Origin of the sequence: uncultured Agrobacterium sp., assembly GCA_913777615.1 — a bacterium.
Lineage (GTDB): Bacteria > Pseudomonadota > Alphaproteobacteria > Rhizobiales > Rhizobiaceae > Agrobacterium.
The window spans coordinates 55,435-96,696 of the sequence record CAJYTK010000015.1 but is presented as its reverse complement, the minus strand read 5'-3'; the positions used below and the strand labels follow the sequence as shown (position 1 = coordinate 96,696).

The following is a 41,262-nucleotide window of genomic DNA, read 5'->3' as shown; positions in this document are numbered from 1 at the left end:
TTTGACAGAAGCCCCGGGAATGCGGCGTTCCGCGCCCGAGACTGTGGATAAGTGCGGCCGACCGCGCCTTTTTCACCGCGCCGGACCGGCGGATTCGGCGACTCTCTTATGGCAACGCATCGATTCCGGCTTTGGATGGGGCCGGTAAGCCATTGAAACTATGGTCGGGAACCGATGACCCCACTTTGGAGGCGATCGGCGCACGAAAAAAGTTCGAGGCGGTTTCCTTGCTTCTCAGGGCTTTGCGCGGCTGTCTCGAAAAATGTCACGATTTTGTCTTTCATCGCGCTTGACACTCCAGAGGGAACCCCGTAGTTAGCCGCTCATCGAAACGGCGCTGCCGCTTCGGAACGGCGGACCGCCTAGCGGTTCACCAAGAAATGCGCGGGTGTAGCTCAGTCGGTTAGAGTGCCGGCCTGTCACGCCGGAGGTCGCGGGTTCGAGCCCCGTCACTCGCGCCATTTTTATATACCTCCAATAGCCTGAGTTGTATCTTGGAGACGGCGGTTTGCGCTGCGAGATCGATCGGATCTCGCTCCCATGGAGCCGTCGCATTGTTGCTTCTGAAAGTCCAGTTCCAATGCCTCTTCGATGTCATAAAACGTTACCGGAGGGCGCAAAATTACGTGACTTTTTAAAAGCGTCTTTCAAACGATTTTTGTCGATGTTTCTTAAGTATTTAGCTATACTTCGGATGATCGATGCACCAGCTGTTTGACGCGACGGTGTCTAATCCGTGGCGGGATTGGCGCGAAAAGGTGCTTAAACCCTTGCAGAGATGGCGCGGCTGCGCTAACCACTGCGGCGTTGCAACACAATTCGGCCCTGCGGAACGTCGGTTCCAAATGGGTGTCCGACACTCGGTCGGGCAAGGAAGAGACAATGACTGAACTCCTCAGTTCCTATATTCCAATCGCAATCTTTATCGGTATCGCACTCGTCATCGGCCTGGCGCTGTTGATCGCGCCTTTCGCGGTTGCTTACAAGAATCCCGATCCTGAGAAGCTTTCCGCATTCGAGTGCGGTTTCAACGCGTTCGACGATGCGCGCATGAAGTTCGACATTCGATTCTATCTCGTTTCGATCCTTTTCATCATCTTCGACCTTGAAGTCGCATTCCTCTTCCCTTGGGCTGTGTCCTTCGGTGAACTCGGCTGGTTCGGCTTTTGGTCCATGATGGTGTTTCTGGCCGTTCTGACCATCGGCTTCATCTATGAATGGAAGAAGGGAGCGCTGGAATGGGCGTAGTTCAAAACGACTCGACGCTTATCGCGCAAAAGCCCAAGGGCATTATCGATCCAGCCACCGGCAAACCGGTTGGTAGCGACGACGCCTATTTCAGCGAAATCAATGACGAGCTGGCCGACAAGGGCTTTCTCGTCACCTCGACCGACGAGCTCATCACCTGGGCGCGCACCGGCTCGCTGATGTGGATGCAGTTCGGTCTTGCCTGCTGCGCCGTCGAAGGTCTCATGCAGGCGTCCGGTCCGCGTTACGACATGGAGCGCTTCGGCGTTGCCCCGCGCGCTTCACCGCGGCAGTCGGACGTGATGATCGTTGCCGGCACGCTCACCAACAAGATGGCGCCAGCACTTCGCAAGGTCTATGACCAGATGCCGGAGCCGCGTTACGTCATCTCCATGGGCTCCTGTGCCAATGGCGGCGGGTATTATCACTATTCCTACGCCGTCGTTCGCGGTTGCGACCGTGTCGTGCCAGTCGACATTTATGTGCCAGGCTGTCCCCCCACGGCCGAAGCGTTGCTTTACGGCGTGCTTCTGCTGCAGAAGAAAATCCGCCGCACAGGCACGATCGAGCGTTAAGGGCAGAGGACTGAAGAATGAGCGAAGCTCTTAATGATTTCGCGGCCTATGTGCAGGAAGCGCGCGGCTCTCTTATTGAGTCGCATGCCATCGCTTACGGCGAGTTGACGCTGAACACGACACCGGAAAGCATCATCGCGCTTCTGACCTTCCTGCGCGACGACGTGCAGTGCAGTTTTGTCAACATCATCGACATTTGCGGCGTTGACTGGCCGCAGCGCGAAAAGCGCTTCGATGTTGTCTATCACCTGCTGTCTCCTCGCCAGAACCTGCGTGTTCGCATCAAGCTTCAAGCGGCGGAAGACGAGGCCGTTCCGTCTGCGACGTCTGTATTCTATGGCGCCGAGTGGTTCGAGCGCGAAGCCTGGGACATGTATGGCATTCCATTCGAAGGCCATTCCGATCTTCGTCGTATCCTCACAGATTACGGCTTCGAAGGTCATCCGTTGCGCAAGGATTTTCCGCTCACCGGTTTTGTGGAAGTGCGCTACGATGACGTCCAGAAACGGGTTCTTTACGAGCCCGTGGAGTTGAAGCAGGAATTCCGCAGCTTCGACTTCCTCTCGCCTTGGGAAGGGACGGATTACGTTCTTCCGGGCGATGAAAAGGCCAAGCAATGAGCGAAGCGATTTCCACAGAGCAGGGACAATGTCTTTGCGGCGCCGTTCGCGTTGAAGCGACGATCGGCGCCCGGGAAATGGGGGCGTGCCATTGCTCCATGTGCCGTCGCTGGTCCGGCGGTGTTTTCCTCGCTGTTGAATGCCAGTCCGTATCGGTTGAGAACGCAGCCGCGCTCGGCGTGTATTCGTCCTCCGAATGGGGTGAGCGCTGCTTCTGCAAGACGTGCGGCAGCACGGTGATGTGGCGCTCCAAGGATGGCGCGCATTTTGCCGTTTCTGCTCAGCTCTTCAACGACCCGTCCAGCTTCACGCTGGCATCGCAGATTTTCATTGACGAAAAGCCGACAAGCTATTCGTTCGCCGAGGCCACCAAAACCATGACCGGCCCCGAATTCATCGCCATGATCACGTCGGCGGAGCAACACTGATGACTGAACATAACGTTCGCAATTTTACGATCAACTTCGGTCCGGAACATCCATCCGCGCACGGTGTGCTGCGTCTGGTTCTGGAACTCGATGGCGAAATCGTCGAGCGCGTCGATCCGCATATTGGCTTGCTTCATCGCGGCACGGAAAAGCTGATCGAAGCCAAGACCTATCTTCAGGCTGTCCCATACTTCGACCGTCTCGACTATGTCGCGCCGATGAACCAGGAACACGCCTTTGCGCTTGCTGTCGAACGGCTGCTCGGGCTTGAAATCCCGATGCGCGGCCAGTTGATCCGCGTTCTCTACTCGGAAATCGGCCGCATCCTGTCGCACATCATGAACGTCACGACGCAGGCCATGGACGTAGGCGCCATGACGCCGCCGGTCTGGGGCTTCGAAGAGCGCGAAAAGCTGATGGTGTTTTATGAGCGCGCCTGCGGCGCACGCATGCACGCCGCCTATTTCCGTCCCGGCGGTGTCCACCAGGACATTCCACCGGAACTGGTCGATGATATCGGCAAGTGGTGCGATCCGTTCATCACCGTTCTCGACAATATCGAAGGCCTTCTGACCGACAACCGCATCTACAAGCAGCGTAACGTCGATATCGGCGTTGTGTCGCTGGAAGATGCGTTTGCCTGGGGCTTTACAGGCGTGATGGTTCGCGGTTCGGGCGCTGCCTGGGATCTGCGCCGCGCGCAGCCGTACGAATGCTATTCCGATCTCGAATTTGATATTCCGGTCGGCAAGCATGGCGACTGCTACGACCGATATCTGATCCGCATGCAGGAAATGCGCGAATCGGTGAAGATCATGAAGCAGTGCGTCGAGCTTCTGTCGGGCAAGCATCGCATCGGTGCGGTCTCGGCGCTGGATGGCAAGGTTGTTCCACCGAAGCGCGGTGAGATGAAGCGCTCGATGGAAGCGCTGATCCACCACTTCAAGCTCTACACCGAGGGCTACCACGTACCGGCTGGCGAAGTGTATGCGGCCGTCGAAGCGCCCAAGGGCGAGTTCGGCGTCTATGTTGTGGCAGATGGCACCAACAAGCCCTACCGCTGCAAGATCCGCGCTCCGGGCTATGCCCACCTGCAGGCGATGGACTTCCTCTGCAAGGGTCATCAGCTCGCTGACGTGACCGCTGTTCTTGGCTCTCTCGACATCGTGTTCGGGGAGGTCGACCGCTGATGCGTCTGCCGCTGGCCATATCGGCTTTGCTTGCCGCCACGACACCGCTCTTCGCCCAGACGGCGACGAGCGACGTGTCGTCGGGTGGAAGCGGCGGCAGTTCGACGATCAAGCAGCTGCTGGATTTGGGGTACGAGATTAAGTCTTCGCTCCCAAACGGCAGCAAATTCATTGTGTTTATGCAAAAAGACAAAGCGGCTTACGCTTGCGAGTTCGTCACGGTGGCGAGATCGCGGTGTGAATCGTTAAATTGATGAGGCGTGAGGAAGTATGTCCGTTCGTCGACTAGCCGAAGATCAGTTCCAGCCCGCAAGCTTCGCATTCAATGCGGACAATACGGTGTGGGCGGAAAAGACGATCAAGAAATATCCGGAAGGACGACAGCAGTCCGCGGTCATCCCGCTGCTGATGCGCGCCCAGGAGCAAGACGGCTGGGTCACCCGCGCCGCCATCGAGAAGATCGCCGAGATGCTGGATATGGCCTATATCCGCGTTCTCGAAGTTGCGACTTTCTATACGCAGTTCCAGATCAAGCCAGTGGGCACCAAGGCTCACATCCAGGTCTGCGGCACGACGCCATGCATGCTGCGTGGCTCTGAAGCGCTGATGGATGTCTGCCGCCACAAGATCCATCACGATCCGCTGCATACCAACGAAAGCGGCACGCTCTCTTGGGAAGAGGTTGAATGTCAGGGCGCCTGTGTGAATGCGCCTATGGTCATCATTTTCAAGGATGCTTACGAGGATCTGACGCCTGAGCGCCTGGAAGAGATCATCGATGCTTTCGAAGCAGACAAGGGTGATACGATCACGCCCGGTCCTCAGATCGATCGTCATCTGTCTGCACCTGTCGGTCCGCTGACGACGTTGACGGAAGAAACAAAGCCGGATCGCTCCAATCTCGACAAGAAAGAAGAGCCTGCAGCAGATGCTGCGCAGACGCCGCCTTCCAACGCTGCAAAGCCGAAGACGGATACACCGGAAACCGATCCGAAGCTGAAGACGCCGGCGACGGAGCCGAAGGCTGCAGCAGAAAATGCCAAGGCTGCCGATACCAACAGCGATGCCAAGAAGTCGCAGTGAGAGGTTGAACCATGCTGAAAGATCAAGATCGTATCTTTACCAATCTCTACGGCCTCAAGGACAAGTCGCTCAAGGGCAACATGGCACGTGGCCACTGGGACGGCACCAAGCAGATCATCGAAAAGGGCCGTGACTGGATCATCAACGAGATGAAGGCGTCCGGTCTTCGTGGTCGTGGTGGTGCAGGCTTCCCAACCGGCCTGAAGTGGTCCTTCATGCCGAAGGAAAGCGATGGCCGCCCGCATTACCTCGTCGTCAATGCCGATGAGTCCGAGCCCGGTACCTGCAAGGACCGCGAAATTCTGCGCCACGATCCGCATACGCTGATCGAAGGCTGCGTGATTGCTGGTTTCGCCATGGGTGCTCATACCGCTTACATTTATGTGCGCGGCGAATATATGCGTGAGCGCGAAGCGCTTCAGGCTGCAATCGATGAGTGCTATGACGCTGGTCTGCTCGGCGCTAACAACAAGAATGGCTGGGACTTCGACATCTACGTTCACCATGGCGCGGGTGCCTATATCTGCGGCGAGGAAACGGCTCTGCTCGAAAGCCTGGAAGGCAAGAAGGGCCAGCCGCGCCTGAAGCCGCCATTCCCGGCCAATATGGGTCTCTATGGCTGCCCGACCACGGTCAACAACGTGGAATCGATTGCGGTTGCACCGACGATCCTGCGTCGTGGCGCGTCCTGGTTCTCTTCGATCGGCCGCCCGAACAACGTCGGCACCAAGCTGTTCATGGTCTCTGGTCATGTTGAGCGTCCGTGCACCTTCGAAGATGCGCTGGGTCTGTCCTTCAAGGAACTGATCGAGCGTCACTGTGGTGGCATTCGCGGCGGTTGGGACAATCTTCTCGGCGTCATTCCTGGCGGCGCATCCTGCCCCATCGTTCGCGGTGAGGACATGAAGGACGCCATCATGGACTTCGACGGCATGCGCGAAGTGAAGTCGTCCTTCGGTACCGGCGGCATGATCGTCATGGACAAGTCCACCGACGTCATCAAGGCGATTGCCCGTATCGCGGCTTTCTTCAAGCATGAGAGCTGTGGCCAATGCACGCCTTGCCGCGAGGGCACCGGCTGGATGTGGCGCGTTCTCGAGCGTATGGTTAAGGGCAACGCGCAGAAGCGCGAAATCGACATGCTGTTCGAAGTGACCAAGCAGATCGAAGGCCACACCATCTGCGCGCTTGGCGATGCTGCCGCGTGGCCGGTTCAGGCGCTGATCCGCAATTTCCGTCCGGAAATCGAAAAGCGCATCGACCAATACACTTACAGGGCCATGGATGACGGCGCTGTAATGGAAGCTGCCGAATAACGCTTAACGCGCGTGACAAGGCATGGGACCGGGTTTCACCGATCCCGCAAATCATTTAAGCATCCGGTCGAATCTCACCGATACGGCAGGATGCGATCGGGATTTGTCGTGGACCGCTTGTTTGGCGGGACGGACAGGCAACAGGACGTAAGTAGAACCATGGCAAAGCTCAAGGTTGACGGTAAAGAGATCGAGGTTCCGGATCATTTCACGCTGCTTCAGGCGTGCGAGGAGGCTGGCGCCGAAGTTCCGCGCTTTTGTTTTCATGAGCGTTTGTCGGTAGCCGGTAACTGCCGCATGTGTCTGATCGAGGTGAAGGGCGGACCGCCCAAGCCTGCGGCTTCCTGCGCCATGGGTGTGCGCGATATTCGCGGTGGCCCGAACGGCGAGTTGCCGGAAGTGTTTACCAACACGCCGATGGTCAAGAAGGCCCGCGAAGGTGTGATGGAGTTCCTGCTCATCAACCACCCGCTGGATTGCCCGATCTGCGACCAGGGCGGCGAATGCGACCTGCAGGACCAGGCCATGGCCTTCGGCATTGCCGGTTCGCGCTATTCTGAGAACAAGCGTGCGGTTGAAGACAAATATATCGGCCCGCTCGTCAAGACGGTGATGAACCGCTGCATCCACTGCACGCGCTGCGTCCGTTTCACCACGGAAGTTGCCGGCATTTCCGAACTCGGCCTGATCGGTCGTGGCGAGGATGCAGAAATCACAACCTATCTCGAGCAGGCAATGACCTCCGAGCTGCAGGGCAACGTGGTTGATCTCTGCCCAGTTGGGGCTCTGACCTCCAAGCCTTTCGCCTTCACCGCCCGTCCGTGGGAGCTCGGCAAGACCGAAACCATCGACGTGATGGATGCTCTGGGCTCCGCAATTCGCGTTGACACGCGTGGCCGTGAAGTCATGCGCATTATGCCGCGCGTCAACGAAGCCATCAATGAAGAGTGGATTTCTGACAAGAGCCGCTTCATCTGGGACGGCCTGAAGACACAGCGTCTCGATCGTCCTTACGTCCGTAAAGATGGCCGTTTGCAGGCTGCCACCTGGGGTGAAGCCTTCGGTGCGATCAAGGCTGCCGTTTCGGCCACCACCGGTGAAAAGATCGGCGCCATTGCTGGCGATCTTGCATCCGTCGAAGAAATGTTCGCGCTAAAGTCGCTTCTCGCATCGCTCGGCTCGACGAATATCGATTGCCGCCAGGATGGTACAGCGCTTCATCCGTCGCACGGACGTGCCAGCTACATCTTCAATACGACGATCCAGGGCATCGAAAAGGCAGATGCGCTGCTGATCATCGGCTCAAACCCCCGCTTCGAAGCGGCTGTTCTCAACGCTCGCATCCGCAAGCGCTGGCGCCGTGGCGGCTTCCCGATCGGCGTGATCGGTGAAGCAGGCGAGCTGCGTTACGAGTACGAGTACCTGGGTGCCGGCACCGATACGCTGACCGATCTGGTTAATGGCTCAGGAAGCTTCGTTGAGAAGTTGAAGGCTGCCAAGAACCCGATGATCATCGTTGGTCAAGGCGCTCTGACACGCGAAGACGGTGCAGCAATTCTGGCTGATGCTGCAAAGCTCGCCGGAAATATCGGTGCAGTTTCCGAAGGCTGGAACGGCTTCTCGGTTCTGCATACTGCAGCCTCGCGCGTCGGCGGTCTCGATCTCGGCTTCGTGCCTGCGGATACCTCCGCAAACGCCGCTTCCATCGTTGCGTCTTCCGACGTGCTCTTCCTGCTCGGTGCGGATGAACTCGATCTTTCGGCCAAGGCCGCAAAGCTCACCGTCTACATCGGTTCGCATGGTGACAGTGGCGCGATGAATGCCGACGTCATCCTGCCGGGTGCTGCCTATACCGAAAAATCAGGTATTTGGGTCAACACAGAAGGCCGCGTTCAGCTCGGTAACCGCGCAGGCTTTGCTCCTGGCGAAGCGCGTGAAGACTGGGCGATCCTGCGTGCCCTTTCCGATGTTCTCGGCAAGAAGCTGCCATTCGACAGCCTGTCCGGCCTGCGTGCGCAGCTTTACATCGCGCACCCGCACTTTGCGGATACCGATGAGATTGCTGCGGGCAATGTTCACGACCTGACGGCGTTGTCCGGCAAGACCGGCACTCTTAACAAGGCGGCCTTCGTGACGCCGGTTAAGGATTTCTATTTGACGAACCCGATTGCGAGAGCGTCCGCCGTAATGGCCGAATGTTCCGCATTGGCCCGCAACAACTTCAAGGCTGCGGCAGAGTAAGGGTAGGGGATTATGGACTCGTTTTTCTGGAGCTATGTCTGGCCAGCGCTGATTATTGTGGGCCAGTCTCTGCTGCTTCTCGTTATACTTCTGGTCGCGATCGCGTTCCTGCTTCTGGCTGACCGCAAGATCTGGGCTGCCGTGCAGCTGCGCCGCGGCCCGAACGTCGTGGGCCCTTTCGGTCTCTTCCAGTCCTTCGCCGACCTTTTGAAGTTCATCCTCAAGGAGCCGGTTATTCCATCCGGCGCCAACAAGGCCGTCTTCCTGCTGGCCCCCCTTGTCGCTGTGACGCTGGCACTTGCCACCTACGCTGTCATCCCCTTCAACCAGGGCTGGGTTGTCGCCAACATCAATGTCGGCATTCTTTATATCTTCGCGATTTCGTCGCTTGAAGTGTATGGCATCATCATGGGTGGCTGGGCGTCCAACTCCAAATATCCGTTCCTCGGCGCGCTTCGTTCCGCGGCGCAGATGGTATCCTACGAAGTCTCGATTGGTCTCGTGATCGTCACTGTTCTGCTCTGCGTCGGTTCGCTGAACCTGACGGATATCGTCAATGCTCAGCATTCCGGTATCGGCACGTCGCTCGGTTTGCCGGCGTCTTTCCTGGACTGGCACTGGCTGCCACTCTTCCCGATGTTCATCGTCTTCTTCATTTCGTCGTTGGCCGAAACCAATCGTCCACCGTTCGATCTGCCGGAAGCGGAATCGGAACTTGTAGCCGGTCACATGGTGGAGTATGGCTCCACCCCGTACATGATGTTCATGCTGGGCGAATACGCCGCCATCGTTCTGATGTGCTGCCTGACCACCATTCTCTTCCTTGGCGGCTGGCTGCCGATCGTTGATGTTTGGTTCGTGAACTGGGTTCCGGGCATTGTCTGGTTCGCACTGAAGGGCGTCATGGTGTTCTTCATGTTCGGTCTGGTGAAGGCATTCGTCCCGCGTTACCGCTATGACCAGTTGATGCGTCTTGGCTGGAAGGTCTTCCTTCCGCTGTCGCTCGCCATGGTCGTGATTGTTGCATTCGTACTCAAGCTGACGGCAGGGGCATAATGATGTCCGAACTCCTCGCTTGCAGATTTGGAGGTTGAGATGGCCAGTCTTTCCCAAGCCGTCAATTCGCTGTTCCTTAAGGAATTCGTTGGCGCGATCTTTTTGACCATGCGCCACTTCTTCAAACAGAAGGCAACGGTGAACTATCCTTTTGAAAAGGGTCCCGTCAGCCCGCGTTTCCGTGGCGAGCACGCGCTGCGTCGCTACCCGAACGGTGAAGAACGCTGCATCGCCTGCAAGCTGTGCGAAGCGATCTGTCCCGCTCAAGCGATCACCATCGAGGCTGGTCCGCGCCGCAATGATGGTACGCGCCGCACGGTTCGTTACGACATCGACATGGTGAAGTGCATCTATTGCGGCTTCTGCCAGGAAGCCTGCCCGGTGGACGCGATCGTTGAAGGCCCTAATTTCGAGTTTGCGACGGAAACCCGCGAAGAGCTCTATTTCGACAAGCAGAAGCTTCTCGACAATGGTGATCGCTGGGAGCGTGAAATCGCGCGCAACCTCGCTCTGGATGCGCCTTATCGCTAAGGCTTACTCCATGTCTTCGGAGTTTTACTCCGGGGATCAAAAAAGATGAAATGCCTGTCGGCGATCGCTGGCGGGAACGAAACGGGCAGGGCGGTCTAGAGGCCGCTTTTGCCCGGTGAGGACAAAAAGGCACCAACATGGGTCTGCACGCTGTATTCTTCTACATATTCGCTTTCGTCGCCGTGGCGTCTGCATTTCTGGTCATCGCTTCCAAGAACCCGGTTCACTCGGTTCTTTTCTTGATCCTGACCTTCTTCAACGCGGCCGCGCTCTTCCTGCTGACGGGTGCCGAGTTCCTTGGCATGATTCTGCTGGTCGTTTATGTCGGCGCTGTGGCGGTGCTGTTCCTCTTCGTCGTCATGATGCTGGATGTCGATTTCGCCGAGCTGCGTTCCGGCGTGCTGCAATACGCTCCGATCGGCGCTCTTATCGGTGTGATTCTTGCGGCAGAACTGATCATTGTCATCGGGGGCAGCGTGCTCAACCCGCAGGCGGCCAAGTCCATCACCATGCCGATCCCCAATCCTCTTGAGCGCGCCAATACCGCAGCCCTGGGTGACGTGCTTTATACGAACTACGTCTACTTCTTCCAGCTGGCAGGTCTCGTACTGCTGGTGGCCATGATCGGCGCCATCGTGCTGACGCTGCGTCACCGCACCGACATCAAGCGTCAGGACATTTCAACCCAGGTCGCCCGCGATCCTAAGACCGCCGTTACGACGGTCAAGGTCAAGCCGGGTCAGGGCCTCTGAGGCGCGAACGGATCCAAGGAATATAGAATATGGAAATCGGTCTTTCCCATTACCTGACGGTCAGCGCGATCCTCTTTACGATCGGCATCTTCGGTATCTTCCTCAACCGCAAGAACGTTATCGTCATCCTCATGTCGATCGAACTCATCCTTCTGGCTGTCAATCTTAACATGGTTGCCTTTTCCTGGGTGCTGAACGATATCGTCGGCCAGGTCTTCGCCCTGTTCATTCTGACTGTTGCGGCTGCTGAAGCGGCCATCGGTCTTGCAATACTCGTAGTCTTCTACCGCAACCGCGGATCGATCGCCGTGGAAGACGTCAATATGATGAAGGGCTGATAAGGCTATGATCTACAAGGCTATCGTCTTTCTTCCGCTGATCGGCTTCCTGATCGCTGGTCTTTTCGGCCGGTCCATCGGCGCCAAGGCCTCGGAATATGTCACCACCGGTCTGATGATCGTGGTCGCGGTTCTCTCCTGGATCGTCTTCTTCGACGTCGCGCTTCTGACCCATGAGGCCGGCGAGGTCATCAAGGTGCCGGTACTGCGATGGATCCAGTCCGGCGGCATCGACGTCGAATGGGCATTCCGCATCGACACGCTGACGGCTGTCATGTTCGTCGTGGTCAACACGGTGTCCTGTCTCGTGCATCTGTACTCCATCGGGTACATGCATCATGATCCGCATCGTCCGCGTTTCTTCGCCTATCTGTCGCTCTTTACCTTCGCCATGCTGATGCTGGTGACCTCCGACAACCTGCTGCAGATGTTCTTCGGCTGGGAAGGAGTTGGTCTGGCGTCCTATCTGCTGATCGGTTTCTGGTTCAAGAAGCCGTCTGCATCGGCTGCTGCCATGAAGGCTTTCATCGTCAACCGCGTCGGTGACTTTGGCTTCATCCTTGGCATCTCCGGTCTCTTCGTTCTGTTCGGTTCGATCAATTTCGAAACGATCTTCGCAACGGCCGGTTCTTATCTGCCTGCCGATGGCGCGGCCGCCACGGAAACGGTGATCAACCTCTTCGGCATGCAGCTGGACAAGGCCCACGCAGTTACCGCCGTCTGCCTTCTGCTGTTCATGGGCTCTATGGGTAAGTCTGCGCAGTTCCTGCTGCACACCTGGCTCCCTGACGCTATGGAAGGCCCGACCCCCGTTTCGGCTCTTATCCATGCTGCAACCATGGTGACCGCAGGCGTCTTTTTGGTGGCGCGCATGTCGCCGATCTTCGAACTGTCTCCGACCGCGCTCACCTTCGTTACGCTGATTGGCGCAATTACCGCCTTCTTTGCCGCGACCGTCGGTCTGGTACAGAACGATATCAAGCGCGTTATCGCCTACTCGACCTGCTCGCAGCTCGGCTACATGTTCGTGGCGCTTGGCGTTGGCGCCTATGGCGCCGCCGTCTTCCACCTCTTCACCCACGCCTTCTTCAAGGCGCTGCTGTTCCTTTGCGCCGGTTCGGTCATCCACGCTGTGGATGGAGAGCAGGACATGCGTTACATGGGTGGTCTTCGTAAGCACATCCCGATCACCTTCTGGACGATGACTGTTGGCACGCTTGCTCTGACGGGCGTTGGTATTCCTGGAACGATGATCGGCTTTGCCGGCTTCTTCTCCAAGGACGTGATTATCGAATCCTCCTTTGCGTCGCATAGCCCGCTTGCTGGTTTCGCCTTCACGCTTCTGGTCGTCGCAGCGCTCTTCACCAGCTTCTACTCCTGGCGTCTGGCCTTCATGACTTTCTTCGGCAAGCCGCGCGCTTCTGCGGATGTCATGCATCACGTCCATGAATCGCCGATGGTAATGCTGATCCCGCTCTTTGTCCTGACAGTGGGTGCGATCTTTGCCGGTGTCGTGTTTGAAGGCTACTTCTTCGGCCCCGAATATGCGGAATTCTGGAAGGGCGCGCTCTTTACGCTTCCGTCCAACGAAATTCTCGAAGAGTTCCACCACGTGCCGCTCTGGGTCAAGTGGAGCCCCTTCATCGCCATGCTTCTCGGTTTCGTCACCGCCTGGTACTTCTACATCAAGTCGCCACAGACGCCGAAGCGTCTGGCAGAGACCCATCGTGGCCTCTACCAGTTCCTTCTGAACAAGTGGTACTTCGACGAACTCTATGACTTCCTCTTTGTTCGCTCCGCGAAGGCGCTTGGCCGCTTCCTGTGGAAGAAGGGCGATGTGGCTGTCATTGATGCCTATGGCCCCAACGGTATTGCAGCGCGCGTGGTTGACGTGACCAACCGTGTCGTCCGTCTGCAGTCCGGTTACCTTTATCACTATGCTTTCGCGATGCTGATCGGCATCGCAGCACTAGTCACCTGGATGATGCTCGGGAGTGCCCTCTGATGACCGATTGGCCCATTCTTTCAACGGTCACCTTCCTGCCGCTCGTCGGCGTGGTGCTCCTGCTTCTGACGAATGAAAACGGCCCGTTCGGGCGCCGCAACATTCTCAACGTCTCGCTTCTGACGACGGTGTTCACCTTCATCGTCTCGCTCTTGATCTGGGTCGGTTTCGACAATTCGAACGCTGGCTTCCAGATGGTCGAGAAGCACAACTGGTTCGGCAGCATCGCTGCCTACCATCTGGGCGTTGACGGCATCTCCATGCTCTTCGTCATCCTGACGACGTTCCTCATGCCCTTCTGCGTTCTTGCAAGCTGGGATTCGATCGAGAAGCGCCTTAAGGAATACATGATCGCCTTCCTTCTTTTGGAAGTCGTCATGATCGGCGTGTTCGTGGCGCTTGATACCGTTCTCTTCTACGTGTTCTTCGAAGCAACGCTGATCCCGATGTTCATCATCATCGGCGTATGGGGCGGCAAGGATCGCGTCTATGCTTCCTACAAGTTCTTCCTCTACACGCTTTTGGGTTCCGTTCTGACCATGCTCGCCATCATGGCGATGTACTGGCAGGCTGGCACGACAGATATGACCGAGCTTCTGAAGCACGGCTTCCCGGCTGGCATGCAGACCTGGCTCTGGCTGGCCTGCTTCGCAGCCTTCGCGGTGAAGATGCCGATGTGGCCTGTTCACACCTGGCTTCCCGATGCGCACGTTCAGGCGCCGACCGCAGGCTCTGTCATCCTGGCTGGCGTCATGCTGAAGCTCGGTGGCTACGGTTTCATCCGCTTCTCGCTGTCGATGTTCCCGCTGGCATCCGAACACTTCGCACCCTTCGTCTTCACGCTGTCGGTCCTTGCCATCATCTACACCTCTCTGGTGGCAATGATGCAGGAAGACATCAAGAAGCTGATCGCCTACTCCTCGGTCGCCCATATGGGTTACGTGACGATGGGTATCTTCGCCGCCAATGTGCAGGGTCTGCAGGGTGCGATCTTCCAGATGTTGTCGCACGGTATCGTATCGGGTGCGCTCTTCCTCTGCGTCGGCGTCGTCTATGACCGTCTCCACACCCGCGAGATCGCGGCTTATGGCGGCCTCGTCAACAACATGCCTAAATATGCTGTGGCCTTCATGGTCTTTACGATGGCCAATGTCGGTCTGCCTGGCACCTCTGGCTTCGTCGGCGAATTCCTGACGATCGTCGGTGTCTTCCGCGCCAACACCTGGGTGGCACTCTTTGCCGCAACCGGCGTCATTCTCTCTGCATCCTATGCTCTGTGGCTTTACCGCCGCGTCATCTTCGGTGCGCTTGAGAAGGAAAGCCTGAAGGCGATGCTCGATCTCAACACCCGTGAGAAGGTAATCCTTTATCCGCTCGTGGTGCTGACGTTCTTCTTCGGCGTCTACCCGGCACCGGTCTTCGATGCGACGGCGGCATCGGTAGATCTCGTGATCAATAATTATACAGCCGCATTGCAGGCAGCGCAGAATGTTGCGCTTTCTCTGAACTGACGACAGGACCCGTGGGATATGACCGCTGAACTTCTTTTTGCCAGTCTGCGCATCGCGACGCCCGAACTGATCCTTGCGATCGGTGCGCTGGCGCTGCTCATGATCGGCGTCTTCTCCGGCGACAAGTCGACCAACACTGTGACGGGTCTTGCCGTCGCGCTTTTGGTTGTCGTTGGCCTGTGGATCATCTTCGCCCCTGCAAGCGGCCTGGCCTTCGGCGGCGTTTACGTCGCCGATGCCTTCGGCAACTTCATGAAGATCCTGGCGCTGATCGGCTCGATCGTCGCCATGATCCTTTCGGTCGGCCACAGCCGCGTTGAGCCGATCGGACGCTTCGAATATCCGGTGCTTCTGGTTCTGGCGACGCTCGGCATCCTGCTGATGATTTCCGCCAACAACCTGATCTCGCTTTATATGGCACTCGAGCTTCAGTCGCTGGCGCTCTACGTCATCTGCGCGATCAACCGCGAAAGCCTGCGCTCTACAGAGGCCGGTCTGAAGTACTTCGTTCTCGGCGCACTGTCTTCCGGCATGCTGCTTTACGGCATGTCGCTGGTTTATGGCTTTACCGGCAACACCGGCTTCCAGGAAATCGCAACCGTACTCTCCTCCGAAACCCGTTCGCTCGGCCTCGTCTTCGGTCTGGTCTTCGTGCTGGCCGGTCTGGCGTTCAAGATTTCCGCCGTGCCGTTCCACATGTGGACGCCGGACGTCTATGAAGGCGCGCCGACCCCCGTGACTGCGTTCCTTGCCGCCGCTCCAAAAATCGGCGCCATGGCGATCTTCGTTCGCATCGTCGTTGACGCGTTCCAGCCTGTCTTCACCGACTGGCAGCAGATCGTCGTCTTCGTGTCGATCGCCTCGATGCTGCTCGGCTCGTTCGCTGCCATCGGTCAGAAGAACATCAAGCGCCTGATGGCCTACTCGTCGATCGGTCACATGGGCTATGCTCTTGTCGGTCTTGCCGCAGGTACGCAGGATGGTGTTGCAGGCGTGTTGATCTACATGGCTGTCTACATGGGCATGACGCTCGGTACCTTCGCCTGCATTCTGGCCATGCGTCGCAAGGAAGTCGGCAATGTCGAGAATGTCGATGATCTGGCTGGTCTGTCATCGACAAACCCGTTCATGGCTCTGGTGCTGACGGCTCTGATGTTCTCACTGGCAGGTATCCCACCGCTCGCAGGCTTCTTCGGCAAATACTACGTCTTCCTGGCTGCCATCGAAGCGAAGCTCTATGCCCTGGCCGTGATCGGCGTGATCGCATCCGTCGTCGGTGCCTATTACTATCTGCGCATCGTCAAGGTCATGTGGTTCGACGAGGCCAAGGGTGGGTTTGAAAAGGCTGCGGGCGAGCTGCGGATCGTTTACGCACTATCGGGTCTCTTCGTCGTTGCCTTCATCTTCTTCGGTGGCATGCTCGGTAACGCCGTGACAGCTGCGGCGAAGACGTTCTTTTGAGCGAAAACCTTATGAAACAGCGCCGGTTGTCGCTCGATGACTTCCGGCACGAGGGATTGGTGGAAACATCGTCCACCAATGTCGAATGCCTCGCCCGGGCGCGCTCGGGCGACAGCGGCAATCTCTGGATAACCGCTATTCGCCAGACTGGCGGCAAGGGCCGCCGCGGTAGGCCATGGGTCTCTGAAGCTGGCAATCTCTACGCGTCTCTTCTTTTGATCGATCCCGCACCGATGGAACAGCTCGGTTCATTGCCGCTTGCCTTTGCGCTCGCCGTCCATCGTGCGATCCGCGTCGTTTTGCCGTTTGGTGGCGCTTCACTGGAAATCAAATGGCCGAATGATATTCTCATTGGCAGAATGAAGATCTGCGGAATTCTCATGGAGGCCGAGCAGTTGTCAGATGGTCGCCGCGCGATCGTTATCGGCATCGGCATTAACATTGCCCATAAACCGGATAACCCTCTTTATCCCGTCACCATGCTTTCCGAGCATGGCGCGTCCTGCGGACCGGACGAACTGTTTGCCCACCTCTATCGTGAGACGGCTGAGGTTCTCGCCGTCTGGAACGAAGGCCGTGGCGTGACCGAGGTCATGCGGGATTGGCGTGCAGCCGCTTGCGGAATTGGCGAACACATCACCGTCAACTTTCCCGACCACTCCATCGGCGGGCGCTTTGCAGGAATAGATGATCAAGGTTTTCTGTTGCTGGATGAGGATGATGGCCCCAGACGGGCGATCGCCGCTGGCGATGTATTTTTCGGCTGAAGTAGCGCGCGCTCGATGCGTGCCACTTTGGTCTTCGAGTTTGGAGCATCCCTGTTGCTCGTGAAATCAGGGCGTTCATCCGGTCCGCGTCGGCCCGGTATTTCGACGTTTCGATAAGTCCGGCGCGGTCAGTGCAATCGGGAGCGCGGTCTTGAACCCGCGCCCATTGCACATTGCAGATTGGATAAAGACATGTCTCAACAAGATGAACTGGTTTTCCTGCCGCTTGGCGGCGTGGGCGAAATCGGCATGAACCTCGCCCTTTATGGTTATGGTCCTGCTGCCAAACGGCAATGGATCATGGTCGACTGCGGCGTGACCTTTGCAGGCCTCGATCTGCCTGGCGTCGATCTCGTGCTGCCCGATATCCGCTTCATCGAAGCGCAACGGGAAAACCTCAAAGGTATCATAATCACCCACGCCCATGAGGACCATTACGGCGCGCTGAACGATCTGTGGCCGGGTCTCAATGTGCCTGTTTACGCCTCCGGCTTCACCGCGGGTATGCTGGAAGCCAAGCGCAACTATGAGGGCACGCGCGCGGAAATCCCGATTTCGCCATTCAAAGCGGGCGATCGCATCAATCTCGGTCCGTTCGAGATCGAGGCCATCGGCGTCAACCACTCGATCCCTGAGCCCATGTCACTCGTCATCCGCACTCCGCTTGGCAATGTCGTCCATACCGGTGACTGGAAGATCGATCATGCGCCGTCTTTGGGGCCGCTGACAGATGAAGCTCGTTTCCGCGCCATTGGGGAGGAGGGGGTGCTGGCGCTGCTCTGCGACAGCACCAATGCTGTTCGTGACGGTGTTTCTCCCTCGGAAGAGCAAGTTTCAGAGGGGCTTCGTCAAATCATCGACAATGCCGAGGGCCGCGTCGCAATCACGACTTTCTCCTCCAATGTCGGCCGTATTCGATCCATTGCGCAGGCGGCGGAGCGCGCTGGTCGGGAAGTACTGCTCCTCGGCTCGTCACTCAAACGGGTCGTCAATGTTTCGCAGGATCTCGGCATTATGGAAGGCATCAAGCCGTTCCTGGCTGAAGATGAATACGGCTATATTCCTCGGGACAAGGTTGTGGTCATCCTCACCGGCTCGCAAGGTGAGCCGCGTGCAGCGCTTGCCAAGCTATCACGCGATGAAATGCGCAATGTCGCGCTCGCCAAGGGCGACACGGTCGTCTTTTCCTCGCGTGCTATACCGGGCAACGAAAAGGCCATTCTCGATATCAAGAACGGTCTGATAGAGCAGGGTATCCACATCATCACCGATAACGAGGCTCTGGTTCACGTCTCCGGCCATCCGCGCCGCAACGAGCTTTTGCGCATGTATGAGTGGACCAAGCCGAAGATCCTCGTGCCTGTGCATGGCGAAGCAGCACATCTCGTGGCCCAGAAGGAACTGGCAGAGCAGGCCGGTATCAAGCAGGTTCCGAAGGTGCGCAATGGCAATATTCTTCGCTTGGCACCTGGACCGGCGGAGGTGATCGACGATGCGCCGCACGGACGCATTTTCAAGGATGGTCGTCTTGTCGGCGACTTCGAGGAAATGGGTATCGGTGATCGCCGCAAGCTTTCCTTCGCAGGTCACGTCTCGGTCAATGTCGTTCTGGACAGCCGCTACGATTTCCACGGCGATCCGGACGTGGTTCCTTTCGGTCTTCCTGAATTTGACGACGAAGGCGAGGCAATGGAAGACACGCTCTACGATGCCGTCCTCGGTGCCATTGAAAGCATCCCGCGCGCTCGCCGCAAGGATCTGGACCTGCTGCGCGAAGCGGTCCGTCGCGCCGTGCGCGCCGCCGCCAATCATACATGGGGCAAAAAGCCGATCGTCACGGTATTCGTGACGAAGATTTGACGATAAGTTCGGTGATGCGCGCTGGGATAGACGCGCATCACCGACGATGTCAGCGTCTTAGATGATGTTCGGCCAGGAAATTGGGAGGATGACCATGCTCGGACGGATCAATCACATTGCGATCGCTGTCCCCGACCTTGCGGCGGCAACCACCACCTATCGCGATGTCCTGGGCGCTGCTGTCTCGCAGGTGCAGACTTTGCCCGAACATGGGGTGCGCGTCGTGTTCGTCAACCTGCCCAACAGCAAGGTCGAACTGCTTGAGCCATTGGACGGCAACTCGCCCATCGCAGCATTTCTGGAAAAGAACCCGTCCGGCGGCATGCACCACATCTGTTACGAAGTGGAAGATATCATCGCTGCCCGCGACAGTTTGAAGGCCGCCGGCGCACGCGTTCTCGGCAATGGAGAACCGAAGATAGGCGCCCACGGAAGGCCTGTGCTCTTCCTTCACCCGAAGGATTTCTGCGGTACGCTGGTGGAGTTGGAAGAGAGTTGAACGAGGGTTTGTTTCGAAAACTAACGTCTGCGCCGGGAGTACCAAGCGCATGATGAGATCCACTGAGGACGCTTTATCCTCTTCAAGCTGACGATGCCCCCGAAAATCGATTCCGATTCTGGGGCTTGTATTGTAGGAATCGTTTACCAGCTGCTCCGTCTGCTTCCAGCGTGTTTCCAGCACCATGAGGAGACGAGGAACGCCGGTTCTTCAAGGGGAGGTTCCACATGCCGTGGTTGTCGGTCGTTGCTGTTTTTTTCATCGTCTGGTGGACGGTTCTGTTTGTCGTGCTGCCGATTGGCCTTAGAACCCAGATGGATGACGGAGACGTGACGCTGGGCACGGTCGCGAGCGCGCCTACTCGTTTCCAAGGCGCCAAAATCCTGATCCTCACGACCCTGATCTCGATATTGCTCTGCGCACTCTGGTACGGCGTCACCTTGTACTTTGGTGTCAGCCTTGACGATTTGCCACGCATCATTCCCGTTTATGATTGATCTTATCAGATGGAGCGGGGGGCTGGTGTCCCTATAGGCGCCAGTGTCCGTCATACGAATGTTACATTTCTGTGGGCGAGATTCGCACATCCGCCAAAAGCAAAAGCTGTGTGATCAGGTCTCGGCAACCAACTCGCTGAAATAACACGGATTTTAGGGCAAAAAAAAACAAGGCGGTTAGGCCTTGTTTTTCAGTTTCGCGTGATCTGTTTCCGTTTCCGGGGCAGCGAACAAGCGCGCCTAAGATCTCATCCTCCCAAGACTGACCGCGAAGACGGCAGAAATTTAAACTTCCTGCCTCTTTTGTGAGCTGAAACTAGCCCAAAGATTCCACTTTGTCACCACGTTTTTTGCAATTTTGTTACAGTCGGCAAAAAAAATTCCCCGCGACCATTATGTCGCAGGTCACCCGCAAAATTATTTCGCCTGAAACCGTGCAGTGACGAAAGACCTATTCTCACGTTCATGTGAATGCTGTGTGGAGCGCCCCGATCGAGCGGGTTTCCTTCTGATGGAGAAACGGTTATGTACGGCGGAAATATCCTTTAATTCTGGCGATTCCCAGTAGATGGCGGGTCGCCGCACCCAGGAAATAGTCATGCGTCTCAGCCGTTATTTTTTGCCCATCCTGAAGGAAAATCCCAAGGAAGCTGAAATTGTTTCTCACCGCCTCATGTTGCGTGCAGGGATGATCCGTCAGCAGAGCCAGGGCATCTATTCCTGGCTGCCGCTGGGCAAGCGGGTGATGGACAAGGTGAACCGCATCATTCGCGAGGAGCAGGACCGGTCCGGCGCAGTAGAGCTGTTGATGCCCACGCTGCAATCGGCTGAGCTCTGGCAGGAGAGCGGTCGATATGACGATTACGGCAAGGAAATGCTGCGCATCAAGGACCGCCAGGATCGTCAGATGTTGTATGGCCCCACGAACGAGGAGATGATCACGGACATCTTCCGCTCCTATGTGAAGTCCTACAAGAACCTGCCGCTGAACCTCTACCATATCCAGCTGAAATTCCGCGACGAAGTGCGTCCTCGTTTCGGCACGATGCGTTCGCGCGAGTTCTTGATGAAGGATGCCTATTCCTTCGATTTGACGAAGGAAGCCGCGATCCACTCCTATAACAAGATGTTTGCAGCCTATCTGCGCACCTTCTCGCGCCTTGGCCTGCGCGCAATTCCGATGCGCGCCGATACTGGCCCGATCGGCGGCAATCACAGCCACGAATTCATCATTCTGGCAGACACCGGTGAATCGGAAGTCTTCTGCCACAAGAGCTTCCTGGAGCAGGGCATTCCCGGAGATGATACCAATTTCGATGACGTTGCCGGTCTGCAGAGCATTTTCGATACATGGACGGCAGACTATGCCGCAACGTCCGAAATGCACGACGAAGCTGCCTTCAACGCAATTCCCGAGAGCGACCGTCTTTCTGCTCGCGGCATAGAAGTTGGCCACATCTTCTACTTCGGGACCAAATATTCCGAGCCGATGGGTGCCAAGGTTCAGGGGCCTGACGGCAAGGAACATCCCGTCCACATGGGATCCTATGGCATCGGACCAACACGCCTTGTTCCCGCCATCATTGAAGCCTCGCATGACGAGAACGGAATCATCTGGCCGGCGTCGGTTGCTCCTTTCGATGTCGTCATCATCAACATGAAGGCTGGCGATGCGGCCTGCGACGCGGCATGCGAAAAGCTTTATTACGCGCTGTCCAATGCCGGTAAGGATGTTCTTTACGACGATACGGATGACCGCGCGGGCCAGAAGTTCGCGACCGCAGATCTTATCGGCGTGCCTACGCAGATCATCGTCGGCCCACGCAGCATTGCTGCCGGCGAGGTCGAGGTGAAGGACCGCAAAACGGGCGCACGTGAGAACGTCACGGTCGAAGCCGCAATGAACAGAGTTCTCGGCTGAAAGGCCGACAAGGAGTAGACATGGCAAAAGCCGAGGCTGACAACGGTGCTGTGGCATCCGTGAAGGATGGGGCGGCACGGCCGTTTTCGGCTTTCGAGCGCATGGTGGCCTGGCGCTACCTGCGTTCGCGCCGTAAGGAAGCATTCATATCTGTCATTGCAGGCTTCTCCTTCGTCGGCATTATGCTCGGCGTTGCGACGCTGATCATCGTCATGGCCGTCATGAATGGTTTCCGCACCGAGCTGATTTCCCGTATTTTGGGAATCAACGGTCACATGATCGTCCAGCCGATCGACCAGCCCTTCAACAATTATGATGAATTGGCAAAGAAGTTTGCCGGAGTGCCGGGCGTGACGATGGCCTTGCCGCTCGTGGAAGGTCAGACGCTGGCGTCTGGTCGCAACGGTGCGGGCAGTGGCGCTTTGGTCCGGGGCGTGCGGCCCGAAGATCTCGAAAAGATCAAGGAAATTTCTACCAACGTCAAAGCTGGCGATCTCGTCGGCTTCATGTCAGGACAGGGTGTTCTGGTTGGTTCAAGGCTAGCCGCGCAGCTCGGCGTGACAGTAGGGGACCAGATTACGCTCATTTCACCGGAAGGTGACGTGACACCCATGGGTGTCAATCCTCGCGTGAAGTCCTATCCGATCTCCGGTGTTTTCGAGATCGGCATGTCGGAATATGACGCCTCGATGATCTATATGCCGCTTTCGGAAGCGCAGCTCTATTTCAATTCGGAAGGCATCGTCCAGTCGATCGAGCTTTTCGTCAGCCATCCGGACGATGTCGATGGCATCCGACCTCTGGTGGAGGCTGCTGCCGGTCGCCAAGTCTATATCACCGACTGGCGACAGCGGAACCAGACTTTCTTCTCCGCCCTGCAGGTGGAGCGCAACGTCATGTTCATGATCCTGACACTGATCGTTCTGGTCGCGGCGCTCAACATCATTTCCGGCCTTATCATGCTGGTGAAGGACAAGGGCAGCGATATCGCCATCCTGCGCACAATGGGTGCGACTTCGGGCGCTGTCATGCGCATCTTTTTCATGACAGGTGCGGCTATCGGTATCGTCGGCACATTTGCGGGCGTGGCGCTTGGCGTTGTCGTCTGTCTCAATGTGGAATCGATCCGCCAGTTCTTCTCATGGATCAGCGGCACGGTTCTGTTCGATCCGCAGCTTTATTTCCTCAGCCAGCTTCCAGCTGAGATGGCTTTGAGCGAGACGATCACGGTCATCGTCATGGCGCTGACTTTGTCCTTCCTGGCAACGATCTTCCCCGCTTGGCGCGCGTCGAAGCTAGATCCTGTCCAGGCCCTGAGATATGAATAAGGACCGGCCTCGCACCATGGCAAAAAAAATGGCTTTACAGCTCTCCGGCGTGGAACGGACCTACGGTCAGGGGGAGACGAGTCTCTCCATTCTGAAAGACGCAAATTTCGAGCTGAGAAGCGGTGAGATCGTCGCGCTTGTCGCGCCCTCCGGAACGGGGAAATCGACGCTTCTGCATCTGGCAGGTCTGCTCGAACATCCGGATGCGGGCGAGGTATTCATCAATGGCAAGCCATGCGGCACGCTGTCTGATGAGGAGCGCACGTCGATCCGCCGCAGCGACATCGGCTTCGTCTATCAGTTCCACCACCTGCTGCCGGAATTCTCGGCGCTTGAAAACATCATGATGCCGCAAATGATCGCGGGTCTCGCTCCGAAGGAAGCGCAGGTTCGTGCCAAGGCGCTGTTGGACTACATGCGAATCGGCCACAGGGCGGAACATCGCCCGGCTGAACTGTCGGGCGGCGAACAGCAGCGTGTGGCGATCGCGAGAGCGGTTGCCAACGCCCCGCTTCTGCTGCTGGCAGACGAGCCGACAGGCAATCTCGATCCTGAAACGGCATCCTATGTCTTCGATGCTCTGGAAGCACTTGTGCGCCAGTCCGGCCTTGCCGCGCTGATTGCAACGCACAATCACGATCTGGCCGCACGCATGGACCGCCGCGTTACCTTGAGCGAAGGCAAGATCGTCGAATTCTAACACTCAAAGTGTCTGTCAACCGCACAGGCTGATTCATGACAGGAACCCCGTCTGACCCTTCAGGCGGGGTTTTGTTTTGCCAATGATTCGATCGGCGGAACCCGGACGAGTCTGCGCACGTTGGCAATAGGACAGTCCGAAGAAAGCTGTTGACATGGAAACAAAATGAGAACAAAGTTGGAACATATCAAGTAAGGAGAGACAAATGACTGATTTCATCCGTGACCTTGCCGCCTTCACGTCCATCGCTGTCTTCGTTGCCAGCTTCTCGGTTATCCTCACATCCATGTGAGTTTCGACCCTTCGGTATCTTTACGATTGCAGTGTACGGACACCCGTTCGCGGTGGACTTTGCCGCCCGAAGGGACCAAAATAAGCCCGATTCAGAAATGACAGGAATGCGGGCAAAATGGGCGATAATCTTGACGGGCAGAACCTTTCGGGCGTGCTCTTGGAATCTCCCGGCTTCGTCCATCTTCGCGTCCATTCTGCCTATTCGCTGCTTGAAGGCGCGCTTCCTCTTAAAAAGATCATGGCAAAAGCTGTTGGCGATTCTCAGCCCGCTATTGCCATCACTGATACAAACAACCTTTTTGTTGCGCTGGAATTCTCGGAGAAGGCGCGAGACGAAGGACTGCAGCCGATCATCGGGTGTCAGCTTTCCATAGATATGCAGGACGTCGTAGAGGAGAGGCGAGGTGGCAACAATCTGGTCAAGTTGCCGTCTCTTGTTCTCCTGGCCGCAGATGCTGACGGTTATGAACGATTGGTTGATTTGATCAGTCGCGCCTATCTCGACGGTGAAGGCAGCGGCCATGCGGTCAATATCGCCAAGTCCTGGCTGGAAGAAGCAAGCAATGCCGGCTTGATAGCACTATCAGGCGCATCCGGCGGTCCTATCGACATGGCACTGAAAGAAGGGCATGCCGCTCAGGCAAAGAGCCGGCTTCTCGCGCTGAAGGAGATCTTTGGCGATCGGCTATATATAGAGCTTCAACGTCAGGGCAATTACGATCGTGCGCATGAGCGCCGCATGATAGCGCTTGCCTATGAGCACGATATTCCTCTGGTTGCCACCAATGAGGCTTTCTTCCCTTCCAAGGCGGATTATGAGGCCCATGACGCCCTTATGGCGGTCGCTCATAATGCGATCGTTTCGGACGATAGCCGTTTTCGTCTGACTCCCGATCATTATCTAAAGAGCCGCGATGAGATGGTGGCACTTTTCAAGGATATCCCCGAAGCCATCGAAAACACGGTCGAGATCGCCCAGCGTTGTTCCTATGTTCTCAAGAAGCGTGGGCCCATTCTGCCGCGCTTTACCGGCGCCAGTGACGATCCGGAAGAGGCCGAACGCGCAGAATCGCTGGAACTTCGCCGCCAGGCCGTCGAAGGTCTTGACATGCGTTTGGCAGCGCTCGGCATGGCGCCCGGTTATACGGAGCAGGAATACCGGGATCGGCTGGATTTTGAACTCAGCGTCATCGAACGCATGAAGTTTCCTGGCTATTTCCTCATCGTTGCCGACTTCATCAAATGGGCAAAGCAGCAAGATATTCCGGTCGGCCCCGGTCGTGGCTCGGGTGCGGGATCACTCGTCGCCTATGCATTGACAATTACAGATGTGGATCCGCTCCGCTTCTCGCTACTTTTCGAACGTTTCCTTAATCCCGAACGCGTTTCGATGCCCGACTTCGATATCGACTTCTGCCAGGATCGCCGCGAAGAGGTGATCCGCTATGTGCAGCGTAAATATGGTCGCGAGCAAGTGGCGCAGATCATCACCTTCGGGTCGCTGCAAGCCCGTGCAGCCTTGCGCGACGTTGGTCGCGTGCTGGAGATGCCCTACGGTCAGGTGGACCGCATCTGTAAGCTGGTGCCGAACAATCCGGCCAACCCCACTCCACTCTCCAAGGCGATCGAAGAGGAGCCGCGTCTGCAGGAGGAGGCGGACAAGGAACCGGTCGTCGCAAGGCTTCTGGATATCGCCCAGAAAATCGAGGGTCTTTATCGCCACGCCTCTACCCACGCCGCCGGTATCGTTATCGGCGACCGTCCTCTGTCGAAGCTCGTGCCGATGTATCGTGATCCGCGATCCGACATGCCTGTCACCCAGTTCAACATGAAGTGGGTTGAAAGCGCCGGGCTGGTGAAGTTCGACTTTCTCGGACTGAAAACGCTGACGGTCCTGAAGGTAGCGGTCGACTTCGTCGCCAAGCGCGGCATCCATGTCGACCTTGCTGCCATTCCGCTGGATGATCAGAAGACCTATGAGATGCTGTCGCGCGGCGAGACGATCGGCGTCTTCCAGGTGGAAAGTGCCGGCATGCGCAAGGCGCTCATCGGCATGCGTCCGGACTGCATTGAGGACATTATCGCGCTGGTCGCGCTCTATCGTCCTGGCCCGATGGAAAATATTCCGGTCTACAACGCCCGCAAACATGGCGAAGAGGAAATCGAGTCGATCCATCCGACCATCGACCATCTCTTGAAGGAAACGCAGGGCGTTATCGTCTATCAGGAACAGGTGATGCAGATCGCCCAGGTTCTGTCTGGATATTCTCTTGGTGAAGCCGACCTCCTGCGTCGCGCCATGGGCAAGAAGATCAAGGAAGAGATGGACAAACAGCGGGAGCGCTTCGTTGAAGGCGCGATCCGCAATAATGTCTCCAAGGCCCAGGCCGACACGATCTTTGATCTCCTCGCCAAATTCGCGAATTACGGCTTCAACAAGTCTCACGCCGCCGCTTACGCCATCGTTTCCTACCAGACCGCCTATATGAAGGCGCACTACCCGGTGGAGTTCCTTGCCGCTTCGATGACGCTTGATATGGCGAATACCGAAAAGGTCAATGATTTCCGCCAGGATGCTGCGCGTCTGGGAATCGAGATCGTCGCACCATCTGTCCAGACATCCTTCCGTCGTTTCGAAACGGGTGAGAACCGCATCTATTATTCGCTGGCAGCCTTGAAGGGCGTGGGCGAGGGCGCGGTCGATCATATCGTCGAAGTGCGCGGCGATACGCCTTTCGCAAGTCTAGAAGATTTCTGCCTCCGGATCGATCCCAAGCAGATCAACCGCCGCGTTCTGGAAAGCCTGATCAACGCAGGCGCATTCGATTGCTTCGGCAAAGACCGCGCCGAACTGATCGGCGGTCTCGATCGCATTATTGGCTACTCCCAACGCGCCCAGGAAAGCCGTGTTACCGGCCAACACGACATGTTCGGCTCAGGCGCGGCAACCGGTCCGGAGAAGCTGGTGCTGCCCGCCTACCAGCCATGGCTGGCCTCCGAAAAGCTACTGCGCGAATATCAGGTGCTGGGCTTCTATCTCACTGCCCACCCGCTCGATACCTACCGGACCGTGCTCGACAAACTTCGTGTTCAGAACATCGCTGATTTCTCCGCAGCGGTGAAACAGGGAGCAACGGTTGGTCGTCTTGCAGGTACAGTCACTGGCAAGCAGGAGCGTAAGACCCGCACCGGCAACAAGATGGGAATCGTGACCTTCTCCGATGCATCCGGCCAGTACGAGGCCGTGCTGTTTTCAGAAGGACTTGGCCAATATCGCGATCTGCTAGAGGTCGGAAAATCGCTGGTCATTACCGTTCAGGCGGAAGAGCGACCGGAAGGTATCGGGCTGCGCATACAGACGGCGCAATCGCTCGAGGAAAAATCCGTGCAGATGCAAAAAGCGTTGCGCGTCTATGTTCGGAATTCCGGCCCGCTTAAAACCGTGGCGCGACATCTGAATGCCAGAGGTGACGGGTCGGTCTACTTCATTGTGATAAAGGATGAAGGGCAACGTGAAATCGAAGTCGAACTGACCGATAAATATCGCATTTCCCCGGAGATAGCAGCTGCTTTGCGCTCCGCTCCCGGTGTCGTCGATGTCGAACTCGTGTGAGGTGATGAGGGAGCGGGTGAGATACGTTCACCCGCTTTCCGATCAAAACAGGCTGTTTGCCGGATAGGCATAGGCACCGTTATCGATAAATCCGTGCCGCGACAGGCATGCGCGCAAGGCTGCGTTATAATAATATGAGTTGGTGAACGTGGTGCCACGCTGCGGTACGCTTGCCTCGACGCTGCAGCGCGCGAGCGCATGGTCGAACACGTTCAGGATGATGGGATCGCTCTCAACCGCCGGTCCGCCATAGACGCTATAATTTTTCGGCGCTTCCGCGGCGGAAACGCAGGCCAGCGCAACAATCGCTGCTGCAAGATATTTCATGTTCATAATCACGGCTCCCCAAGCGAATTGATGAGCTTCTAAACGTTGCCGGGGCAGAAGTGGTTCCTAAGCATGGTCGCACGCAAAGGTGCGCAGCCGTTTTGCGAGGAAAACACGCTTCAGATTGTTACGCCCGCCTGTACTGCTGTCCGAACTCGGAGCCGGCGTGTCAATCACGCGTAACGGTGACGAAGTCCGTGCCCTGACCCGTCTCAAGTCCGTGGCTTAGATCGGATACCGTGATCGAGCTTCCGACGGAAAGCTGCTCTTCCAATCTCTCGCGGACATCTGCCGGAATATCGATGCGATCGAGTGCTGCCGTCAGCTGGTCGTATCCGCCCGGTGCGTCGGAAACGTTAATACCAAGGCGCTTGCGTGCGGCATTTGGAAGATGGTTCTCGAGTGTCAGGCCGTTCCACTCTGCTTTCTCGCCGTCGATATCGATGACCTCGAAGAAATGCGTGCCGAGCGCGACCTGCGGATCTTTTATGTGGATAGGGGCTTCGAAGAGCGGCTTGAAATTCTGCCGCACCATCAATTGTCCATCAGCTGGCGTATCCGCGCCAGCCGATGCATAGACAGCATCGACAAACTCGGCGGTCAGAAGCGGGCCAGTGGTTTTCATCCCCTTCCACCGCTTGTAGCCATTGACGGCATTGATGGTCATCTGTCCCGCGTATCCGTCTGCCGCACCGGCGTCAAAACCCAGGCTCGTCAAGAGGCGCTGCACATCCATGGTTTTCTCCCGGTCACCGCGACGGGTGATCAGGACGCGCAAAGGCGCTCCGATTGACTTTCGTTGCGTGACCGACGCAGGAACAGAACTGGTTTTTTCATTCACCGCAACTTCGACCAGCTTTAGCGAGGTATCGAAAGTGGCGGGGCGCATCTCGACATCGGAGAGTAGGCGCCCTTCATCGGCAGACTTTGGCTGGAGAAGGGCAGGGTGGTCGATCCGACGCAGGGCAACATCCTTACTGGAGACAATCACGTGGACGCCCCTGCCGGTCATGCCATAGAGCGACTTTGCGAATTTGGCCGGCAGGCGAATGCAGCCGTGAGAGGCCGGGTAGTTGGGGACGTGGCCTTCATGCAACGCAATTCCCGACCAAGTCAGCCGCTGCATGAACGGCATGGGAGCTGCCGAGTAAATATTGGACTCGTGATACTTGCGCTTGTCCAGGATAGAGAAGATGCCGCTCGGCGTTTCGTGTCCGGACTTGCCGGTAGACACGCGCGATGTAGCGATGACGTTGCCATCCTCGTAAAGAGACAGCGTCTGCTCGTTCTTCGAAACGACGACCTGTAAGCTACGCGCATCACCGGCAATCGCCGCTTGCACGAGGACGGAGGAGGAGAGGAGGCAGGCTCCTACAAGGCTACGCAACATCATGTTTGCTCCAACGCGATACACAACATGCCGCCGATTGACAGCGTGCAAGGGAGACTTGAAGCGCACGATCCGCGCCAGTCAGATCGCTACATTTAAGGCAGCTCATTTAAGGAAGCTTTTAACTGCGATCACGAAGCCGTGTAGCGGAGTCATTTTTTGGCGCCGAAGGTATAGCCGGTTTCCACCGTGCCCTTTCCGAACTTCTCTCTCAGCTTGTCCATCGCCGCCTCCGCTGCTGCCCGTCTGCCAGCCGATTTGTCCACGAGGTCTGGAGGGTCTGCCTGAGCCGGATCACGAAGATCGGTCACGCCGATACCGATGAGACGAAATTTCGTCCCGTCAGTTTCCTTTTCGAGAAGGGAAAGCCCTGTTCTGAAAATTTTGTCGGCCAGTTGCGTCGGATCTTCCAGCCGCTTGTTGCGGCTGCGGGACTTGAAGTCCGCCGCCTTCATCTTCAGCACGACCGTCTGTCCGGCAGTGGCGTTCTTCTTCAATCGCCAGGCGACTTTCTCCGAAAGCGCCCGCAAGATAGGCACAAGATCGTCGTACCGCGATATGTCATTGAAGAAGGTCGTCTCTGCCGAAACGCTCTTTGCCGGGTCGTTGGTGTGGACGTCACGATCATCGATCCCGCGGGCAAGCCGGTACAGGCGTTGCCCCATGCTGCCGTAGCGGCGCATCAGCTCCGTTTCTTCCATGTCCTGCAGCTGGGAGATCATTCGTATGCCATCTGCCTCCAGCGTGGCGGCGAAGGCCTTGCCGACGCCCCATATTGTGGTGACTGGACGTGTGGCGAGAAAGCGCGTTGCTTCCTTCTCGCCCACTACAGAAAAGCCGCGTGGCTTTTGAAGATCGGATGCCACCTTCGCCAGGAACTTGCAGTAAGAAAGGCCGACCGAAACCGTGATGCCGATTTCTTTTTCGACCCTACGAGCGAAATGCGCCAATACGCGTGCGGGTGGATCGTGATGGAGCCGCTCTGTGCCGGAGAGATCGAGAAAGGCCTCATCGATCGACAGCGGTTGGACCAGCGGCGTCAGATCCTGCATCATGGCGCGGATCTGGCGACCGACCTGGCTGTACTTCTCCATGTTCGGCTTGACGACCACGGCGTCAGGACAGGCTTCCAGCGCCTTGAACATAGGCATAGCGGAGCGCACGCCATGGATACGGGCAATATAGCATGCGGTCGATACAACGCCGCGTTTGCCGCCGCCGATAATCACTGGCTTGTCGATGAGCTCCGGATTATCGCGCTTTTCCACAGAAGCATAAAAAGCGTCGCAATCGATATGGGCTATTGTGAGATCGTAGAGTTCGTCATGATAGAGCAGCCTCGGGCTGCCACATGCGAGGCAACGCCTTATTCTCTCCGGCTGACCAGCCAGGCAGTCACGACAAAAACCGGGATGGTCGCTCGAAATCAAAGGCATGGCCACGAAACAAAAAGAGAACGACCCTGACTTTAGTCGTGGATCTCTTGAATCTCAAGAGCGCGGTCTGTCGCTTTGGATGTCAATAAACGCCGGAATCGAGACCGGGACCGGAGTATCTGTGCCAGGCAGCCTGAACATCTTCCGGGTTGAACCCGGACGCTTCGCAGAACGCCATCAGATCAGGCTCGTGATTCATGACGAAGTCGGTCAGGCCAGCCAGAAATCCTGGATCTTGTATGGCGGCGCGCAGCATATTGGGCTGCAATCCGCTCAACGCCAAAAACCGGGCAAGAATATCCGGTTCGTTCGCCAGCCATCCCAGTATGGCCGCGACTGTTTCCTCGGGGTCCTTGACCAGTGACTTGCCGTTTTTCATCGAGCGCTGCATTTCTTTCCGGAAGTTACCTATTTTTCAACCAAATCGCCTTAGCCTCCCTCGGCAGGGGATAATGGAATCGGTTCTGTGGCAACTTATATGCCCAGGGGAAGGTTTCAAAGCGTAACAAGGACTGCCGCCATGCCCAAGCAGGTCATGATAGTTGAAGACAACGAGCTCAATATGAAGCTCTTTCGTGATCTGATCGAGGCATCCGGTTACACGACCATACAGACGCGTAACGGCATGGAAGCTCTCGAGCTTGCCCGCAAGCACCGTCCTGATCTCATTCTTATGGATATTCAATTGCCCGAAGTCTCAGGACTTGAAGTCACCAAATGGCTCAAGGAAGATGACGAACTGCATGTGATTCCCGTGATTGCCGTCACGGCTTTCGCCATGAAGGGAGACGAGGAGCGCATTCGCCAGGGCGGTTGCGAGGCCTATGTTTCCAAGCCAATATCCGTTCCGAAGTTCATAGAGACGATCAAGACCTATCTCGGCGATGCATAAGGCAACAGGGGCGACCGAATGACTGCTAGAATACTGGTCGTCGACGACATAGAGGCTAATCTGAAGTTTCTTGAGGCCCGCCTTCTGGCGGACTATTTCGATGTGATCTGCACCGATAATGGTCGCGATGCTTTGGCAATCTGCGCGGGCGGCCAAGTCGACGTCATTCTTCTTGATGTCATGATGCCGGAAATGGACGGCTTCGAGGTATGTGAGCGGCTGAAGGCCGATCCGGCGACAGCGCATATCCCTGTGGTGATGGTGACAGCGCTGGATCAGCCAGCGGACCGCGTGCGAGGACTGAAGGCGGGAGCAGACGATTTTCTGACGAAGCCCGTCAATGACCTGCAGTTGATTTCCCGCGTCAAAAGCTTGGCACGTCTCAAGACCATGAGCGACGAGTTGCGTGACAGGTTGAAGACAGCAGGATCGATCGATATTCAGGAATCCATCGGCGCAGACGGTCACATAGAAAAGCCTGGCCGCATCTTGTTGATCGATGGACGAGCCAGTTCGCAAGAGCGGATCGTCAAGGCATTGAAGCCGGTTGCCGAGGTTTGCGCTTGGAGCGATCCTTCAAACGCGATTTTCGAGGCGACCGAAAATCCCTACGATCTCGTGATCATCAACTCCAATTTCGACGACTTCGACCCGTTGAGGCTTTGTTCTCAACTGCGCTCGCTCGACAGAACGCGCTTTCTGCCGCTTCTGATCGTCACCGAACAGAACGACGATGCCATGGTGGTCCGCGCGCTGGATCTCGGTGTCAACGACTATATCATTCGCCCCATCGATCCAAACGAACTCGTCGCACGCACACTCTCGCAGATCAAGCGAAAGCGCTTCAATGACAGGTTGCGTGAAGATCTGGCACAGACCATGGAGCTTGCGGTCATCGATGGACTGACGGGTCTCAACAATCGCCGCTATCTCGATCTTCATCTGAAGACGCTTTTCAACCGCGCAGCGCTTCGTGGACGAGACATATCCGTTTGCATGACGGATATTGATTGCTTCAAGCAGGTGAACGATCTCTACGGCCACGAGGCAGGCGACGAAGTGTTGAAGGAATTTGCCAGCCGATTGCGCTCAACAGTGCGCGGTGCCGATCTTGCCTGCCGCTATGGCGGCGAGGAATTCGTCGTGGTGATGCCGGATACGTCGCTGGAGACCGCTGCCGTGGTCGCAGAGCGTTTGCGTTCGATTATTGAGGATCGCCCCTTCGTTCTGCGTTCGGGACAGCACTTGCAGATTACCGCATCCATGGGCATTGCCTCAAACCTTGCCGGTGTCGACAGTCCCGAGCAATTGATGCGTCAGGCAGATCGTGCGCTCTATGAAGCGAAAAGAAGCGGTCGCAATCGCGTCGTTGCTGCCGCCGCCTGAGCGGAAGGCATGATGTATAGATCAAAGCCGATAGAGCATTGGTAGTGCGTCAACAGTAAGCGCGGCGCGCTGTACCTCGCACTGCGCCAATCGCAGTTTGTATCAGCACGCTACATTTAACCATATTTCAAAGCGGAAATTGTCTCGCATTAATAAAGTGTTGAACTTTTAGGTGGCTTGAGCGAGTATTTGTTCAGACAGATAATTTTACGCCAATGCATTCAATGGGAATGCAGAGCGAGAAAATTAGTCACGACGCGGTCAGTCTTACGGTAGGCCGTGTATGGATACCCCTTGATGCTCAGGTCCGCCGCATCTCCTGGGTCTTGGGGTCGGTCGGCCGGCGATACCAATAGACGGTTCCTCGTGCCGTCGTGGAAATCCCGGCCGACCCCATCCTTACGATCTTTTAGTCTCATATGTTTTGATCTGATGCGCCGTGGTGCGCAGCACTTTTGGCGCGCACACTGAGGTGGGTATGTGACGCACCGAAGCGCTTTGGCAAACTCTATTCAGCGGACCGCTCAAAACAAAAAAACGCGCCTCGAGGGCGCGTTCTTTAAGGTCAAGATCTAGCCGATTACTTGATCTTGGTTTCCTTGAATTCAACGTGCTTGCGAACGACCGGGTCGTACTTGGTCTTCGTCATCTTGTCCGTGAAGGTACGGCTGTTCTTCGTGGTGACGTAGAAAGTACCTGTGTCGGCCGTCGACAGCAGCTTGATCTTGATTGTTGTAGCTTTCGCCATGGTCGTCCTGCCTTTAACAAGTAAGTGAGCCGCGGACCTGTTCGATCCCGGCTAAATCTGGCGCGAAACTACGGATCGCGCCCGAAAAGTCAAGCATGTTTTGAGCCGAAAACCGAACGCCCAATGGAAAGAACGACATAGAAGCCGAAAAACAGCGCTAATGCCCAGGCAAAGCCATGGCTTCCTGAGATATCCATGGCGATACCCACCGTCTGCGGCCCCGCGATCGTACCCGTCGCGTAGCAGAATATAAAGGCTGCATTAGCGGCAACGAGGTCGGAGCCGGTGAGTCGCGAGCCAAGATGGGTCAAGCCTACCGTATACATGCCTGACACGAGCCCGCCCCAGAGGAGCAGCAGAATCGCCACCAGCATCCAGTTGCTAACGAGGAGCGGCAGCGCAAGCGTGCCGCACAGACCAACGAACGCCATCAGGCCAAGAAGAAGGCGTCTGTTGGTCATCCTGTCCGACAGCAGTCCGATAGGGATCTGGAACGCCATGTTGCCGATCGCCATCACTGTCAGCAGGAGCGCCGCCTGCGATTCATTGAAGCCTTCACGCGTGGCATAGATTGGGAAGAGCGAGAGCCCGCCCGCCTGCACGGAGCCGAAGACGAAAGCTGCGGCAGAAGCCATAGGAACAAGCCAGATGTAGCGCACGAAGTGATGGGCCGGCTTTTCATCGAGCGCGGGACTTTCCTTGCGCGCCAGAAAGATGGGGATGGCAGCAAGAAGGATAATGCCGCAGCCGACAAGGAAGGGTGTAATTCCCTCGCTTCCAACCGTGGAGAAGAGGAGAGGCCCCACGGCGAAGCCGACCGCAAGGCCGGTCGCGTAAACCCCGAGTACAAGCCCGCGCTTGCGCGGTGGCGCCGCCGCATTGATCCAGAATTCCGAAAGGATGAAGAGCGTGGTGGTTGCCCCGTGAAAGACGATTCTGAGCGGAAACCACATCCAGAAGTCGGCTGCGTAGTAAAAACCCATAGCGCTGACCGAGGAGATGAGCACCGCCGTCATCATGGTGCGAGCAACACCGAAATCATGCGCAAGCTTGCTGGTTATGGGCGCTGCGATCATGGCGGCCACGCCGGCCATGGCCGAGTTGAGGCCGATCATGCTCGACGAAATACCGCGTCGCTCCAGAATGAGGCTCAACAGCGGCAGTCCGAGACCGATGGCGATACCAACGGCGCTAATAGCGGATATGGCAGCGACAAGTGAAGGCCAGTGGATATTGTCGGCGTCGCAATTGGGATGTGACATGAAGACCTTTTAAAGAAAGCCGCGTATGAATGTGCCGCGACGCTCGAAATATAGTCGCACCGGGCTTTCAAATTTTATTGGCTGATCACCTATCATGAAGTTTGTGACATCTTCGAGAACCATCCGTGTAATCGCAGCCATGTTCACACCGGAATAGTCGCGAATGTCAAGCCATTGGAGATTTTGCAACTCCTCGGAATCCTTGACTGCCACGGGATCTATGCCAACTTCATCGGCGAAACAGAAGAAGAAGCGCGTATCGAAGCGTCTCACGCGCCCGGGCGGCGTGATTGCCCGTGCCACATAGCGCAGTGAAGCCAGGTCCGGCCGCTGATGCCCTTCAGTGCCGAAGGTCAAGCCGGTTTCTTCTCGCAGCTCGCGCACTGCCGCCAGCGCCAGCGCGCGCGCTCTCGTATTGGTTATGGGGCGTGACGCCGATTGTCTGAGTTTTTTAAGGACGACCGGATTGAGATCGTCACCAAAAGGCAATGCGTAATCGCCAGGATCTCGACGTCCACCGGGAAAGACATAAACATCCGGCATAAAGACGTGCTGGCTGCTGCGCTGGCCCATCAGAACGCGCGGACTGCTGTTCGAGCGGTCCACGATGATCAGGCACGCTGCATCCTTCGGGCGCAGATAGGATATTTGTTCGGCGTCCTCGTGAGCACACAAGAGAGCAGGGACCCGCCCGTCAGTGGGACGAGCCGTCGATCTGCGGCTTGTCCGGCTCGCTACCAAACCCGTGCATCCTGAGCGCCCATTGCAACCCGATTACGCCGCCCTTGATTGGCTGGATCGTCAGAAGCGCTACCAGGATGGTGATCGGCACCCATATGGCGAAATGTACCCACATCGGTACCATCAAGACGAGATCGGTCATCATGAAGCCACCGACGGCGACGTGGCCGAGGATCATGATCGAAATATAGGGTGGCAGGTCGTCCGAGCGTTGATGATGCAGATCCTCGCCGCAGGCGGCGCACTGGTCCACCGGCTTCAGCCAGGCTTTGAACAGACGACCGCTGCCACAGGCCGGGCATCGGCAGGAGATTCCGCGCATGATCGAGCGACCCAGCGGACGCTCCTGCTTTTCGCCGCCATATTGCACTGTCTGTATATCGCTCATACCAATCCCTCCAAGACGTTCTAACCGAACCATTCAACCGCGATGTCGTTGCCGATATTGCTATTCGAAAATGCTTCAGCGTTTCCTGCGCGGCGGCCTTGTTCCCGGTGCCGCCATACGCCCTCCACTCCGGCGCGCCGTCTTGTGGAAGGATCGTGTGCCTGCCGGCATCTTGCGCCCTTCGCTCAACATCTCGAAGCGAAGCGCGCCCGCCAGCGGTACGGCTTCGGCCAGACGAACCTGAACGGTATCGCCAAGCTGGAAGCCGAGACCGGTCTTCTCACCCGTTAGTGCCTGATGCGCTTCGTCATAGATGAAATAATCGGTTCCGATCGTAGATATAGGAACGAAACCGTCTGCGCCAAACTGTGGAAGCGCGACAAATAGTCCCGCCTTGGTGACACCGCCAACCCGGCCTTCGAATTCCTCGCCGACGCGTTCGGAAAGATGGTGCGCTATCAGCCGGTTGATGGTATCGCGCTCGGCGGCCATCGCCCGGCGCTCGAAGGTCGAAATCTCAGCGGCGATATCGTCGAGTGTGGCTTCTTCCTGTGGCGTGATACCACCTTCACCAAGTCCCAAAGAGCCAACCAGCGCACGATGCACGATCAGATCCGCATAGCGGCGAATGGGCGAGGTGAAGTGTGCATACTTCATGAGATTGAGACCGAAATGGCCGATATTCTCTGGGCTGTAGATCGCCTGGCTCTGCGAGCGCAACACCATCTCGTTGACCATGATCTGATGCGGCGTATCTTCCGCCCGAGCCAGGATGCCGTTGAAGGAGTTGGCGCGCACCTGACCGCCCTTGGCCATAGTGATGCCGAGCGTTGCGAGGAATTCGCGCAACGTCTCCTGCTTTGCAAGTGTGGGGGCATCGTGAACGCGATAGACAAGCGGCTGCTTCTTCTTTTCCAGCGTCTCGGCCGCGGAAACGTTCGCCTGGATCATCATTTCCTCGATCAGCTTATGAGCATCGAGGCGTTCTGGAATGATGACCTTGTCGACAGTGCCATCGTCGCGCAGAACGATCTTGCGCTCCGGCATGTCGAGTTCAAGTGGCTGGCGACGATCGCGCCCGCGCTTCATCACCTCATAGGCATGCCAGAGTGGCTTCAGGATCGGCTCCAGCATGGGGCCGGTCTTGTCATCGGGCTTGCCGTCGATGGCCGCCTGCGCCTGTTGGTAGGAGAGCTTGGCCGCACTCTTCATCATGATGCGATGGAAAGTATGCGACGCCTTGCGGCCCTCCTTGGAAAACACCATCCTCACTGCAAGAGCAGGGCGGTCGACGCCTTCCTTGAGCGAGCAGAGATCATTGGAAATCCGCTCCGGCAGCATCGGCACGACGCGGTCTGGAAAATAGACGGAATTGCCGCGCTTCAGCGCTTCGCGGTCGAGCGGCGCGCCGGAGCGGACATAATAAGACACATCTGCAATCGCCACGGTGACGATCACGCCATCGGGATTGTCAGGCGATGTATCGGGTTCGGCATAGACGGCATCATCGTGGTCCTTGGCATCCGCCGGGTCGATGGTGATCAGCGGCAGATCGCGCCAGTCTACACGGTGCGCCATAGTAGCGGGCTTTGCTGCATCCGCTTCCGCCAGAACATTCTGCGGGAAGATGTGCGGAATACCATGTCCATAAATCGCGATCATGGATATGGCTTTTTCAGACGCCACCGAGCCAATGACGGAAAGGACCTTGGCACGCTTGAGGCCGTAGCGCCCACTATTGCGCGAAACTTCCACCTCGATCAGATCGCCATCCTTGGCGTCGCCAACGCCATCGGGATCGATCACCAGCTCTTCGCCGCGCCGATCGACCGGCATCAAGCGGCCACCAGCGCCGGGCTGCTCCTTGAAAACGCCGATCAGCGCGCTCTGGCGGCGATCGATCAGCTTGATGACGCGAGCGGTATAAGCAGGGCCGCTACGGTCCTTGGAGGGAAAAATCTTGGCCAGCACGCGGTCATTCAAGCCAGCTGCCGGTCCCTTTTTGCCACGGTCCTGCGACGACTGGCGGATCAGCACGGCGGGTGCTGCGCCTTGATCTTCCGGCCATTCGGCGGGACGGCCGATCAGTTCGCCATCCTTGTCGCGGGTTGTAATATCCAGAACGGTCACGGGAGGCAGGCCACCGGGTCGCATCAGCGACTTGCGGTTCTTCTGCACCATGCCGTCAACTTCCAATTCCTTTAGTAGAGCTTTCAGCACCACGCGGGTGTCGCCCTTCAGGCCGAACGCCTTGGCGATTTCGCGCTTGGACGCCTGTTGCGGATGTTCGGCAATGAACTTCAGCAACACTTCGCGCGAAGGCACTTCCCCATGGACGATGCCTTCGCTTTCATTCACGCGCTTTGAGCGGGCGGTGCGTCCGAAACCGTCATTGGCGGAATTCTGTTTCTGACGCGGTGCTTTGCTCACGATTCTGCCTTTTTGGTTTTCGCTGCTGTCTTGGGCTTCGCCGCAGCCTTAGGCTTGGCGGCCGCCTTCGTCTTGCTTGCCGCTTTCGCCTTTGCGGGCTTGGCGTCTGCCTCGCCTTCGGTCTTCTTTTTTGCCGGAGCCTTCTTGGCCTTGACCGGCTTGCCGCCGGTCTTGGCAATGCGCTCGGCAATCAGTACCAGCGCCTCATCCAGCGTCACCGTATCCGGAGACTGTGCCTTGGGGATCGTCGCATTGACCTTGCCCCAGTTCACGTAAGGACCAAAGCGACCGTCGCGAACGGTAATCGCGCCACCATCCGGGTGATCCCCCAACGACTTCAGGGCGGCAGGCGTCGCGGCGCGGCCACGACCGGGCGCTGCTTTCTTTTCCGCAATCACGGTCACGGCGCGGTTTAGGCCGATGGAAAACACGTCTTCGACGCTCTCCAGATTGGCATAACCACCATCATGCATCAGGAACGGACCATAGCGACCGATGCCGGCAGAAATCATCTTGCCGGTTTCTGGATGCTTGCCGATATCGCGTGGCAAATTGATCAGTGCCAATGCCTTCTCATGGTCGATCTCTTCAGGCTTCCAACCCTTTGGCAGTGAGGCCCGCTTGGCTTCCTTGCCATCGCCACGTTGAATATAGGGTCCGAAACGGCCAGACCGAAGCGTCAGTTCTTCGCCGGTCATTGGATCGGCGCCAAGCGCCTTCGGCTCATTCAGCGCTGCGGCTTCGGCTTCCGCGCCATCGGAGGTCAACTGGCGGGTGTAGTTGCAGTCCGGATAGTTGGAGCAGCCGACGAAAGCGCCGTATTTTCCGAGCTTCAGCGATAGGTTGCCGGTGCCGCACACCTGGCAGATGCGCGGATCGGAACCGTCTTCGCGTTTGGGGAAGACCAGGGGTGCCAGCACCTCGTTCAGAGCGTCGAGAACGTTGGTGACGCGCAGTTCCTTGGTGTCTTCGATCTGGGCGAAGAAGTCCTTCCAGAAGTCTCGAAGAACTTGCTTCCAATCGAGTTCGCCTGCCGAGATCCGGTCGAGCTTCTCTTCCAGATCGGCAGTGAAATCATATTCCACATAGCGGGTGAAGAAGCTTTCCAGGAAGGCCGTCACCAGCCGGCCGCGCGAATGCGGGATTAGTTTGCGCTTGTCGACGACGATATATTCGCGGTCACTCAGTGTCTTCAGCGTCGCGGCATAGGTGGAGGGTCGGCCGATACCGAGCTCTTCCATCTTCTTGATCAGCGATGCTTCCGAGTAACGCGGTGGGGGCTCGGTGAAATGCTGGCTTGCATTGATCTTCTGCCTGGCAAGATTTTCGCGGGCATTGATCTGCGGCAGGCGTCCACCGTCTTCGCTATCGTCGCTCTGCTCGCCATCTTCCTTCTGATCCGTATAGGCGGCAATGAAGCCATCGAAACGGATGACGGAGCCGACAGCGCGCAGACCTGCCTTCTCGCCCTTGTTGTCGGCAAGAATTTCAACTGTCGTGCGTTCGATCTCTGCGGAGGCCATCTGGCTCGCAATGCCACGTTTCCAGACCAGATCGTAGAGACGAAGCTGATCTGAATCGAGATAACGCTTTACCTTGTCCGGAGAGCGATTGAAGTCCGTCGGACGGATAGCCTCGTGGGCTTCCTGAGCGTTTTTGGCCTTGGTGGAATAGAAGCGCGCCTTTTCCGGCACATAGCGCTCGCCGAACTGCTCGCCGATCGCGCGCCGTGCGGCGTCGATCGCTTCGGGCGCCATCTGCACGCCATCGGTACGCATATAGGTAATGAGACCGACTGTCTCACCGCCGATGTCGATACCTTCATAAAGTCTCTGCGCTACCTGCATCGTGCGCGATGCCGAAAAGCCAAGGCGTGAAGAGGCTGCCTGCTGAAGCGTCGATGTCGTGAAGGGAGGGCCCGGATTACGCTTGACTGGCTTTGCTTCGACCGTATCGACGACGTAGCTTGCGCCTTCCAGCAATGTCTTCAGCCGCGTTGCATCGTCACCGGTCTTGATCGACTTGCCCTGAAGGCGCTTGCCATCGGCCGAAACGAGCTTCGCTTCGAACTCGTCACCGCGTGGTGTCTTCAAGAGTGCGGAGATGTTCCAGTATTCTTCCGAGACGAAGCGCTCGATCTCCGATTCGCGGTCGCAGACCAGCCGGAGCGCCACAGACTGCACGCGCCCGGCGGAACGAGCGCCCGGCAGCTTGCGCCAGAGAACCGGCGACAGGTTGAAGCCAACGAGATAGTCCAGAGCGCGGCGAGCGAGATAGGCATCGACGAGCGGAACATCGATATCGCGGGGTTCTGCCATAGCATCCAGAACGGCCTTCTTGGTGATCGCGTTGAACACCACGCGCTTGACCGGCTTGTCGCCTAAAACCTTCTTCTTTTTCAGAAGGTCCAGAACGTGCCAGGAAATCG

35 protein-coding genes, 1 tRNA gene and 1 pseudogene (1 of these 37 only partly in view) are annotated in these 41,262 nt (G+C 57.2%); 27 read left to right on the top strand and 10 right to left on the bottom strand.

What is annotated here, in order from left to right; genetic code table 11:
* Positions 1 to 384 precede the first annotated feature (384 nt).
* The 25 genes and pseudogenes from QZ862_RS14430 (at position 385) to dnaE (ending at position 27,834) form a co-directional block, all read left to right on the top strand.
* A tRNA-Asp gene (locus QZ862_RS14430) sits at positions 385 to 461 on the top strand.
* 421 nt (positions 462 to 882) lie between these two features.
* Positions 883 to 1,248 carry an NADH-quinone oxidoreductase subunit A gene (locus QZ862_RS14425; protein WP_027672972.1) on the top strand — a complete coding sequence of 122 codons (366 nt, stop codon included), beginning with the start codon at positions 883 to 885 and terminating at the stop codon, positions 1,246 to 1,248.
* Complete coding sequence (locus QZ862_RS14420) at positions 1,239 to 1,823, top strand: NADH-quinone oxidoreductase subunit B (protein WP_296020971.1); 585 nt, start codon at positions 1,239 to 1,241, stop codon at positions 1,821 to 1,823. The genes QZ862_RS14425 and QZ862_RS14420 overlap by 10 nt, the downstream gene beginning before the upstream one ends.
* Before the next feature lie 17 nt (positions 1,824 to 1,840).
* Positions 1,841 to 2,443, top strand: coding sequence for an NADH-quinone oxidoreductase subunit C (locus QZ862_RS14415; protein ID WP_296020970.1), 603 nt, complete (start codon positions 1,841 to 1,843; stop codon positions 2,441 to 2,443).
* Positions 2,440 to 2,871, top strand: coding sequence for a GFA family protein (locus QZ862_RS14410; protein ID WP_296038177.1), 432 nt, complete (start codon positions 2,440 to 2,442; stop codon positions 2,869 to 2,871). Before QZ862_RS14415 ends, QZ862_RS14410 begins: the two co-directional genes overlap by 4 nt.
* Positions 2,871 to 4,061, top strand: coding sequence for an NADH-quinone oxidoreductase subunit D (locus tag QZ862_RS14405; RefSeq protein ID WP_296020967.1), 1,191 nt, complete (start codon positions 2,871 to 2,873; stop codon positions 4,059 to 4,061). Before QZ862_RS14410 ends, QZ862_RS14405 begins: the two co-directional genes overlap by 1 nt.
* On the top strand, positions 4,061 to 4,315 hold the full coding sequence (locus QZ862_RS14400; protein WP_296020966.1) for a hypothetical protein: 255 nt from the start codon (positions 4,061 to 4,063) through the stop codon (positions 4,313 to 4,315). Before QZ862_RS14405 ends, QZ862_RS14400 begins: the two co-directional genes overlap by 1 nt.
* A 16-nt stretch (positions 4,316 to 4,331) precedes the next feature.
* Positions 4,332 to 5,114: pseudogene (gene nuoE, locus QZ862_RS14395) on the top strand (NADH-quinone oxidoreductase subunit NuoE); the annotation flags it as partial.
* A gap of 41 nt (positions 5,115 to 5,155) precedes the next feature.
* Positions 5,156 to 6,460, top strand: a complete 1,305-nt coding sequence (gene nuoF / locus QZ862_RS14390) for an NADH-quinone oxidoreductase subunit NuoF (RefSeq protein WP_296020964.1) — start codon at positions 5,156 to 5,158, stop codon at positions 6,458 to 6,460.
* 159 nt (positions 6,461 to 6,619) lie between these two features.
* Positions 6,620 to 8,701, top strand: a complete 2,082-nt coding sequence (nuoG, locus tag QZ862_RS14385; protein ID WP_296100670.1) for an NADH-quinone oxidoreductase subunit NuoG — start codon at positions 6,620 to 6,622, stop codon at positions 8,699 to 8,701.
* Positions 8,702 to 8,713: 12 nt separating this feature from the next.
* Entirely contained in the window at positions 8,714 to 9,757 is a 1,044-nt protein-coding gene (gene nuoH / locus QZ862_RS14380; RefSeq protein WP_296100669.1) for an NADH-quinone oxidoreductase subunit NuoH, read from the top strand.
* A 39-nt stretch (positions 9,758 to 9,796) separates the two neighbouring features.
* Positions 9,797 to 10,288 carry an NADH-quinone oxidoreductase subunit NuoI gene (gene nuoI, locus QZ862_RS14375; RefSeq protein WP_003502385.1) on the top strand — a complete coding sequence of 164 codons (492 nt, stop codon included), beginning with the start codon at positions 9,797 to 9,799 and terminating at the stop codon, positions 10,286 to 10,288.
* Positions 10,289 to 10,425: 137 nt separating this feature from the next.
* The gene (locus QZ862_RS14370; protein WP_296020960.1) at positions 10,426 to 11,040 is read left to right on the top strand and encodes an NADH-quinone oxidoreductase subunit J; all 615 of its coding nucleotides are present in this window, start codon (positions 10,426 to 10,428) and stop codon (positions 11,038 to 11,040) included.
* A 29-nt stretch (positions 11,041 to 11,069) separates the two neighbouring features.
* Positions 11,070 to 11,378: an NADH-quinone oxidoreductase subunit NuoK gene (gene nuoK, locus QZ862_RS14365; RefSeq protein WP_296020959.1), complete on the top strand. Its 309-nt coding sequence runs from the start codon at positions 11,070 to 11,072 to the stop codon at positions 11,376 to 11,378.
* Positions 11,379 to 11,385: 7 nt separating this feature from the next.
* Positions 11,386 to 13,383, top strand: coding sequence for an NADH-quinone oxidoreductase subunit L (gene nuoL, locus QZ862_RS14360; RefSeq protein WP_296100667.1), 1,998 nt, complete (start codon positions 11,386 to 11,388; stop codon positions 13,381 to 13,383).
* A complete protein-coding gene (locus tag QZ862_RS14355) occupies positions 13,383 to 14,894 on the top strand; it encodes an NADH-quinone oxidoreductase subunit M (RefSeq protein WP_296100665.1) in 1,512 nt (503 codons plus the stop codon). The genes nuoL and QZ862_RS14355 overlap by 1 nt, the downstream gene beginning before the upstream one ends.
* An 18-nt stretch (positions 14,895 to 14,912) precedes the next feature.
* Positions 14,913 to 16,355, top strand: coding sequence for an NADH-quinone oxidoreductase subunit NuoN (gene nuoN / locus QZ862_RS14350; RefSeq protein WP_296020953.1), 1,443 nt, complete (start codon positions 14,913 to 14,915; stop codon positions 16,353 to 16,355).
* An 11-nt stretch (positions 16,356 to 16,366) separates the two neighbouring features.
* Positions 16,367 to 17,122, top strand: a complete 756-nt coding sequence (locus QZ862_RS14345) for a biotin--[acetyl-CoA-carboxylase] ligase (RefSeq protein ID WP_296100676.1) — start codon at positions 16,367 to 16,369, stop codon at positions 17,120 to 17,122.
* A gap of 192 nt (positions 17,123 to 17,314) precedes the next feature.
* Complete coding sequence (locus QZ862_RS14340) at positions 17,315 to 18,982, top strand: ribonuclease J (RefSeq protein WP_296100663.1); 1,668 nt, start codon at positions 17,315 to 17,317, stop codon at positions 18,980 to 18,982.
* Positions 18,983 to 19,076: 94 nt separating this feature from the next.
* Positions 19,077 to 19,481: a methylmalonyl-CoA epimerase gene (gene mce / locus QZ862_RS14335; RefSeq protein WP_296100675.1), complete on the top strand. Its 405-nt coding sequence runs from the start codon at positions 19,077 to 19,079 to the stop codon at positions 19,479 to 19,481.
* Positions 19,482 to 19,708: 227 nt separating this feature from the next.
* A complete protein-coding gene (locus QZ862_RS14330) occupies positions 19,709 to 19,978 on the top strand; it encodes a DUF1467 family protein (RefSeq protein ID WP_296020946.1) in 270 nt (89 codons plus the stop codon).
* A 598-nt stretch (positions 19,979 to 20,576) separates the two neighbouring features.
* Positions 20,577 to 21,899, top strand: coding sequence for a proline--tRNA ligase (proS, locus tag QZ862_RS14325; RefSeq protein WP_296100661.1), 1,323 nt, complete (start codon positions 20,577 to 20,579; stop codon positions 21,897 to 21,899).
* Between the two features lie 20 nt (positions 21,900 to 21,919).
* A complete protein-coding gene (locus QZ862_RS14320) occupies positions 21,920 to 23,227 on the top strand; it encodes a lipoprotein-releasing ABC transporter permease subunit (RefSeq protein WP_296020942.1) in 1,308 nt (435 codons plus the stop codon).
* Between the two features lie 16 nt (positions 23,228 to 23,243).
* Entirely contained in the window at positions 23,244 to 23,927 is a 684-nt protein-coding gene (locus tag QZ862_RS14315; protein WP_296020941.1) for an ABC transporter ATP-binding protein, read from the top strand.
* Between the two features lie 409 nt (positions 23,928 to 24,336).
* Entirely contained in the window at positions 24,337 to 27,834 is a 3,498-nt protein-coding gene (gene dnaE, locus QZ862_RS14310; protein WP_296100658.1) for a DNA polymerase III subunit alpha, read from the top strand.
* Positions 27,835 to 27,876: 42 nt separating this feature from the next.
* Here dnaE and QZ862_RS14305 read toward each other — a convergent pair whose 3' ends face one another.
* The 4 genes from QZ862_RS14305 to QZ862_RS14290 all read right to left on the bottom strand — a co-directional run bounded on the left by QZ862_RS14305 (position 27,877) and on the right by QZ862_RS14290 (position 31,366).
* Positions 27,877 to 28,167 (bottom strand): hypothetical protein, encoded by a 291-nt coding sequence (locus QZ862_RS14305; protein WP_363315123.1) that lies wholly within the window; start codon positions 28,165 to 28,167, stop codon positions 27,877 to 27,879.
* Between the two features lie 163 nt (positions 28,168 to 28,330).
* Complete coding sequence (locus QZ862_RS14300) at positions 28,331 to 29,554, bottom strand: L,D-transpeptidase family protein (RefSeq protein ID WP_296100656.1); 1,224 nt, start codon at positions 29,552 to 29,554, stop codon at positions 28,331 to 28,333.
* 149 nt (positions 29,555 to 29,703) lie between these two features.
* Positions 29,704 to 30,987 carry a DNA polymerase IV gene (locus QZ862_RS14295; RefSeq protein ID WP_296100654.1) on the bottom strand — a complete coding sequence of 428 codons (1,284 nt, stop codon included), beginning with the start codon at positions 30,985 to 30,987 and terminating at the stop codon, positions 29,704 to 29,706.
* A gap of 82 nt (positions 30,988 to 31,069) precedes the next feature.
* A complete protein-coding gene (locus QZ862_RS14290) occupies positions 31,070 to 31,366 on the bottom strand; it encodes a DUF3572 domain-containing protein (protein ID WP_296037897.1) in 297 nt (98 codons plus the stop codon).
* Positions 31,367 to 31,507: 141 nt separating this feature from the next.
* Between QZ862_RS14290 and QZ862_RS14285 the strand changes: the two genes are divergently transcribed.
* Both QZ862_RS14285 and QZ862_RS14280 read left to right on the top strand, forming a co-directional pair.
* Positions 31,508 to 31,879, top strand: coding sequence for a response regulator (locus QZ862_RS14285; RefSeq protein WP_034854043.1), 372 nt, complete (start codon positions 31,508 to 31,510; stop codon positions 31,877 to 31,879).
* Positions 31,880 to 31,897: 18 nt separating this feature from the next.
* Positions 31,898 to 33,265, top strand: coding sequence for a PleD family two-component system response regulator (locus QZ862_RS14280; protein ID WP_296100652.1), 1,368 nt, complete (start codon positions 31,898 to 31,900; stop codon positions 33,263 to 33,265).
* 580 nt (positions 33,266 to 33,845) lie between these two features.
* Here the strand turns inward: QZ862_RS14280 and rpmG are convergent.
* The 6 genes from rpmG to topA form a co-directional block, all read right to left on the bottom strand.
* A complete protein-coding gene (gene rpmG / locus QZ862_RS14275; protein WP_003496403.1) occupies positions 33,846 to 34,013 on the bottom strand; it encodes a 50S ribosomal protein L33 in 168 nt (55 codons plus the stop codon).
* A gap of 89 nt (positions 34,014 to 34,102) precedes the next feature.
* Positions 34,103 to 35,275 (bottom strand): MFS transporter, encoded by a 1,173-nt coding sequence (locus QZ862_RS14270; protein ID WP_296082889.1) that lies wholly within the window; start codon positions 35,273 to 35,275, stop codon positions 34,103 to 34,105.
* 9 nt (positions 35,276 to 35,284) lie between these two features.
* Positions 35,285 to 35,914 (bottom strand): NUDIX domain-containing protein, encoded by a 630-nt coding sequence (locus QZ862_RS14265; protein ID WP_296100674.1) that lies wholly within the window; start codon positions 35,912 to 35,914, stop codon positions 35,285 to 35,287.
* A gap of 55 nt (positions 35,915 to 35,969) precedes the next feature.
* On the bottom strand, positions 35,970 to 36,404 hold the full coding sequence (locus tag QZ862_RS14260; protein WP_296020923.1) for a DUF983 domain-containing protein: 435 nt from the start codon (positions 36,402 to 36,404) through the stop codon (positions 35,970 to 35,972).
* A gap of 75 nt (positions 36,405 to 36,479) precedes the next feature.
* A complete protein-coding gene (gene rnr, locus QZ862_RS14255) occupies positions 36,480 to 38,834 on the bottom strand; it encodes a ribonuclease R (protein WP_296100650.1) in 2,355 nt (784 codons plus the stop codon).
* A protein-coding gene (topA, locus tag QZ862_RS14250; protein ID WP_296074867.1) for a type I DNA topoisomerase crosses the window boundary here: on the bottom strand, positions 38,831 to 41,262 show its 3' portion. Its footprint extends 259 nt past the window's final position; only the last 2,432 of its 2,691 coding nucleotides appear in the window; its start codon lies off the right edge, out of view — the gene reads right to left on this strand; the stop codon is at positions 38,831 to 38,833. Before topA ends, rnr begins: the two co-directional genes overlap by 4 nt.

Coding starts and splice junctions, on each gene's coding strand:
- QZ862_RS14425 (WP_027672972.1), top strand. CDS start 883: ATGACTGAACTCCTCAGTTCCTATATTCCAATCGCAATCTTTATCGGT.
- QZ862_RS14420 (WP_296020971.1), top strand. CDS start 1,239: ATGGGCGTAGTTCAAAACGACTCGACGCTTATCGCGCAAAAGCCCAAG.
- QZ862_RS14415 (WP_296020970.1), top strand. CDS start 1,841: ATGAGCGAAGCTCTTAATGATTTCGCGGCCTATGTGCAGGAAGCGCGC.
- QZ862_RS14410 (WP_296038177.1), top strand. CDS start 2,440: ATGAGCGAAGCGATTTCCACAGAGCAGGGACAATGTCTTTGCGGCGCC.
- QZ862_RS14405 (WP_296020967.1), top strand. CDS start 2,871: ATGACTGAACATAACGTTCGCAATTTTACGATCAACTTCGGTCCGGAA.
- QZ862_RS14400 (WP_296020966.1), top strand. CDS start 4,061: ATGCGTCTGCCGCTGGCCATATCGGCTTTGCTTGCCGCCACGACACCG.
- nuoF (WP_296020964.1), top strand. CDS start 5,156: ATGCTGAAAGATCAAGATCGTATCTTTACCAATCTCTACGGCCTCAAG.
- nuoG (WP_296100670.1), top strand. CDS start 6,620: ATGGCAAAGCTCAAGGTTGACGGTAAAGAGATCGAGGTTCCGGATCAT.
- nuoH (WP_296100669.1), top strand. CDS start 8,714: ATGGACTCGTTTTTCTGGAGCTATGTCTGGCCAGCGCTGATTATTGTG.
- nuoI (WP_003502385.1), top strand. CDS start 9,797: ATGGCCAGTCTTTCCCAAGCCGTCAATTCGCTGTTCCTTAAGGAATTC.
- QZ862_RS14370 (WP_296020960.1), top strand. CDS start 10,426: ATGGGTCTGCACGCTGTATTCTTCTACATATTCGCTTTCGTCGCCGTG.
- nuoK (WP_296020959.1), top strand. CDS start 11,070: ATGGAAATCGGTCTTTCCCATTACCTGACGGTCAGCGCGATCCTCTTT.
- nuoL (WP_296100667.1), top strand. CDS start 11,386: ATGATCTACAAGGCTATCGTCTTTCTTCCGCTGATCGGCTTCCTGATC.
- QZ862_RS14355 (WP_296100665.1), top strand. CDS start 13,383: ATGACCGATTGGCCCATTCTTTCAACGGTCACCTTCCTGCCGCTCGTC.
- nuoN (WP_296020953.1), top strand. CDS start 14,913: ATGACCGCTGAACTTCTTTTTGCCAGTCTGCGCATCGCGACGCCCGAA.
- QZ862_RS14345 (WP_296100676.1), top strand. CDS start 16,367: ATGAAACAGCGCCGGTTGTCGCTCGATGACTTCCGGCACGAGGGATTG.
- QZ862_RS14340 (WP_296100663.1), top strand. CDS start 17,315: ATGTCTCAACAAGATGAACTGGTTTTCCTGCCGCTTGGCGGCGTGGGC.
- mce (WP_296100675.1), top strand. CDS start 19,077: ATGCTCGGACGGATCAATCACATTGCGATCGCTGTCCCCGACCTTGCG.
- QZ862_RS14330 (WP_296020946.1), top strand. CDS start 19,709: ATGCCGTGGTTGTCGGTCGTTGCTGTTTTTTTCATCGTCTGGTGGACG.
- proS (WP_296100661.1), top strand. CDS start 20,577: ATGCGTCTCAGCCGTTATTTTTTGCCCATCCTGAAGGAAAATCCCAAG.
- QZ862_RS14320 (WP_296020942.1), top strand. CDS start 21,920: ATGGCAAAAGCCGAGGCTGACAACGGTGCTGTGGCATCCGTGAAGGAT.
- QZ862_RS14315 (WP_296020941.1), top strand. CDS start 23,244: ATGGCAAAAAAAATGGCTTTACAGCTCTCCGGCGTGGAACGGACCTAC.
- dnaE (WP_296100658.1), top strand. CDS start 24,337: ATGGGCGATAATCTTGACGGGCAGAACCTTTCGGGCGTGCTCTTGGAA.
- QZ862_RS14305 (WP_363315123.1), bottom strand. CDS start 28,167: ATGAACATGAAATATCTTGCAGCAGCGATTGTTGCGCTGGCCTGCGTT.
- QZ862_RS14300 (WP_296100656.1), bottom strand. CDS start 29,554: ATGATGTTGCGTAGCCTTGTAGGAGCCTGCCTCCTCTCCTCCTCCGTC.
- QZ862_RS14295 (WP_296100654.1), bottom strand. CDS start 30,987: ATGCCTTTGATTTCGAGCGACCATCCCGGTTTTTGTCGTGACTGCCTG.
- QZ862_RS14290 (WP_296037897.1), bottom strand. CDS start 31,366: ATGAAAAACGGCAAGTCACTGGTCAAGGACCCCGAGGAAACAGTCGCG.
- QZ862_RS14285 (WP_034854043.1), top strand. CDS start 31,508: ATGCCCAAGCAGGTCATGATAGTTGAAGACAACGAGCTCAATATGAAG.
- QZ862_RS14280 (WP_296100652.1), top strand. CDS start 31,898: ATGACTGCTAGAATACTGGTCGTCGACGACATAGAGGCTAATCTGAAG.
- rpmG (WP_003496403.1), bottom strand. CDS start 34,013: ATGGCGAAAGCTACAACAATCAAGATCAAGCTGCTGTCGACGGCCGAC.
- QZ862_RS14270 (WP_296082889.1), bottom strand. CDS start 35,275: ATGTCACATCCCAATTGCGACGCCGACAATATCCACTGGCCTTCACTT.
- QZ862_RS14260 (WP_296020923.1), bottom strand. CDS start 36,404: ATGAGCGATATACAGACAGTGCAATATGGCGGCGAAAAGCAGGAGCGT.